The sequence below is a fragment of the Streptomyces sp. NPDC004610 genome (assembly GCF_040609715.1).
Lineage (GTDB): Bacteria > Actinomycetota > Actinomycetes > Streptomycetales > Streptomycetaceae > Streptomyces.
The window spans coordinates 57,672-115,342 of the sequence record NZ_JBEXLA010000032.1; the positions used below are offsets into that span (position 1 = coordinate 57,672).

40 protein-coding genes and 2 pseudogenes (1 of these 42 only partly in view) are annotated in these 57,671 nt (G+C 70.9%); 16 read left to right on the plus strand and 26 right to left on the minus strand.

Translation table 11 applies throughout. The features are described 5' to 3' along the window. Positions 1 to 282 precede the first annotated feature (282 nt). A complete protein-coding gene (locus tag ABZX40_RS30240; protein ID WP_355735646.1) occupies positions 283 to 465 on the plus strand; it encodes a hypothetical protein in 183 nt (60 codons plus the stop codon). A gap of 263 nt (positions 466 to 728) precedes the next feature. Continuing rightward, entirely contained in the window at positions 729 to 1,346 is a 618-nt protein-coding gene (locus ABZX40_RS30245; RefSeq protein WP_355735643.1) for a GNAT family protein, read from the plus strand. A gap of 71 nt (positions 1,347 to 1,417) precedes the next feature. Here ABZX40_RS30245 and ABZX40_RS30250 read toward each other — a convergent pair whose 3' ends face one another. Next, on the minus strand, positions 1,418 to 2,059 hold the full coding sequence (locus ABZX40_RS30250; RefSeq protein ID WP_355735640.1) for a histidine phosphatase family protein: 642 nt from the start codon (positions 2,057 to 2,059) through the stop codon (positions 1,418 to 1,420). A gap of 410 nt (positions 2,060 to 2,469) precedes the next feature. Further along, the gene (locus ABZX40_RS30255; RefSeq protein WP_355735637.1) at positions 2,470 to 3,423 is read right to left on the minus strand and encodes a TIGR03619 family F420-dependent LLM class oxidoreductase; all 954 of its coding nucleotides are present in this window, start codon (positions 3,421 to 3,423) and stop codon (positions 2,470 to 2,472) included. Between the two features lie 857 nt (positions 3,424 to 4,280). Here ABZX40_RS30255 and ABZX40_RS30260 point away from each other — a divergent pair. Then, positions 4,281 to 4,445, plus strand: a pseudogene (locus ABZX40_RS30260) (transposase); the annotation flags it as partial. Here the strand turns inward: ABZX40_RS30260 and ABZX40_RS30265 are convergent. The 3 genes from ABZX40_RS30265 to ABZX40_RS30275 all read right to left on the minus strand — a co-directional run bounded on the left by ABZX40_RS30265 (position 4,404) and on the right by ABZX40_RS30275 (position 6,916). Further along, positions 4,404 to 4,529 (minus strand): hypothetical protein, encoded by a 126-nt coding sequence (locus ABZX40_RS30265; protein ID WP_355735634.1) that lies wholly within the window; start codon positions 4,527 to 4,529, stop codon positions 4,404 to 4,406. The pseudogene ABZX40_RS30260 and the gene ABZX40_RS30265 sit on opposite strands and share 42 nt — an antisense overlap. A 288-nt stretch (positions 4,530 to 4,817) precedes the next feature. Then, the gene (locus tag ABZX40_RS30270; protein WP_355735631.1) at positions 4,818 to 5,906 is read right to left on the minus strand and encodes a helix-turn-helix domain-containing protein; all 1,089 of its coding nucleotides are present in this window, start codon (positions 5,904 to 5,906) and stop codon (positions 4,818 to 4,820) included. A gap of 146 nt (positions 5,907 to 6,052) precedes the next feature. Continuing rightward, the gene (locus ABZX40_RS30275; protein WP_355735628.1) at positions 6,053 to 6,916 is read right to left on the minus strand and encodes a serine protease; all 864 of its coding nucleotides are present in this window, start codon (positions 6,914 to 6,916) and stop codon (positions 6,053 to 6,055) included. Between the two features lie 145 nt (positions 6,917 to 7,061). Between ABZX40_RS30275 and ABZX40_RS30280 the strand changes: the two genes are divergently transcribed. Next, a complete protein-coding gene (locus ABZX40_RS30280) occupies positions 7,062 to 8,081 on the plus strand; it encodes a helix-turn-helix domain-containing protein (RefSeq protein WP_355735625.1) in 1,020 nt (339 codons plus the stop codon). A 1,527-nt stretch (positions 8,082 to 9,608) separates the two neighbouring features. Here ABZX40_RS30280 and ABZX40_RS30285 read toward each other — a convergent pair. Continuing rightward, positions 9,609 to 10,643 (minus strand): alpha/beta hydrolase-fold protein, encoded by a 1,035-nt coding sequence (locus ABZX40_RS30285; protein ID WP_355735622.1) that lies wholly within the window; start codon positions 10,641 to 10,643, stop codon positions 9,609 to 9,611. Positions 10,644 to 11,260: 617 nt separating this feature from the next. Between ABZX40_RS30285 and ABZX40_RS30290 the strand changes: the two genes are divergently transcribed. Further along, the gene (locus ABZX40_RS30290; RefSeq protein ID WP_355735619.1) at positions 11,261 to 11,680 is read left to right on the plus strand and encodes a hypothetical protein; all 420 of its coding nucleotides are present in this window, start codon (positions 11,261 to 11,263) and stop codon (positions 11,678 to 11,680) included. Here the strand turns inward: ABZX40_RS30290 and ABZX40_RS30295 are convergent. From ABZX40_RS30295 to ABZX40_RS30325, 7 genes and pseudogenes are all read right to left on the minus strand, one after another. Further along, positions 11,642 to 12,155: pseudogene (locus ABZX40_RS30295) on the minus strand (hypothetical protein); the annotation flags it as partial. The gene ABZX40_RS30290 and the pseudogene ABZX40_RS30295 sit on opposite strands and share 39 nt — an antisense overlap. Before the next feature lie 434 nt (positions 12,156 to 12,589). After that, entirely contained in the window at positions 12,590 to 14,068 is a 1,479-nt protein-coding gene (locus tag ABZX40_RS30300; RefSeq protein WP_355735616.1) for an APC family permease, read from the minus strand. A gap of 163 nt (positions 14,069 to 14,231) precedes the next feature. Beyond that, positions 14,232 to 15,701 carry an aldehyde dehydrogenase family protein gene (locus tag ABZX40_RS30305; protein ID WP_355735613.1) on the minus strand — a complete coding sequence of 490 codons (1,470 nt, stop codon included), beginning with the start codon at positions 15,699 to 15,701 and terminating at the stop codon, positions 14,232 to 14,234. A 563-nt stretch (positions 15,702 to 16,264) separates the two neighbouring features. Then, the gene (locus tag ABZX40_RS30310) at positions 16,265 to 17,377 is read right to left on the minus strand and encodes a zinc-binding dehydrogenase (protein ID WP_355735610.1); all 1,113 of its coding nucleotides are present in this window, start codon (positions 17,375 to 17,377) and stop codon (positions 16,265 to 16,267) included. Then, the gene (locus ABZX40_RS30315; RefSeq protein ID WP_355735607.1) at positions 17,374 to 18,591 is read right to left on the minus strand and encodes an aminotransferase class III-fold pyridoxal phosphate-dependent enzyme; all 1,218 of its coding nucleotides are present in this window, start codon (positions 18,589 to 18,591) and stop codon (positions 17,374 to 17,376) included. Before ABZX40_RS30315 ends, ABZX40_RS30310 begins: the two co-directional genes overlap by 4 nt. Continuing rightward, the gene (locus ABZX40_RS30320; protein ID WP_355735604.1) at positions 18,588 to 19,604 is read right to left on the minus strand and encodes a transketolase C-terminal domain-containing protein; all 1,017 of its coding nucleotides are present in this window, start codon (positions 19,602 to 19,604) and stop codon (positions 18,588 to 18,590) included. Before ABZX40_RS30320 ends, ABZX40_RS30315 begins: the two co-directional genes overlap by 4 nt. Further along, positions 19,601 to 20,476 carry a transketolase gene (locus ABZX40_RS30325; protein ID WP_355735601.1) on the minus strand — a complete coding sequence of 292 codons (876 nt, stop codon included), beginning with the start codon at positions 20,474 to 20,476 and terminating at the stop codon, positions 19,601 to 19,603. Before ABZX40_RS30325 ends, ABZX40_RS30320 begins: the two co-directional genes overlap by 4 nt. Before the next feature lie 308 nt (positions 20,477 to 20,784). Between ABZX40_RS30325 and ABZX40_RS30330 the strand changes: the two genes are divergently transcribed. Next, a complete protein-coding gene (locus tag ABZX40_RS30330; protein WP_355735598.1) occupies positions 20,785 to 21,354 on the plus strand; it encodes an Lrp/AsnC family transcriptional regulator in 570 nt (189 codons plus the stop codon). Between the two features lie 203 nt (positions 21,355 to 21,557). Here the strand turns inward: ABZX40_RS30330 and ABZX40_RS30335 are convergent, their stop codons facing one another. The 10 genes from ABZX40_RS30335 to ABZX40_RS30380 form a co-directional block, all read right to left on the minus strand. After that, positions 21,558 to 22,493: an ornithine cyclodeaminase family protein gene (locus ABZX40_RS30335; protein WP_355735596.1), complete on the minus strand. Its 936-nt coding sequence runs from the start codon at positions 22,491 to 22,493 to the stop codon at positions 21,558 to 21,560. Beyond that, entirely contained in the window at positions 22,490 to 23,617 is a 1,128-nt protein-coding gene (locus tag ABZX40_RS30340) for an aminotransferase class I/II-fold pyridoxal phosphate-dependent enzyme (RefSeq protein WP_355735593.1), read from the minus strand. The genes ABZX40_RS30335 and ABZX40_RS30340 overlap by 4 nt, the downstream gene beginning before the upstream one ends. Before the next feature lie 121 nt (positions 23,618 to 23,738). Next, positions 23,739 to 24,728 (minus strand): aldo/keto reductase family protein, encoded by a 990-nt coding sequence (locus tag ABZX40_RS30345; protein ID WP_355735590.1) that lies wholly within the window; start codon positions 24,726 to 24,728, stop codon positions 23,739 to 23,741. Next, positions 24,725 to 26,812, minus strand: a complete 2,088-nt coding sequence (locus tag ABZX40_RS30350; RefSeq protein WP_355735587.1) for a molybdopterin-dependent oxidoreductase — start codon at positions 26,810 to 26,812, stop codon at positions 24,725 to 24,727. The genes ABZX40_RS30345 and ABZX40_RS30350 overlap by 4 nt, the downstream gene beginning before the upstream one ends. Next, on the minus strand, positions 26,809 to 27,720 hold the full coding sequence (dapF, locus tag ABZX40_RS30355; RefSeq protein WP_355735585.1) for a diaminopimelate epimerase: 912 nt from the start codon (positions 27,718 to 27,720) through the stop codon (positions 26,809 to 26,811). The genes ABZX40_RS30350 and dapF overlap by 4 nt, the downstream gene beginning before the upstream one ends. A 20-nt stretch (positions 27,721 to 27,740) precedes the next feature. Beyond that, entirely contained in the window at positions 27,741 to 28,442 is a 702-nt protein-coding gene (locus ABZX40_RS30360; protein ID WP_355735583.1) for a 2OG-Fe dioxygenase family protein, read from the minus strand. Positions 28,443 to 28,469: 27 nt separating this feature from the next. Continuing rightward, a complete protein-coding gene (locus ABZX40_RS30365) occupies positions 28,470 to 29,516 on the minus strand; it encodes an iron-containing redox enzyme family protein (RefSeq protein ID WP_355735581.1) in 1,047 nt (348 codons plus the stop codon). Between the two features lie 255 nt (positions 29,517 to 29,771). Beyond that, positions 29,772 to 30,710 (minus strand): EamA family transporter, encoded by a 939-nt coding sequence (locus ABZX40_RS30370; RefSeq protein ID WP_355735578.1) that lies wholly within the window; start codon positions 30,708 to 30,710, stop codon positions 29,772 to 29,774. 807 nt (positions 30,711 to 31,517) lie between these two features. Continuing rightward, entirely contained in the window at positions 31,518 to 32,384 is an 867-nt protein-coding gene (locus ABZX40_RS30375) for an aminoglycoside phosphotransferase family protein (protein WP_355735575.1), read from the minus strand. Positions 32,385 to 33,498: 1,114 nt separating this feature from the next. Then, positions 33,499 to 33,921, minus strand: a complete 423-nt coding sequence (locus ABZX40_RS30380; RefSeq protein WP_355735572.1) for an ATP-binding protein — start codon at positions 33,919 to 33,921, stop codon at positions 33,499 to 33,501. A 147-nt stretch (positions 33,922 to 34,068) separates the two neighbouring features. Between ABZX40_RS30380 and ABZX40_RS30385 the strand changes: the two genes are divergently transcribed. The 5 genes from ABZX40_RS30385 to ABZX40_RS30405 all read left to right on the plus strand — a co-directional run bounded on the left by ABZX40_RS30385 (position 34,069) and on the right by ABZX40_RS30405 (position 39,661). Beyond that, positions 34,069 to 34,917: a helix-turn-helix transcriptional regulator gene (locus tag ABZX40_RS30385; RefSeq protein ID WP_355735570.1), complete on the plus strand. Its 849-nt coding sequence runs from the start codon at positions 34,069 to 34,071 to the stop codon at positions 34,915 to 34,917. Further along, a complete protein-coding gene (locus tag ABZX40_RS30390; RefSeq protein WP_355735568.1) occupies positions 34,914 to 35,714 on the plus strand; it encodes an SAM-dependent methyltransferase in 801 nt (266 codons plus the stop codon). The genes ABZX40_RS30385 and ABZX40_RS30390 overlap by 4 nt, the downstream gene beginning before the upstream one ends. A gap of 36 nt (positions 35,715 to 35,750) precedes the next feature. After that, complete coding sequence (locus tag ABZX40_RS30395; RefSeq protein WP_355735566.1) at positions 35,751 to 37,151, plus strand: helix-turn-helix domain-containing protein; 1,401 nt, start codon at positions 35,751 to 35,753, stop codon at positions 37,149 to 37,151. A gap of 321 nt (positions 37,152 to 37,472) precedes the next feature. Beyond that, on the plus strand, positions 37,473 to 38,738 hold the full coding sequence (locus ABZX40_RS30400) for an FAD-dependent oxidoreductase (protein ID WP_355735564.1): 1,266 nt from the start codon (positions 37,473 to 37,475) through the stop codon (positions 38,736 to 38,738). After that, complete coding sequence (locus ABZX40_RS30405; RefSeq protein WP_355735562.1) at positions 38,735 to 39,661, plus strand: hypothetical protein; 927 nt, start codon at positions 38,735 to 38,737, stop codon at positions 39,659 to 39,661. The genes ABZX40_RS30400 and ABZX40_RS30405 overlap by 4 nt, the downstream gene beginning before the upstream one ends. A gap of 133 nt (positions 39,662 to 39,794) precedes the next feature. On the opposite strand, the gene ABZX40_RS30410 is transcribed toward ABZX40_RS30405, so the two are convergent. Beyond that, positions 39,795 to 40,250: a hypothetical protein gene (locus tag ABZX40_RS30410; protein ID WP_355735559.1), complete on the minus strand. Its 456-nt coding sequence runs from the start codon at positions 40,248 to 40,250 to the stop codon at positions 39,795 to 39,797. An 820-nt stretch (positions 40,251 to 41,070) separates the two neighbouring features. Here ABZX40_RS30410 and ABZX40_RS30415 point away from each other — a divergent pair. The 5 genes from ABZX40_RS30415 (at position 41,071) to ABZX40_RS30435 (ending at position 53,718) form a co-directional block, all read left to right on the plus strand. After that, a complete protein-coding gene (locus tag ABZX40_RS30415; RefSeq protein ID WP_355735779.1) occupies positions 41,071 to 41,421 on the plus strand; it encodes a hypothetical protein in 351 nt (116 codons plus the stop codon). Position 41,422: 1 nt separating this feature from the next. Then, a complete protein-coding gene (locus ABZX40_RS30420) occupies positions 41,423 to 41,833 on the plus strand; it encodes a peptidase inhibitor family I36 protein (RefSeq protein ID WP_355735556.1) in 411 nt (136 codons plus the stop codon). Between the two features lie 149 nt (positions 41,834 to 41,982). Then, complete coding sequence (locus tag ABZX40_RS30425; protein WP_355735553.1) at positions 41,983 to 42,471, plus strand: hypothetical protein; 489 nt, start codon at positions 41,983 to 41,985, stop codon at positions 42,469 to 42,471. An 868-nt stretch (positions 42,472 to 43,339) separates the two neighbouring features. Beyond that, positions 43,340 to 43,684 carry a hypothetical protein gene (locus ABZX40_RS30430; RefSeq protein WP_355735550.1) on the plus strand — a complete coding sequence of 115 codons (345 nt, stop codon included), beginning with the start codon at positions 43,340 to 43,342 and terminating at the stop codon, positions 43,682 to 43,684. A gap of 5 nt (positions 43,685 to 43,689) precedes the next feature. Beyond that, positions 43,690 to 53,718, plus strand: a complete 10,029-nt coding sequence (locus tag ABZX40_RS30435; RefSeq protein WP_355735548.1) for a hypothetical protein — start codon at positions 43,690 to 43,692, stop codon at positions 53,716 to 53,718. A gap of 208 nt (positions 53,719 to 53,926) precedes the next feature. On the opposite strand, the gene ABZX40_RS30440 is transcribed toward ABZX40_RS30435, so the two are convergent. After that, complete coding sequence (locus ABZX40_RS30440) at positions 53,927 to 55,099, minus strand: acyl-CoA dehydrogenase family protein (RefSeq protein ID WP_355735546.1); 1,173 nt, start codon at positions 55,097 to 55,099, stop codon at positions 53,927 to 53,929. Between the two features lie 110 nt (positions 55,100 to 55,209). Further along, positions 55,210 to 57,671: the final stretch of an SDR family NAD(P)-dependent oxidoreductase gene (locus ABZX40_RS30445; protein WP_355735544.1), read on the minus strand. The gene runs 4,495 nt beyond the window's last position; the window shows 2,462 of its 6,957 coding nt (coding positions 4,496–6,957); its start codon lies beyond the right edge, outside the window — the gene reads right to left on this strand; the stop codon is at positions 55,210 to 55,212.

The following is a 57,671-nucleotide window of genomic DNA, read 5'->3' on the forward strand; positions in this document are numbered from 1 at the left end:
GTACGGGGCCGGGGAGGGGGCCGGGGACAAGTGGCCGACCGCATCGGCGGCCCGCCGCTCCCCATCAGGGCCGGGCGCCGGGCGATGCGAGCCGGGTCGATGACGCGGCAGGCCGCCACGCACCGCTCCCGCCGTCACCCGGGCGCCGCCCTCGTGGTCCGCGGTCTCCGGCCCACTGTCCGGCGCCTCGCCCGCCCGTCCAGGTCGTCGGCGACAGCGACGGCCACCGTCCGTCAGCCACAGCCGGTCGTTCGGACCGGCGCTCACATGCGGGGAATCATCATGAAACGGGTCATGGGTCCGCTCGCCCGGCTGGTCGCGATCGGCAGGTCGGTGCTTGCCGGCTCGCGCCGCACCGACGTCCACGCGCGCCGGGCACGCGAGGCCCTCAACCGCCCGCCGGGCCCGATCCGGCCACCGCTGGACACCGACGACGCCCCACCGCCACCGGCACCGCGATGGTGAGACATCCCGGCGTCCGTGAACCGTTGGACGTCGTCGCCCTCGTAGGAAGGTGGTCCCCTGGGTCCGCGCGGCCGACCTGGGGCGATCCACGCCCAGAAGGCCGATGGTCAGGAAGGCCGACACGGACGAACCGTCGGCGACGGACCTCGGCTGCACGCCTCGCACTGCAGCCCCGAGTCGGCGTTCACCGCGTCCCGTCCGTCCGCCGTCCAGGACGGATAAACGGATGGCCGGGGGCGGGTGGGACGCGGCAGGATGCCCGCATGTCGCTCCGCACCCACGGACTCCGCACCCCCGAGCTCCACACCGCCCGCCTGAGACTGCGTCCGTTCACCTCCGCGGACGCGGCGCCTCTCTACGCGCTGCACAGCAGCGCCCATGTGCTGCGCTTCTGGGACTCCCCACCATGGACCGAACCGGCCCGCGCCCAGCGCTTCCTCGCGAACTGCCGGACGATCGAGGTCGAGGGCACGGGAGCCCGGGTCGCCGTCGACCGTGCCTGCGACGGTGCGTTCATCGGCTGGTGCGGCCTGACCGACTGGAACCAGGACTTCCGCAGCGCGTCCCTGGGGTATGTCTTCGACACCGCCGCATGGGGGCAGGGCTACGCCACGGAAACCGCGCACGCCGTCCTGCGATGGGCGTTCGACACTCTGGGCCTGAACCGCGTCCAGGCCGAGACCGACACCCGCAACGCCGCGTCCGCCCGGGTTCTGGAGAAGCTGGGCTTCGTCCGCGAGGGCACCCTGCGCGAGGACTGTGTCGTCAACGGCGAGGTCTCCGACTCCTGGGTATTCGGCCTCCTGCGCCGCGAGTGGCACCCGACAACCACCCCGACGACCGGTCACCAGAACCGAGACCTGCCGACCGGCGGCCGGTAGCGCTTGTTCATGGGAGACGGCCCGCCGTCCGGACGGGCGTCGGGCCGTCGAAGCGAGCGGTCGGGCCGAGGTCAGCGAGACTGGGCGGAGTCGAGATGGCGGGTGTCACCGAGGCTGACGACCTGGCGGTTGTGGAAGAAGTCGTCTTCGCGCAGTGTGGTGATGCTGCCGGAGGGCGCCCGGAAGCCGGCATAGCCTGCTGACTCGATCGGCATCTTGATCCAGGACGCCACGACACATGTCAGAGAGCCCCCGTGGGTCACGATGATCTGGTGTTCGCAAGGGCTCCGCAGGATGTCGTCCATGGCGGCGTAGATGCGCCGCGCCCACGACGCCTTGGTCTCCGCGCCTCGCACGCCCTCGTCGTGGTCCATCCGTTCCCCGGCGGCAGGCGGTGGGATGAAGCGCTGGTCGAGCCACTGCTGTGGTCTTCCCTCCGCTTCGCCGTAGGACTTCTCCCGCAGCCTGCGATCCAGGACCGGTTTCACGCCGAACGCCTCGGCCACCTCATCCGCCGTCCGCCGGGTGCGCTGGAGATCCGAGGAGAACAGCTGCACCTCGGCGCCGTCCGGGATCCGGGATCGCAGTGCCTGGGCGATGGAGACCGCCGCACGGACACCGGCGGGCGTCAGCCGTGAGTCATGCCATCCGCCGACGACTCCCTCGACGTGGTGCGTCGCCTCCGGATGGGTGACGACGTAAAGAGTGCGCATGAGTGCGTGCCCTCCTCTGGGTAGGTGGCGTCCTGCTTGGTTGCTGTCCGTCACTATGGAAGAGCGGGGTCGGAACCATCAAGCGGGTTCTTCGGCTCGCACTCGGGCGCCGGCAAGGTGGGTGGGTCGGTGCCGGTCTCGATGATCGTGCCGTTGAGGGTGGGGTGGTGGGCAACGATGGCCGCGCAGAGTGTCTCGTCGGTGGCCGTCGAGCAACTCGCTCACCGGCCGCCTCGTGGCGCGAGCGTGTGGCGAACGCGGCAGCCCAGCCCTCCGTCGCGGCCTCGGAGCCCGGCGCGATGAGCAGGTGGGACGTGCAGGTCGCCGATGGGGCGGAATGGTTGGCTCTCTTTGACCCATTCACGTCGGCTGCTGTCCCTCCCCGTTCCTCAGCGGAGGCGGCCGGAGTTCTACGGAGAGGGTGGCGTCTGCGGAGGAGCAGGCGGGCCGGGCGGGACCGGGGTGAGGTCCATCAGCTCACCCGCGACCGATTCCAGTAGCCCGGTGTCATGGCGGGGGCCGCTCCCCGGTGGCACAAGGCCCAGATACTCGGTGAGATAGGTGTCGAAGACGACGTAGGGGACGCCGAGTTCGGACAGTGCCTCCAGATCGTCCCGGACCTGGCCGGGTGTGCCGTAGCCCGCGATCCGCCGGGGGCTGGTCACCGGGCGGTCGGTGAGGTGGAGGGCGATGCGCGGGGTGACCGCGGGGGTGGGACGGCCGATGTGCCGGGCCGCAGCGGCGAGACGGGGCAGCCGCTCCCGCAATTCGGGGGCACCGAACCCGAACGGATGCCAGGCGTCACCGAAGCGGGCCGCACGGCGCAGAGCGGCGTCCCCGAGTCCGCCGACCCACACCGGAGGGCGCCGGAGCGGTGACGGACCGGTGATGATGTCGGTGTAGCGGGCGTGCGGGCCGGTGGCGGAGACGGTGTCCTGGGCCCAGTGGTCCAGGATGGCGGCGAGGTACTCGTCGGTGATCTCACCACGGCGGCCGAAGTCGATGCCGAGTGCGTCGAACTCCTGCCGGGACCATCCCGCCCCGGCGCCGAACACCAGGCGCCCGCCGCTCAACCGGTCGAGGTTGGCCGCAACGCGGGCGGTGTGAAGGGGGTGCCGGTACGGGATGACGGTGACGGTGGTGCCGAGCCCGATGGTGCGGGTCTGGCCCGCGAGCCAGGCGAGCGTGGTGAACGGGTCGTAGAAGGGAGCGGGGAACTTCGCGGCCACCTCGGGCGGCAGGGTGACATGGTCGGAGATCATGGCGAGGTGGAAGCCGAGTTCCTCGGCTCTGACGACCCAGCCGAGAAGGGAATCGGGGGTGGTTCCGGGTCCGTAGTTCAGTACGTTGACTCCGGCCTTCATGTGCGCCTTCCTCGTGGTTCGGAACTGCGGTGCGGACCAGGTGGAGGACGTGGGGCACGCGGATCACCGGACGTCACGGTGGGACCGGGTGCACCGGGTGCACCAGGTCCACCGGAGGGTGTCCGGTACGCGACGCGGTCGCACGCCCCGCCGCCTCCCATTACTCTCCCTCCCGGGCCGGGCCGGCAACCGCTGCGCGAGGAAGGGCGCCCATCCGCGTGACGATGGCCGCCGCCTGGAGGGCCTCGCCGTCCCCGTCTTACCCGACAGCGATGCCCGGGGCTGGGGTGGTGACATCGTCGGGCCCGTGTCCGTCCCACGAGGACACAGATGTCGTGGCACTGACGCAGCTGAGCCCACCCAGCCGGTGGGCCACATGGCTGCGCGGGCCGGACAGCGACTCGTAGAGCTTGCCCCCGGCAGGCCGTCACATTTGACGCCCCGGTGACTGGAGATGACCGGTGCGTCCAGCACCGTGCACTTCGGGTGCGGGTCGGCGCCTCTGCCTCCGGCCGAGACAAGCCGGGTGGCGCCCTTGGGGTTGGGCCGGTGTCCTCGCCGCTGAGGCTAGTGTTCGGCTCGAAGACAACGCACGCGAGGTGTCCCGGCTGGTGGCGATACTCGACGAGCAGTTCGCCGACGCCCGGCTCCCCGACGCACCCAGAATCCGCATCCTCGAAATGCGCGACTTCCACGCCTTCCTCCTCACCCACATCCCCGAATGCCTCAACCGGTTCGCCCAGTGGCGTGCCGAACACGGCCCGCTCGCCGTGTTCCCCGCAGTCAACACCGCCCGGCCCCGCCTCCCAGCGAAGCTGACGGACGCAGTGAGTGCCGTGCGCGGTGCGGACGATGCGGTGAAGTCCCCGGTGGACCTGACGCTGGCGCCCGACCATCGCCGTGGGCACGGCGCGATGTACGGCGGCCTGAACCACGGCCAGATCGACGTCTGCCGACCGCGGGCGGCGGTGCCGGTGGAGCTAGCACTGCCGCGTCTCGACGACGAGCGCCTGGTTCTGGCGGCCGCGGTTGTGGTCCTCGAAGACCGGCGCCACCCCGGACGATGTGAACCGCTTGCGGCAGGCGCTCCTCCGCCACTTCGACACGGAGCACAGCTTCCGCCTCGCGAAAAGAACCCTCGGCTGGACCGCTCCCAGACACCCGACCCGTGTTCCCCAACCCTGCACCGGGCTCCCTGCGCCAAGAACAATTCGTGGACGCTGCGGACTTGGCGTTCGCAGCCATCGAGACCGCTGGAGGGGGTTGATGCGCAGCGTCGCTCGCTGATTGCCGGACGGCTATGCGCTGGCACCGGGCGCGGTGACGGTGCATGGAGCCGCCCCGAAGGTCCGCGTACCCGTGCCGGTCGCGACGCTGCCGACCCGCCCCGGTACTCAGCCGCTCCCGTCGCGCCTGTGTGCCGCGCGGTATGCCCTCGGTGTGGTGCCCGTCAGACGGTGGAAATGGCGGCGGAAGACCGCCGGGGAGCCGAAGCCGGTGGTGGCTGCGATCCGCTCGATCGGGTCGTCCCCGTCCTCCAGCAGACGGCGGGCCCGCTCCAGCCGGACCCGCAGCAGGTACTGGTGGGGGGTGAGCCCGGTCCGCTCACGGAAGCGGCGGCCGACCGCGCTGACGCTGATTCCGGCGTGCGCGGCGATCTCGGCGAGGGTCGGGGTGCGGTCGAGGTCCGATTCCAGCAGGCGCAGGGCGGGCTCCAGCCCTGCACTCCCGGTCAGCTCCCGGTCGATCGCGTCCCGGGTGGCACCGGCGTGCTCGTACATCGGGGCGATGAGCCCACGGGCGGTCCGGGCCGCCACCGCCGGGCCGTGGTCGCGGGCGATGAGATGGAGCAGGAGATCCACTCCGCCGAAGACACCGGCAGTGGTCGGGTACGGCCCGTCCCCGGCCAGGGTTCCGGCCGGATCGACCGTCACGCGGGGGTGGCGCCGGTCCAGTTCGGCGATGTGGGCCCACTCGGTGGTGGCACGGTGTCCGTCGAGGAGTCCTGTGGCTGCCAGGGTGAAGACACCAGTGCCGACGGCCGCGATCCGCGCTCCCCGGGAGGCCGCCGCCCGCAGCGCACCGAGGATCTCCGGCGGGGGTTCCGCGAGGAAGCCGTCGTGCCCGGTCAGGATCACGGTCCCGGCTTCCGCCAGGGCGTCCGTCCCCCAGGGCACGGTCACGGTGACGGGGAGCGGGCCGGCTGTGGTGATCCGTGCGGAAGGAGCGCAGATCCGCAGGTCGTAGCGGGCGGCGGGATGGCTCCGGGAGGCCGCCTCCAGCACCATCCCGGGGGTGGTGAGCTGGTGTCCGGGTACCCCGTCCCTCACGAGCAGGGCGATCCGCCGTACGGGCTCGCCCCGGGGCGCACGCCGGGCGCGGCGTGCCGGGGACACGGTGGGGGTGGCGGAGCCGGACCGGACCTCCGGTGCGGGCGCCGTCCCGCGCCGGGGCCCGAACTCACCGGGCAAGGGCACGGGCACAGGCACAGACCTTGATACGGAAAGACATGGGTCCAACGTATCCGGGCCCGTCGGGGGCCCGGGGGTGGGGCGCGCCCGGCCCGTCGGCGCCGGGACAGCCAGGACAGCCGTCGGGGCGACCGCCGGGGCGGCCCCGGGACGGCCGGTCAGCCGTGCACGGCGATCGTCCTGTCGATCCAGCCCCGATACGCGGGCACGGAGGTGTAGACACCGGGGCCGTCCGCGCACTTCGGGCCGGTCGCCCAGTTCCCGTCGCCGGAGGTCGTTCCGACGAGCTGCCAGCGCCCGCCGACGCGCTGTATCTGCGGGCCGCCCGAGTCACCGGCGCACGCCATCGCGTCGGGGACCGGGGAACCGGTGCACAGTTCGGCGCCGGGCTTGAAGGGGGAGCAGGCGGTGTCGGCGAGCCGGTGGGTGTTGAGTTGCTGGAGCCGCTCGGGGAACTCCCACGAGGGGCCGTCGTCCGTCTTGCCGAAGCCGAGGATCCGGGTGCGGTCGCCCACCTCGGGAGCCCGGTCGGCTATCTCGACGGGCCGGTGGAAGGCCGGGCGGTCCAGCTTGAGCAGTGCCAGATCGTGATGCCCGCGCGGGGCTCCGGCGGCGGGGGCGTACCCCGGGTGGAGCACCTTCTTCACGATGGTGCGGACGCTCCCGCCGGAGGTACGGTCCTCGCTGCCGATCCGGACCGTTCCGTCCGGCTGGGCGGGGTTGCCGGCCCAGCCCGCGCAGTGCGCGGCGGTGAGCACCCAGCGCGGATGGATCAGCGTTCCGCCGCAGACTCCGTCGAAGGACTCTTCCGCCGACGTCACGGTCATCGGGATCGAGACCATGAACCCGTAGGGACGGGTGGAGTCCTCGCCGTTGACGACGGCCCCGGCGCCGCCGGCCGTTCCGGCGACGGCGAGCGCGGTCGCGGCGCCGGCCACCGCGGCGCGAACGGCACCCCTTCGCAGCGGGCGCGGACGGGTCGTACGGTCGCTGCGCCGAGTGGCCGGGTGGGCGTGCGTCATGGCGGATGTCCCCTTTGTGCAAGTGGTCGGTCGTGCTGCACGGGACCGGGGGCTCGCTCGCCTCCCGGCCGGTGTGCTTCTACCCTGCGGGTCCCGAACGGCCGGAAACAGCGACCATGTGCCCACCTTTGGTTAAATTCTGGCCATGGCCGCAGCGATTCTTCTCGTACTCGATGGTGCTCCCGGGCACCAGATCACCACTCCCTCGCTGCTGCTGGGCGCCGCCTCGGCCGCCTGCCGCCGGGACTGCTGCACCCTGCGGATCTGTGCCGCACCGGGTTTCCGGGGCACGGACGGCCCGGGGACCTTCGGGCTCGCCGGGCCCACCGACCCCGGCGCGCGTGACACCTCCGGCGCCACCGACGGCCTCGGCTCGCTGGAATCCCTCGGCAGCACGGACACCCTCGTCGTGGCCGGCTACCGGGACTTCCTTCACGAGCCGCCCGACGACGTGGCCGAGGCGCTGCGGGCGGCCACCGCACGCGGCTGCCGGATGGGCGCGGTCGGGACCGGAACCTTCGCGCTCGCCGCGGCCGGTCTGCTCGGCGGGCGGCGGGCGACCACCGACTGGCGGCACACCGCCGAACTGGCCGCCCGCTGTCCGGATGTCGAGGTCACGGCCGGGGCGGAGGTCGTCACGGACGGCCCCTTCCTGACCTCTTCAGGGGTGCTCGGCGGCAAGGATCTGTGGCTGCGCCTGATCGAGGAGCGGCACGGTCCCGTGGTGGGGCGGGAAGCGGACCGCCAGCTGTTCCTGCGGCTACCCGGTTCGGGCGGCGTGATCCGGTCCGGCGCCCCGGCACCGGACGGGGACCGGGGGCTCGCGCCGGTGCTGCGCCGACTGGAGCAGGAACTGCACCAGCCGCTCACTCTCACCGACCTAGCCGGATTCGCACAGGTCAGCGTCCGTACGCTCAATCGTCGTTTCCGGGCCGAGACCGGGCTCAGTCCGCTCCAGTACCTGCTGCGGGCTCGGGTGGAGCGGGCCCAGACTCTCCTGGAGCGGGGGGACACCCCGGTCGCGCAGATCGCGTCCATGACCGGACTCGGCACCCCCGCCAACCTGCGCCACCAGTTTCTCCGCCTCAACGGCACTACGCCGGGCGCCTACCGGGCGGCCTTCCGCTCGATGGTCGCGATGTTCACCGGGTCCGGGGAACCGTAGTCGACGACGCGGAGCACTGGTGAGAGGTGGTCGGCGGTGGTGTGGTAGGGCGACGGGCGGTGGCTCGGGGCGTGGGGCTCAGCCCTCAAGTCTCGGGGCCCGGGGCTCGCGGTTCGCGGCTCGCGGCTCGCGGTTCGCGGTTCGCGGTTCGCGCAGCAGGGTCGATTCGTCGGCGACTCGGGGCGGCGTCCAGGCGGGATGAGGAGGGCGAGCGTCTGCCTGCCGAGCGTGTCTTCGGCCGACGACGCCGGGGGCGGGCAGGGCCCATCAAGGAGACGACGGGGGTTCGTTCCGCCCAGCCGACTCCGCCTCGCCGCTGGCCAGGAGACGCCGCGCGCGATGGGCCGGGTCGTGCCGACGGCGTCCAGATCGCGGATGCGGACGCGGCAGCCCTGGCCGGTGGCTCGCCCGCGCGGCACACGCCAACCTGTCCGGTGTCGGCTCCTCCCCCGTCGAGGTGACCAGGCGCAGCAACGGGCTGCCGATCACGCGATGAAAGGCGCGGCGCGCTTCGCGGGGACGAGCGGCGGCTCGGGCAGGAAAGGTGTCCCGCACGTACTGCGAGAACGCACGCAGATCGCCTCGGATCGCTGAACCAGCGTTCAGGCCCAGGCCGGCGGTCCGCAGCGACAGAATGACCTACGGTCACAGGGGTGTTGCTGGGCGCGTAGGTTGGCGATCTCCCCCGATGACCTCAGCCGACTTCTTAGCCCGGGGCAGGGATGGAGCCGGGCCACCACAAGGGAACGCCATCGGGGCATGAGGGGGTGGCCACGCCATCCCAGAAGATCGAGGTGGCGCACCAGGCAACGCCCAGGAGTGTCACAGTGAGGGCAACGGCGTGGAGACGTGGGCGGTTGCCCAGAAGGCTGCCCACAACGACCCAGGCCAGCAGCAGGACTGCCCAGAGGCCAGGGACGAACAGCCAAACAAGGAAGCCGCTGTTGGCCGCATTGTTCACTCCCGTGCCACAGGTGCTCCACGACCTGCCCAGGAGCATGGCAGTGGCAACCGCAAGGGCCAGGGCCACCACCGCCCCGAAGCATCCATAGAGGCGTCGACTTTCCACATTCCCCACTTGCCGTCCACTGCGGGAAGCGCCGGGCCGGACTCGCTCGCCGCCACTGTGTCCATTCGGTCCCCGACCTGCCCCGGCCCAGGCCGGACCCGCCCCGATCCTAGTAGTCACATGATCCACAGGACAGTCCTCGCGGCCCCAAGGCGTCCGAGTGCACCATCCGAGCCGTTCCTTTCTCGACTCCGCAGCAGCAACGGCCCCGCTCCTACGGGAGAAACGGCAGGGCCACAACTCACCGCACGCACAAACGAGGAAGCCACGGACCGCGAGGAAACATGCCGCCGAACTGGTGCCGCACCCGAGGGCGTCGGCTCCACGCTGCCGGGAACGTCCGCCGGTTCGCCCCCCTGTCCGAGTCGGCCCCGCGCCGTGGGACTGGGCATCAGCCGATTCTTTCGGTCTGGTTCATGGGCGGGCTTCGCGGACTGCACGCTCCTGCCTCACGGGATTCAGCCGAGGGCCCGCAGGAGCATGGGGAGCGAGGCGCGGAACTCGCGTGACCAGTAGGCGGGATCGTGGGTGCCCGCGTGGAACCGGGTCGTCACCCGGACTCCGGCGGCTCTCAGCACCGGGGCCAGGGCCTCGTTCTCCTCGCGCATGATCGCTTCGGTCGGCGACAGGATGTCGGCGGGGAACGGGGCGTCGGGGTCTTCGAGGCCGGGGATGTGTTCGTCCGGTTGGGTGTCCGGCGGGTCCAGTGGGCCGAGCCGCCCGTCGCCGCAGGAGAGCCGGACGGGGAGTCCGGCGAGTTGGTGGGCGAGGCGGGCGGGGTCGTGCGCCTCCCAGATCGCGCGCTGGTGCACCGGGTCTCCCCAGAGCGCCAGCCATTCAAGGTCCAGGTAGTCCATCGCCGCCCGTACCGCGTGAGGATGCTGGAGCGGGCGCACATAGCCGCTGTAGCTCGCTGCGGCCCGGAACATCCCCCGGTGGCGCGCGGTGTACGACAGAGCCCCGAAGCCGCCCTGGGACTGGCCCGCGACCACCCGTCTCGTCCCGGCGCCGTAGTGGTGCTCCACGAGCGGCAGAATCTCGTGCAGATGGAACGTCTCCACGGCCGGAGGGCCGCCCGTGCCGTGATTCCACCAGTCCGTGCAGAAGCCGAACAGCGGCATCTGGGGCATCACCACGAGCGTGTGCCGCAGTTGGGGCAGGCTCTGGATGCCGTAGTCCCGGGTCCAGGCCAGATGATCACCGTCCCCGCCCGGCAGCAGAAGCAGGACCGGCCAGCGATGAGCGGGCCGCCTGGCATGCCAGCCCTCGGGAGTGAGCAGCCGCACCTCGGCCGGGCCTCCCAGTGCCGCCGATTCCAGACTCAGATCGACGATCCGCCGCCCGGCGAACGTCTCGGCGATCACCTCTGCCCCACTGCCGGACGCCGCTCCCGGCAGCGCCGCGGCCTGTCCGGCCCCACCGGCGACGGCGGCAAGGGCGAGGGCACCCCGCAACAGCACACGCCGTCCCGGATCCGACGGAAGGAAGGTCATACGGCCACCTCTTCTCGAACGCCCGAGACCCCGGGCACGATCGGCACATTCATCAGTCTCCGGCCAAGCTGGGAGCACAGGGATCCGTCACTTCCCTGACCGGCCCCGGAGTTCACCCCCGAGACGTATCGGGGGAAGACAGGGCCGGGAGACCCGGATATCTCCGGGCTGTCGCCCGGCAAGTGCGCGGAGTCGGGCCGGGCCGGTCAGGGCTGATCCGTGGCGCAGTCGGCAGGGCGTCAAGGTCACTGGCCGGGCGGCCTGAGTCCAGCAGGCCGGGCGTCGGGTCCGTCGAACCATCAGCGGCTCGGACGTCCAGTCGAACTGCCTCGGCACCCGCCGGTGCGGGCAGGTGGCTCCCCGTCCGGGAACTGGCCCGGAAACCTGAGAAGTTGCAGGTTCACCGCGAGTTGCGAACCCATCACGATGGCCATCGAGTTCCACGGCAGCAACGCGAACACCCTGAACGGACTTCGGTACGCACACGATCGCCCCGTCATACCAGTCGGCCGACCGCACCGGACACGGGCGACACGAACCAAGGGAGACCTCCATGCGCAACCGCAGGAACCGCAGAACAGGCCCCCGACTCGCCTTCGCCGCCCGCAGCAGTCGGCGTGCTGGCCGCCGGCACCATGGCGCTCGGCGCGTCGCCGGCCTCCGCCGCGCCGTACTGGCAGGTGGTGGACACAGGCACCGGACCCACCTGGACCTGCGGCTCCACCAAGGCCCACAAGGAGGTGGCCGGGGTCGGTTTCCAGACCTGCCTCGTGGTGAACGACAACTTGGCCGCGCAGTCCGTTCTCGTCGTGATGAACAACTCCGCGAAGGCGATCCAGCTCTCCGGCTCCGTCATCACCGGCTCCGTCATCACCGGCTCCGTCATCACCGACTTCGGCGGGAACGCCTCCTGCTACTCGTCCACGCTCAATCCGGGTTTCCAGCGCGGCTGCTTCGGCCCCACGCGCCAGGTGGGGACTGGGACGATCAGTGCCTCCTCACGTCTCAAGGTGAACGGCGTCGTCGACTACAACTGAGTGCCCCACCAGGCGGCGTTCGCCCTGCTGACGACTGACGACGCGGTGGAGTGGGCGCCCGTCGGCGGCGGGCTTGTTCCGCCAGCTGATGGGGCCATGAATTGGGCCTCGATCCGGTTGGGTCAGGAGCTATTGGTCAGGGCGCAGGTGATCTCGACGTTGTTCGCCGCGGCCCACATGCCGATCCATCGGCAGCACCTCGTCGTCGCAGAGGATCGCGATGCGCACGACTGCCGGGGGCAGCGAGCCCAGGTAGCGGCAGAACTCCAGCCACTTGGCGCGGTTCCTGGTCTTCTTGATGCGGCGGCCGTAGAGCTGGTCCTTCGCGAGGTCGTAGACGGCAGATCTTCCAGGTCTTCACTCGTTGAAGCGAGACGCCCTCCTCGCAGAGCAGGACCCGCAGGTCCTCGTGGCTGATGACGTCCACCACCCCCTCAGCGACCAGGAAGTCGGCAGACTTGGCCCGCCTCCACGTCACCACCGAGTCGGCGCCGCGACCCATCCGCCGGCCCAGCCCAGCTCTCCCGGTACGGAATCTGCGGTGCGCGCATCGCCGCCCTCCCGCTCGCTCGTCTACGGCGCCGACCTATCGCCAAAGCGGCGAAGCCCGCCATTGAGCGTGTATACATCGGTGGCACAAGGACCTGACCGGTTCGCCCTCCGCTCCGCCCAGCAACTCGCGCTCACTCGCCGCACAGCGTGGGCGTGAACCCGCCGGAGGTATCCGTTCCGGAGCCGGTCAGGCGGGTCCGCAGCATCTCTACGCCGGGCGGGTTTCCAGGTCAGGATATGGAGAGTGCCGCCCGGAAGAGCCCTCGCTCTGCCGGGCGGCACTCTCCCCTACCAGGTGGACCACGTCGGGAAACGCGGCCTCCGCAGCGGCTGTGAACCGGCTTGGCCTGCGAGTCCTCAGCCGTCCTGGTCCAGCGCTCGGTAGCGATCGGGGCGGGTGCGCCTCAGGCGTTCGGCGATGGCGATCCCCGAGGCGAAGGTCACTGTGATGAGGCCGCCCAGGACGATCGCGTTGGTCGTGCTGCCGACCAGCAGGGCGAAGTTCTTGATGACCAGCACCATGATGACGACGAGCCCGATGAACGCCAGGCCGGGTGCAATCACCGCATGCCACATGCTGGGTCTTGGGGCCTTCGTCAGGAAGAACACCAACACGGCCAGGCTGGTCATCGCCATCAGCGCTATCAGGCCGAGCGTCGATGCGCCGGAGAACCACATGTAGATCTGGGTGATCGGATCCCAGCCGAGCACCGCTACGGCCACCATCGCGGTCAGCGAGACAGCGGTGAAGGCCAGCGACGACCGCGAAGGAGTGAGGTGCTTCTCGTCGACCTCGGCCATGGCCTTCGGCAGCAGACCCTTCCCGGCCAGGGTGAACTGGTAGCGGGTGATGACATTGTGAAAGGACAGCACACAGGCGAAGAAGCTGGTCACCAGCAGCACCTGGATCACATCGGTCAGGATCGGCGAGACATAGGTGACTGCCAGGTTCTGCACGACACTCTCCGGTTCCCCGGAGGCGCGCTCGACGGCGTTGCCGATACCGAGTCCCTGCACCACCGTCCACGAGGCGATCGCGTAGAAGACTCCGATGAACAGCACGGCGATGTACGTCGCGCGCGGGATGGTCCGGTCCGGATCCCTTGCCTCGTTGCGGAACACCGCGGTGGCTTCGAAGCCGATGAAGCAGAAGAACGCGAACATCAGACCCAGACTCGGCGCGCCCGTCGCGAACTCGGACGGCGACAGCGGCGTGGCGCTGAACCCGCCGTCCCCGCCCCGACCGGCGTCCCCACCGTGAACGATGATCCCGATGTTGACGATCACCACGGCGAGCGTCTCCGCGACCAGCAGCAGCCCGAGCACCTTCGAGCTCAGCTCGATGTCGCGGTAGCCGAGGAAGCCGACGATCAGCACCCACCCGATGGCGCTGGCCCACCACGGCACACCCATGTGCAGGTCGGACAGCAGCTTGGTCGTGGCCACCCCGAGATACGCGTAGAGGCCCACGAGCATCACGCCGTACGACACGAGTGCCAGCGCTGCCGCACCCACGCCGACATGTCTGCCCAGTCCGCTCTGGATGTAGGAGTAGAAGGCACCGGCGTTCGGTACGTAGGTGCTCATCGATGTGAAGCCAACGGAGAACAGGGCCAGGATGACCGTCGCGATGAGGAAGAACTGCGGTGCCGCGGTGCTGCCGCTGACCGAGATGATGATCGGCACACTGGCGGTCACCACAGCCAGGGGTGCCGCCGCGGCGACGACCATGAACACTATGGAACCGACGCCGAGCCCACGGTGCAGCCTGGCCGCGCCACCGGGCGGTGGCTCTACGGCGGTGGCCGTGGAGGGGGATTTCGGTGAGCTGGTCATGTGTGTGACTTCCTGACGAGTTCTTGCGGTGACTGTGGCACCGGGGCCGACGCACGCGACAGCAGGGCGATCGGGGAGAAGTCTGTGCCACGGTGGCGTGATCCTCACGCTCAGGTGTGCAGCGGCGATCCCTCAGGGGGTGGTCTGTGTGCCTGCCGGGCGGTCAGTCCTCGGTGATGACTCCGCGCAGCACGATGCTCTTGACCTGGGTGAACTCGTCGAGAGTGTAGGCAATGCCTTCCCTGCCTATGCCGCTCTTCTTGTAGCCGCCGAACGCTGCCACGTCCGGTCGGTAGGCGTTGCCGCCGTTGACGGACACGATGCCGGCCTTGATCCGGCGCCCGGCCCTGATGGCCTGCTTGAGATCGGCGGTGAACACCGCGGCGTTGAGTCCGAACTGCGAGGCGTTGGCGATCTCGATCGCCTCGTCGAGACTGTCGACCGCGAGCACGGAGAACACCGGGCCGAAGATCTCCTCGTCGGTGGCGATGCCGACCCTGGTGTCGATCTCCAGCAGGGCGGGCGTGATGAACGCTCCGTCGCGGGTGCCGCCGGCCAGCAGGCGCGCGCCCTGATCCACCGCCTCCTGGATCTGGCGTTCCACCACCCGGGCGGCGTCGACGCTGATCAGCGGCCCGACGTCGGTGTTCTCATCGGCCTGGTCACCCACGCGCAGGGCCTCCACCCTGGCGCGCAGGCCGGTGAGGAAGTCGTCGTAGCGGGAGCGCACGACCATGATGCGCTTGGTGGCGACACACACCTGCCCGTTGGCGTAGATCCGCCCCGCCACGGCATGGTCGATCGCATCGTCGATGTCGGCGTCGTCGCAGACGATGAACGCGTCGTTGCCGCTGAGTTCCAGGAACACCCGCACCACATTGCGGCCGGCATGGGCCGCGATGATCGCGCCGACCTCGGTGCTGCCGGTGAAGGTGACCGCGGCGATGGCGGGGCTCTTCGAGAGGTGGTCGCCGACCACGTGGCCGTATCCCGTCACCAGCTGGAGCGTGGTGCCGGGCACGCCCGCCCGGTGCAGGATCTCGGTCAGCAGGATCGTCGTGACGGGGTCGTCCTCCGGCGGCTTCACCACGATCGCGTTGCCCGCGGCGAGGGCGGCGCCGACCTTGTGCGCGAACAGTTCGGCGGGGAAGTTGAACGGCAGGATGCCCACCATGACGCCGAGCGGCTCCCGCACGGTGATCATCAGGTCGGCCTGGAGACCCTCCTGGATGCCGAGGGGTACGGTCTGCCCGAACAGCCGCAGTGACTCCTCGGCGAAGCCCTCGAAGATCCGGGCGGTCGTGTCGATCTCCATGGCGGCGTGGGCGAGGGTCTTGCCGTTCTCGGCGGAGAGCATGCCGCTGAGCTCGTCGCGACGGGCGCGGATCTGTGCCGCCGCGGCCTTGAGGATGGCCGCCCGCTGGAATGCCGGTGTGGCGGACCAGATCTCGGCGCCGTCCTGCGCCGCGTCGAGGGCGGCCTGCGCGTCGTCGGTGGTGCCGGCGGGGACGGTGCCGATGACGGCGGCGTCGAACTTGTTGCGGACCTCGATGATCTCGCCGGACGCGCTGTCGCGGTCCTGTCCGGCGATCGACATCCGGTACCGGACAGAGGTTTCCGTCTCGGTGCTCATGAGTGAGCTCCTCTCCTGGGCGCGGCGCACCGCCGCATGATTCGGGATGGGATGGCAGGGCTGCGTAGGGGTGTGGCAGACAGGCAGGCAACGTGGGTGCCTGCGATGGTTTCGTGATCTCTTGCGGCATGTGTCCCGACTATGATGCAGATCACTTCTCCACAGCGAGCTAGATCCGAAGATCGTGCGGCTTCTGGTCGGGAATCTTCGATGATCTTCAGCACGCCGCCGGTGCGCGTCCGCTCGGCTCCGAAAGTTCTTCGGCGGCAGCCTTGGGGAGTTGCTTGTCCGCGTTGGGTGGTGTCGGGGCTTCGGCCGGGGACCTGCGGTGGCCTGGCCTGGTGTCCGGTCGTGCTCGGGTGAGTCCTGGGAGGGCGGGGCCATCGCGTCGCGGCCGAGAAGGTCCGAGACGGTCCCCCCGCCCGTCGGCTACGGATGCGGAAGCGGATACACATACGGACACATGCGGATACACAAGCGGGTGTGGATGCGGATGCGCCGGGGCGCCGCGCAGGCATCGAGGAACTGCTCGGCCATCGTGGAGCTGCACCGCCGTGGCGCAGTCAGGCAGGGTCGAACACGATCACCTGCCGGATGGCCAGGCCGTCCGCGAGCAGGTCCATCGCCTCGTTGATCTGGCCCAGCTCGATCCGCGACGAGATGAGTTTCTCCACGGGCAGTTTTCCGTCCCGCCACAGCTGTGCGTAGCGGGGGATGTCGCGGGACGGCTTGGCGGAGCCGAGGTAGCTTCCGACGATCGTTCTGGCCTCGGCGGTGATGGTCAGCGGGGACAGTGAGGCACGCGCGGCCGGGGAGGGCAGTCCGACGGTGATCGTCGTACCTCCTGGTTGCGTGGCGGTGAAGGCGGTTTCGAGCGCGCTGGGGTGTCCGGCGCATTCGATGACGTAGCGGGCCTTGATGCCCAGCCGTTCGACCTGCGCGGGGGTGTAGGTCTCGGTCGCGCCGAGGTCGGTCGCCCGATCGAGTTTCGCGTCGATGGCGTCGACGGCGATGACCCGACGGACGCCCTGTGCCTTCGCCGTGATGACTGCGGCCATTCCGACGCCTCCGAGTCCGACGACCATCACCGGGTCCGAGGGCGCCGGTCTCGCGACATTGAGCACGGCGCCGCCGCCGGTGAGGACCGCGCATCCGAGCACCGCGGCGACGTCAGGCGGGATGTCGTCCCCGACGGCGACGGCCGACGCGCGGTCGACCACGGCATGCGTGGCGAACGCGGAGACACCGAGGTGGTGGTGGACGGTCTCGGCGCCCCGGCGCAGATGGCGCGATCGGTGCAGCAGGGTGCCCGCGCCGTTGGCTGCCGTGCCCGCCGAGCACGGCAGGCGGCCGTCCTCGGCACATGCCTCGCACCGCTCGCAGCGGGGCACGAACGACATCACCACACGCCGGCCCGGGGTGAGGTCGGTCACCGCCGCACCCGCGGCCACGACAATGCCTGCGGCTTCGTGGCCGAGCAGCATGGGGGTGGGCCGCAGACGGTCCCCGTCGACCACGCTCAGATCCGAATGGCACACACCGGCCGCCTCGACCCTGACGAGCAGCTCGGTCGGACCCGGCTCACCCAGTTCGACCTCGCCGACGGTGATCGGGCGTGATGCCGCGAACGGCCTCGGGCGTCCGGACTCCTCCAGCACCGCTCCGGTGATCCTCATCGGCGGGTGAGTGCCGCGAACGCGCCGTCGGTGCGCTCCAGGGCTTCGTCGATGTCGGCGTCGGTGTGCGAGGCCCCGAGGAACCAGTTGTGGTACGGGTGCACATACACTCCCCGCGCTCCGGCCTCGTCGGTCCAGCGCCGGGTCAGTGTGAAGTCGTCGTCACCGGCGAACCGCAGCAGCGGCATCTGCACCGGCCCCGACTGGATCACCTCGAAGCCGTGCGCCGACGCCTGCGCGGCGAGCCCGTCGCGCAGCCGTCGGCCCGCCCGCTCGATGCGTTCCAGCGCGTCGGTCTCGCGCAGTTCGGTGATGGTGGCGACGGCCGCCGCCATCGACGCCGCGGAGAACCAGAACGAGCCCGTCGCGTAGATCCGGCTCGCCGCGTCCCGCAGCGCGTCGGTACCGGTCACCGCCGCCAGTGCGGAGCCGTTGGCGATGGCCTTCGACCAGGCCGACAGGTCGGGCCGTACGCCCATCGGTTCCCAGCTGCCCGCGATGTCGAGCCGGAAGCCGCACCGGACGTCGTCGAGGATCAGGACGGCACCCGTCCGGTCGCACAGCTCCCGCAGCCCGCGGGCGAACCCCGGATCTGTCAGCTCCTGGTCGCGATGCACGTCCTGCTGGTGGGGGCAGACGATGACGGCGGCCAGGTCGTCGCCGGCCCGGGCCGCGGCGGCGCGCACCGACTCCAGATCGTTGAACTCGAAGTGGTCGAGGTGCGCACGGTCCTCCGGGGTGACGCCTGCCGTGACGGGTGTGCACCAGGGCGCCGCACCGTGATAGGCGCCCCGGGCCATCAGCACTCTGCGGCGCCCGGTCGCCGCCCTCGCGATCGTCACCGAGGTGGTGGTGGCGTCGGTGCCGTTCTTGGCCAGCAGTGCCCAGTCGGCGTGCGCGACGGTGTCGACCAGCAGCTCGGCGAGTTCCACCATCACCGGCGGCGCGCCGTTCAGACAGTCCCCCCGCCCGAGCTGCTCGTCCACCGCCCGCTGCACCGCGGGATGGCGGTGTCCGAGCACGACCGGGCCCCACCCGCACATGAAGTCGATGTAGGTGTTGCCATCGGCGTCGGTCACGCGGCAGCCGTCACCCTGGGCCATGTACTGCGGCAGCGTGTCGGAGAACGACCGCACGGCCATGTGCCCGTAGATCCCGCCGGGGATCACCAGCTGTGACCGCTCGGCCAAGCGGGTGTCGTTCTTGTCGGTCATCGGAGCAGCTCCTTGGCGACCTCGGCGATGCCGGGGGCGTCGAGACGGTACTTGGCGTAGAGCGCGGCGGGCGGCCCGACGGGGATGTACTCGTCGGGCACACCGTGCTTGCGGAACGGCACCGCGCGGGCACCGGCCTCGAACAGTGCCTCCGCGACGGCCGTGCCGAGCCCGTTGGTGATGTTGTGCTCCTCGACGGTCAGGATGGCGCCGGTGTCGCGTGCGGCGGCCAGCACCTCGTCGACGTCCAGCGGGGCCACGGTGTGCATGTCGACGACGCGTGTGCTGATGCCTTGCGCGGCAAGGGATTCCGCGGCGTCCAGCGCGGGTTTGACCTCGCTGCCGGTGGCCACGATCGTCAGGTCGGCGCCCTCGCGCAGCCGAATCGCCTTGCCCAGCGTGAGATCAGGGACGTCGGCGTAGACCTCGGGATCGCGACCGCGGCCGAGCCGGATGTACATGGCGCCGGGATGGTCCACCGACGCCCGCAGCACCGCCCGCAGATGGTTCTCGTCGGTCGCGCAGACCACCGTCAGATCGGCGAACGTGCGCAGGACACCGAGGTCTTCCAGGGCGTGGTGACTGGTTCCGTAGAACCCCATCGACATGCCGGAGTGGTGGCCGACGATCCGCACCGGCATCCGCGGATAGGCGCAATCGGTGCGGATCTGCTCCGCGCACAGCAACGCCGAGAACGAGGCGAAGGTCGCGGCGAACGGGACGTAGCCGCACGAGGCGATGCCCGCCGCGGTGGTGATCATTCCCTTCTCGGCGATGCCCAGATTGAAGAAGCGCCCGGGGTGCCGCGCGGCGAAGTCGGTGGCCCGGTTCGCACTGGCGAGGTCGGCGGTGAGCACGATGATCCGGGGGTCGCTGTCGGCGAGCTCGGCGAGTTCCTCGCCGAACACGAACGCCGGTATGGAGCTGGTGTCACTGCCGTCGAAGGAGCGCTTGTCGCGCAGCTCGGTCGCGCCGCCGCCGAAGATCTCTGCCTGGTCCTGAGTCGCGGTCACTTCGCTGCCTCCAGCGGTCGCAGGCCCGCCTGCAGTTCCGCGATCACATTGTCGTAGTCGGCACCGACGAGGTTGCCGACGTGCCAGTCGGGGTTGTACTCCATGAGCCGCACACCGCGGCCCTTCACGGTGTCCGCCACGATGAGCTGCGGTGGGCCGTCCGGCCCCTGGGGCAGGGCGGCGAACACGTCGAGCAGTGCGTCGAGGTCGTGGCCGTCGACCCGGTGCGTCTGCCAGCCGAAGGCCGTGAAGCGGTCCTCGATGGGCTCGACGCTCATCACCTCGTCGGTGAAGCCGTCGATGCACAGCTGGTTGCGGTCGACGATCGCGACGAGCCGGCCCAGCCGGTAGTGGCCTGCGGCGTTGGCCGCCTCCCAGACCTGGCCCTCGTGCAGCTCACCGTCGCCGAGCATGCAGAAGGTCCGGTACGGCCGGTCGCCGACGCGCCCGCCCAGCGCCATGCCGACGGCGATCGACAGCCCGTGGCCGAGCGAACCCGAGCTGAAGTCGATGCCGGGGATCTTCTTCATATCGGGGTGGTCACCGAAGGGGCTGCCGAGGCGCGTGTAGGTGTCGAGTTCGGACGGGGCGAAGAAGCCCACATCGGCCAGCACCGGGTACAGCCCGATCGCCGCGTGTCCCTTGCTGAGCACGAACCGGTCCCGGTCCGCCCACCTCGGGTCCGCCGGTTCGTAGTTCAGCACCGAGTAGTACAGGGCGGCGAACAGCTCCGCGGCCGAGAACGAGGAGGTGTAGTGGCCCGCTCCGGCGATCTTGGAGAGCCGTACCGTTTCGAGCCGGATGAACTTCGCGCGGTCGGCCAGCTGGTCGAGCCGTGCCTTCCGTTCGGGCGTGTCCTTTGCTGGAATCACTGGATTGCTGCTCCCTTGCAGGGTCGTGACGGCATCGGGGTGGGTGGCGGCGGGCCGCCGCACCGGGTCGCGTCGCAGCGAAAGGTGTCTGGCAGGTGTCCCCGTCGACCCGTCCCGGGTTGACCTGACACTCATGGTGGGAGAACGTTCGCCGGAGTGCCGCTGGGTCTGAACATTCTTCGGACATTCGCTTGACTCAGGCAGATTCTTCGCCCAGGGTCGACATCGCCTGGGCACCTCCGAATGTTCTGCCGTCTCGCGGACAGGCCGCGACTCGCGGGCCCAGGCTCCGCACGAGGAGGTCACCCATGCCGGGCTACGCGAACGAGCGGTCCAGAGAGATAAAGATCGATGAGATCGACGAGATCCTGCTCTGGGAGCTGACCACGGACGGCCGGATATCCAACAACGACCTGTCGCGCAAGGCCGGCATCGCCCCGTCCACGTGCCACGCCCGGATCAAACGACTTGAGAAGCTGGGTGTCATCAAGTCGATCAACACCTTCGTGGACTACGAGGCGCTCGGCTTCCCGATCCAGGCCATCGTGTTCGTACGCCTCCAGGCCCAGGCCCGGGACCAGGTGAAGGCTTACGCGGGCCGTGTCATTCGCTTCCCGCAGGTGCTCAATGTGTTTTTCATGGGTGGCCCGGACGATTTCCTGATCCATGTCGCATGCACGTCGAGCGCCCAGCTGCGCGACTTCGTCGCCACGAGGCTCAGCACGGGCCCGGTGGCCGCGACCACCACCAGCATCGTCTTCGACCACTTCATCGGCGTGCAGCACACGGAGTACGTCAGCGGATACGAGGAGATGCGCCGACCCATTCCCTCACGCGACGCCACGAGCACGGGGGGTGCGGGTGCGCTTCGTGACTGATGTCTCTCCGGGGTGCGGGCTGCGGGCTGCGGCAGGGGTGACCTGAGGTTCTGCGCCAAGGAGAGTACGGTCGGCCACTGGCGGAACGCTCTGGCTTTCGCGGATCGGGATGTTGCGGCGGGAGGGTGCGGCGGTCAGGGGGTGCTGTGGGGCCCGCACCAGGGTTCTGAACCGCCTCTACACCCACCGGACTTTCGAAAAGATCAGCAGGTGTCCCCATCGACGGCAGCCGCGGCCACGACCAGGTCCTGCCATGACATACCCACACTCTTGAAGAACCTTGGCCGCAGTGGCCTGACGTTCACTGCTCCGCGTACCAGCTCGGACAAGTTGCCCGCGATCGCTCCCGTATCGACGTCGCCGGAGCGCAAGGGAATCAGGATGTCCCCTGCCTCACGCAGCGCCGCCGCGCGGGCTTCGACAATGACGGTGGCCCGGGTGACGAATTCGGTGTCCACCTCTCGGGCCGTCGGTTCGTGAGACCCGATGGCCACCACGACCGTGTGGGACGCGACGGCTGCGCCCGGGAACAGCGGCGTACGCGATGTCGTACAGCAGGCCACGATGTCGGCGGTCGCGACGGCTTCCGACGGGACCGCCTCCGCGTCCAGGCCGGACTCCCGGCAGCGCTTGGCCAGAGTCGCCGCCTGCTCCGGACGGCGCGCGACGACACCGACCGAGGAGAGGGGGCGCACAGCCCGGATCGCCTCCACATGGCCCCATGCCTGCGGTCCGGCACCGAAGACGACGAGCCGTTCGGAATCCGGGACCGCCAGGTGGTCCACGGCCACGGCGGAGACCGCGGGGGTGCGCAGCAGGGTCAGGGCCGAGCCGTCGATCAGGGCTCTGGGACGGAGCGTGACCGCGTCCATCAGGAGGTAGGAGGCGATGATGCGCGGCTGCCCGCAGGCGGGGTTGCGGGGAGCGATGCCGGCGATCTTCACTCCGACGTACGAGGATGTCGTGGCGGGCATCAGCAGCAGCTGGCCCGCGTCGACGTCGAGAACGGTGCGGGGGATGTCCGCTTCGGGGTCCAGCCCTGCGCGCAGTGCTTGTTCCACCGCTTGGACGGCTTGTGGCATGGGCAGGCGGCGTGCCAGTTCGTCGGCGTCGATCGGCGGTACTTCTGTGGGGTTCACGCACTCAGTTCCTTGAGCACGTGTGAGGTCTTCTCCAGAGCGGCTGCCAGGTGGGCCGGTTCCTGCCCATAGGTGAACCGGAGGTGGTGCTCGGTTCCGAAGTGGGCGCCGGGGCCGACGAGCACGCCGCCGCGGGCATGCAGGGCCTCGGCGACTTCGGTACTGGGCAGGTCCAGGCGGTAGCGCACGAAGGCCAGGGAGGTCGCCTGGGGCGGTACGGCCGACAGCAACTCGTCATGGGCGGCGATCCACTGCTGCATCTGGGTCCAGCTCTCGCGCAGGAAGCCGCGGTAGCGGTTCAGGAGCCGGGTGCGGGTGACGGGAATGAGCGCGAGTTCCGCGAGGGCCATGGCCGGTCCGGCCGCGGAGACGGTGGTGTACTCGTGTCGTCGGCGGAGCTTCGGGGTGAGAGCGGGTGGTGCGATCAGCCAGCCGAGGCGCAGACCTGGCATGCCGAACGCCTTGGAGAGGCTGCCGACGCACACGACTCGGTCGTATCGCCCCCAGAACGTGGGGCTGGCCTGCTCGGTACGGAGTTCGGTGCCGCGGTGCACTTCGTCGGAGAGGATCCATGCGCCTGCGCGGTCCGCGATGGAGACGATCGCCCGTATCTCCTCCTCGGTCAGGATGGTGCCCGCCGGGTTGTTGGGGGTTGTCACTGAGATGGCCCGGGTGTCCGGGCGGACCACGTCTGCCAGCGCGTCGATATCGGGTCGCCAGCCACGCCGCGGATCCAGTGGGAAATCCTCGACAACGGCGCCCCGGTTGAGGGCAGCACCCCAGACCTGACGGTAGCCGGGTGTCATCGTCACCACATGGTCCCCGGGCCGGATGAGGGTCTCGACGGCGACCGTGTTGGCCTCTGCCGCCCCGACCGTGACGATGACCTCGGAGGCGTGGTCCGGGCTCCCGGCGTGCCACTGCGCTATCAGCGCCCGCAATCGGTCGGTGCCGCATGTCGGGGGGTAGCTCAGCTCGCTGTCGAGAAGCCTGCTCAGCGACTGTTCACTGTCCACGAGGTCACGCAGCCGGATCGGCCGACAGCCGCTGTCGGCCAGGCTGTAGGTGGCCGTGGCGCCCAGTCTCCCCTGCCATTCCAGCAGTTCGAACGGGGTGAAGGTCATGGAAAACCTCGCGGATTCGGCGGGATGCGGACGGGTGAGGTGAGCGGGTCAGGTGAAGGGTGAGGTGAGTGGGTCAGGTGAAGGGTGAGGTGAGTGGGTGAGGCGTACGCGTGAGGTGACGCTACTCGGCGCTGTCCACCTTGGCCGGATCACGTTCGACGACCGGGCCGAGGACGGTGTCGATGCGGCGCATGAGCTCCGGGTCGATGCGGACGCCCGCCGCCTTCGCGCTGTCGCCGATCTGCTCCGGCCGGGAGGCCCCCACGATGGCCGCGGCGACGTTCGGGTTCTGGAGCGCCCAGGCGACGGCGAGCTGTGCGTGGCTCAGGCCCAGCTCCTGGGCGATGGGGGTGAGTTGCTGCACCCTTTCCAGCACCTCGTCGCGGAGGAAGGTCTTCACCCAGCCGGAACCCACGTCGTCCGTGGCCCGCGATCCCGCCGGCGGAGGATGCCCGGGTCGGTATTTGCCGGTGAGGACGCCTTGGGCCAGGGGCGACCAGACGATCTGGCTGAGTCCCTCCCGTTGGCACAGGGGCACGATCTCCTCTTCGATGACACGCCAGAGCATCGAGTACTGGGGCTGGTTGGACACGAACCGGTCCAGGCCCAGTTCGCCGGCGAGTTTCGTGGCCCGTGCGATCTGGTCGGCGGTCCACTCCGAGACGCCGATGTAGAGGACCTTGCCTTGCCGGATGAGGTCGTCGAGGGTCCTGAGGGTCTCTTCCAGCGGGGTCCGGTGGTCGAAGCGATGCGCCTGGTACAGGTCGACGTAGTCGGTGCCGAGCCTCGTCAGCGAGCCGTTGACGGCCTCGGTGATGTGCTTGCGGGACAGACCGCCGTCGTTGGGTCCGGGACCGGTCGGGAAGAACACCTTGGTGGAGATCACCAGTGACTCGCGACGCCGGCCTTTCAGCGCCTTGCCGAGCACGGTCTCGGCGGCTGTGCCCGCGTACACATCGGCCGTGTCGAACGTGGTGATTCCGGCGTCCAGCGCCGCGTGGACGCACTGGACGGCCTGGTCGTCATCGATCTGGGCGCCGTGTGTGAGCCAGTTGCCGTAGGCGATCTCGCTGACCTGAAGTCCGCTACGACCCAGTTGCCTGAATTTCATCCGTCGTCCTCACTGCTGTCGTCCCCGTGCGGAGGCAGGAGTGTGATCCGCACGCGGTTGTCGTGGAAGACCGCTCCGCCGCCCATGTCCGCGTCCCGCTCGTCAACGGTGGCGTTCGGGCCGGAGCCGTCGGTCAGCTTGGGCCAGTGGCCCTTGGTCGTCATGGCGACGCCCGGACGTACGACATCGTCGACCCTGGCGAGGGCCTCGAAGGCGCCTCGGCTGTTGGCCACCTGGACGCGGTCACCGCTCGCGATGCCGTTCGCCGCGGCGTCCTTCGGGTGCAGCACGACATGGCGCGGGCCGGCCCGGCGGCGCAGGGCGGGTTTGTTCCCGAAGATGGTGTTGAGGAAGAAGTGGCTCGCCACGGAGAGGAGGACGAAGGGGAAGGACTCTGCCAGTCGGGTGTCGTGCGTCTCGGTGGCCGGAACGTATCCGGCCAGGGCGTCGAAGCCGTCCGCCCGAGCGGTCTCCGAAAGGAATTCGAGCTTCCCGCTGGGGGTGGGGAAGCCGTTCGCGAAGGGCACATGGTCCTTCGGGTAGGAGAGCCGCGCCCATCCCTTGTCGCGCAGGGTGTCCACGGTGATGCCGGCCAGGGACGGGTGCCGGGAGTCGAGGAGTTCGCTCGCCAGGTCCTCGTCGCTGGTGTACAGCGCCGGTTCCGCGAGTCCCATGGTCCGGGCCAGGCGCCGGAAGGTCTCGGTGGTGGACAGGCACTCCCCGGGCGGGGCGACCGCAGGTTCGTTCCAGGTGATGTACAGATGTCCGTAGCCGTCGTGCACATCGAGGTGCTCGGGCTGCATGGTGGCGGGCAGCACGATGTCCGCGTAGTCGGCGGTGTCGGTCTGGAAGTGATCCATGACGACCGTGAAGAGATCCTCCCGGGCCAGGCCCTGGCGGATTCTGTTCTGATCGGGAGAACTGGCCAGCGGGTTGGCTCCGTAGACGATCAGTGCCTGCACCGGCGGATCATCCGCTTCGAGCAGCCCTTCGGCCAGCCGCGTCATGGACAGGCTCCGGACGGGACGGCTCAGCAGGTCGTCCCGGTAGAGGGCCTCGCGATTCCCGCCGAAGTACCCGTCGGTCGAGTAGAGCAGACCGCCGCCGGGACGCCGCCAGTCGCCGGTCACGGCGGGCAGACAGGCGAGGGCCCGCAGGGCCGCGCCACCCCCTGCGTGCCGCTGCATGCCCTGCGAGACGCGGATGGCGGTGGGCCGGCTGCCGGCGATACGCCGTCCGAGCCGGATGATCACCTCCTCGCTCACGCCCGTCTCCTGTGCCGTGCGCCGCGGGGTGAACTCCAGCAGTCTCTTCCGGAACGCCTTCCACCCCACGGTGCAGTTGTCCAGGTAGGCGTGGTCCTCGGCACCCTCCTGGAGCACCATGTGCATGAGGCCCAGGGCGAGCGCCGCGTCCGTGCCCGGAAGGGGCGCGATGTGCTCGTCGGCCTGAGTCGCCGTACGGCTGCGGATCGGGTCGATGACGACGACATGTGCGCCGTCGCGCCGCGCGCGCTGGATCACCTTCCACAGGTGGTGGTGAGTCGTGAGGGGATTGCTCCCCCACAGCAGGATCAGCCGGGAGTACTCAAGGCTCTCCGGGTCGATCCCGGTACTGGTTCCGAGTGTGTACCGGAGTCCGGCGAGACCGGCGATCGAGCAGATCGTCATGTCGTGGCGCGAGGCACCCAGTACGTTCCAGAGTCTGCTGCCGGCCCGCCCCTGAAGCCCCTGGAGAAAGCCCAGGGTGCCGGTTCCCTGGTACGGCCAGATCGCCTCGCCACCGTGACGTTCGATGGTCTGCGCCAGCCGCTGCGCGATCTCACCGAGGGCGCTGTCCCAGCTGATGCGCTCGAACCGGCCCTCGCCCTTGCGGCCGATGCGCCGCAGCGGGTGGAGCAGCCGGTCGGGCGCGCGGGTGTGCTCCAGGAACTGGTTGACTTTCACGCACAGAGTGCCCCTGGTGTAGGGATGGTCCGGGGTGCCGCGCAGTGCGATGGCCTCACCGTCCTGGACCGTCACTTGCCAGCTACAGCCGTCCGGGCAGTCCAACGGGCATGCTCCGGGCACCTGCGTGGCACTCATGTGCCCTCCCTTCCGGACGATCCCGGCGCAGCCCGCCGGGCGGCCAGCTCCTCGCTCAGCGAGGACGAAAGTACGCCCCGCATCACCTCCCGCGCGGTTCCGGTCAAGCTGACCCGGCCGTCCCGTGCCACACTCACTTCGACTTCGCCGCCGGGCATGCGGACTCTCACATCCCGGCCGACAAGGCCGCGCGCGTGCGCCACGGCCGCCGCGGCACATGCGCCGCTCCCCGAAGCGGGCACCTCGCCGGCCGCCCGCTCCCAGACCACCGCGTCCAGTGTGCTGTCGTCGTGGACGCGCACGAACTCCACGTTGGTGCCCTCGGCGTAGCGGGCGTGCCAGGCCAGTGCGGGGCCCAGGCGCCGCGCCAGTTCTCCGTCGATCCGGTCCCTGAACACGACGGTGTGCGGAACGCCCAGGTCGAGGTCAGTGACGGTGACCACCGCGTCCGGCCCTTCATCGGCGAGGGGAACGGCAACGCCACCGACGCCGCCCTCCACCGTGGTGAACCGCGGCAGCCCCATCCCCACGCGCACCAGTCCGGCGTCGAAATCCACGATCCGGACCTCCGCGTCGCCGCCTCGCGTCCGTATCGTGAACGGGCTGCCCGTACGCCACTCATCGACGTGGTGCTCGGCGAGATACAGGGCGAACATGCGCAGTCCGTTGCCGCTCATCCCGCACTCGCTGCCGTCCGCGTTGAAGATGCGCAGCTCTACTGGGGTGTCGGCCCTCGGGGTTTCCAGCGGCCCGAGGAGCAGCCCATCCGCCCCTGCTCCGTAGTGTCGGTCGCAGAGCAGGCGGACGGCTTCGGGGACGGGCTCGGGGCCAAGGGCCGCATCCCCGCATCGGGGGTCGATGAGCAGGTAGTCGTTGCCCATCGCCTGGTACTTCACGAATTCGCCCATGAGTTGACGGCTGCGGCGGGTCAGTTCTTCGGGGTGTTGGCGAGGGCCGCCTCGTCGTGGTCGTCGCCGTACCACTTGTCCGCCCAGCGGGAGAAGGCGACGATCACGATGTCCCGGTGTCCGGGCCCGCCGTCGGCGGAGGTCACGTCCGTGACGTCGTGCTGGAGTGCCTTGTCGTCCAGGAGGACGGCCTGTCCGGCCGCCAGTGTGCCCGTCCAGAACGGCGCGTCGGCGCCCGGCTTCCACAGCCGGGTCTCGCTTCCGCCGACGTTGTTGCGCCGCAGCACGGCGATCATGACGTACTCGTGTCCGTCGTGGTGCACACCCTCCGGAGTCAGCGGTCCGGGGCGCTCGCCGTCGGCCCTGGTGCGGTTCTGGTGGACGTTGATCTGCCAGTCCTCACCGCGGTCCAGACCCATCGCGTCCGCACCGAGTGTGATCATCGGGGTGAAGTCGGCGAGGACGGTCTCGTACGTGCGGCGAATACCGCCACCCACTGTGTTGAACTTCTTGTAGGTGGTGTAGTCGCGCTGTGGCAGCTTCTCGTAGAGCCAGCCCTGGTCGCGTGCGGGTTCGGGCGTGAGCCGGTACTGGGCGAACCGCTTGAAACGCGTGCCGTTGCCCATGTACGGGTCGAGCGGGAGGTCTTCGTAACTCCGGAGCATCTCCGGTGTGGCCGGAGGGAGATCGATGATCGAGAATCCTTGGGGGCCGAGTGCCATGACGCGGAGCCTTTCCTGTCGGACCGGTCAGTGAGCAGCGAGACCGGGCATGCGTTCGTCGAGGTAGCGGGCGGAGGAGTTGAGCCGCCACAGTGTTCCTCGGGCGATCGCGCGCCGCATGCGCTCGGACTCGGCAGCCGGGACGACCACATTGTGGAACCAGCCGGCCGCGTGCCGGGAGTCGATGGTGATGTGCAGCTTGTGGTAGACGATGCCGACGTCGGGCAGTCCGAGCCGCTCCCAGGCATGCACGACCTGCACGAAACGGTCGGGAGCGAGCCACTCGGTCATTCCCAGAAATCCGACGGCCTCCGGGTACAGCTGCCGGTAGCGGCAGAGAAGCACGGCGAGATTTCCGGACAGAAGCGCGTTGGCGGTGAGTGACCGCTCCAGTTCGTCGGCGGGAATGTCGAAAACCCGGAAGATCTGGTTGAAGAGGTGGGTGTGGACCTGTGACGGGTCCCCGTTCCCCATCTCGTCCCAGAAGTTCTCGGCTATCTCCATCTTCGCCGGACCGCTGGTGCCGACCTGCATCATGGCGAGCAGATCATCGAATCGCCCGTCCACCACCGATTCCTGGATCACATAGTTCCGCAGATCGTCTTCCGTTGCCTGATTGCGGATGAAATCCCGGTAGTACGGGTGCTTGTAGACCCGGTGTTCCCGGGCGAGTCTCTTCAGCCACGAGAGGAACGCGGCGGGTTCCGTGGGCGCGGCGTCGAGTATGCCGGGCTCCAGCATGGCGTCCTCGGTGGCCATGGTGGCCTGTTCGAGCAGCCGGAGTACCTCTTGAACGACCACGGAGCCTTCGGCGGTGGGCGCCTCGGAGAGTTGGGTCGAGAGCCCGTAGATACGGGAAAGCAGCAGTTGCTGGCCGTAGAAGGCTCCCTGATCACCGGCTGCGGACCGCGCGTTGAGTTCGCTGACGGCTTTATGGAGATCCGCCCGCTCACCAGTGGTGAGTGAAGCGTCGATTTCTTGCGCGGAACGACTCAGCAGCGAAGAAGCCTCCTCGACCACCGGATAGCTCGCCGCGCCCGCTTTCTGATCGAGTAAGTGAGCTCCTGTGCTCACACCGCCTCCTGTCGTACGCCGGATCTCCATGCCAGCGACATGACCGGCATCGCTAGCGCGGAACGCTAACTTCTCCGTTGTTCAAGGAGCTACATCGCTTCGAGAGATTGACGTGACGAGATGCCTTGACACAGCTGGTATGAGAATGCGCGCCCACTCCACATGGATGGCGTGATGCGCATCATCCGCGGCCCGCTGTCATGGCGGGCGACGGCCTCACCGGCCGCCGCCCGCCTTGTGCATGGTACGTGGGCGTCAGTCCTTCGTCGGCGAGGCCGGGCGCGACATGTGCCGGCCGTGGTCGGCACCTGGGTCGGACGTCCTTCGGGATGCCGTTCGGCCGACCCCCTCGCCGGCGGCCAGGAACAGCACCGCGAACATCAGCAGGGCCGTGCCGGTGAGAACGATCGCGTTGAGCCGCTCACCGAAGACCAGGATGCCGATGACCGCCGCGGTGAGCGGCTCAACCAGGGCGACCACCGATGCCGTGGTCGCCCGTACGGAGCCGAGGCCGGCGAAGAACAGCGTGTAGGCCAGCGCCGTCGGCACGGCCCCCAGATAGAGGATCAGGCCAAGGGTCCATGCCGCACGCTCCATGTCGGGTAGGAGGCCCTCCAGCAGAGCCATCGGCAGGAGGCAGACCGTGCCGACCGCGAAGCCGGCGACCGTGGACTCGAACGCGCCACCGGCATTCTCCCGGCCGGAGAAGCGGCCCAGCAACGTCACACCCGCGTACCCGGCGGCGGAGAGCAGCGCGTATCCGATACCCAGCACAGGAGCCGGGCCGGTGCTCCCGTCGGCGCCCCCCATCAGCAGCACCAGGCCGACGACACCGCTCGCCACCGCGGCGATTCCGGCGGCACCGGTGCGCTCGCCCAGTGTGAGCCGGGCTCCGGCGGCGACCAGGACCGGACCCGAGCCCAGGGTCACCACGGTGGCCACGGTCAGCCCCGCCTGCTGCACGGAGGCGAAGTAGGCCGTCTGGTACACCGCCAGTCCGAAGCCTGTGATCAGGGCTCGCCGCGGGTTCGCCGCGAACGCTGCGCGCAGCGACAGCGTCGGCTGCGACCGCCGGGACCGCCGGGACCGCCGCACCAGATGAGCCGCCAGGAGCAGCCCGAGTCCGGTCAGGAACCGCCAGAAGGAAACGGAGATGGGGCCGATTCCGCCGACGTCGTACAGTTCGGCGGCCACCGCACCGCCAGTGCCCCATGCTGTGGCCGCAATCGCGACGTAGAGAACACCCTGCCGCACGGGCAGGACAGAAGGGGAATGCAACTGAGATCTCCTCGATTGATTGCCATCACGATGTCTCCGTGGGCAACCCGCGCAGCCACCCCGGCACCCCCGGGACGGCTCTGCACGACTGCCCGCCTCAAGCGGCGGGCGGCGGAGGCGTCAGAAACAGTTGCATGTGATCGACCTTACCCGGCGACGGGCAGGCGTTCCAGCATGCACCGGGGCCTGCTCCACGGCTCGGGAGTCGGGGGTTCGTGGCGTGATCTGTATGTTCTTCGCGCGCTGTCGGAGAGCAGCCGCAGGCAACGGAGTGGCTGCGCGCGACCTGCCGGCACCAGCGCGGCAACGTCGCCCACTGGCGGGAGGGGGGAAGGCCGGGCGACGCTTCCGGCGCGGTGATCGCGTCCGAGGAACTGCTCGCCGACCGGATGCGAGTCCTCGGTCCCGACCACCCGACACCCTGGCCACCCTCGCCACCCTCAGCAACATCGCCTACTGGCAGGCCGAGGCGGGCGACGCGACCTGAGCCGCAAGATCCTGCGACGGCGGATCCGCTGGAGAGGAGCGCGTTGAAATATCACGATACGCACTCCGCACGGCAGAGCGATCCCGGCACTGGCCACCGAGGGCCACGCGGCGAGGAGAGCGACCCGGAATGCCGAGGACTCCGGCATTCCGGAGGGCACAATGAGCGGCAACACCCCTGTAGCCACGATGGTTGCAGCAGCGCCCCGTCGTTCAGCGCGGGACCTTCGGCGATACCTACAGGCCGCCCGGCCGCCCGTTCATCGTGTCCAATGTCGGCCAAGGAGGGCCGCCGCGCAGTGCGCGCAGGAACTCCTCCCCGAAGCGCCTCCCGTTCGGAAACTGGTCGCCGAGCTCCCAACGCCACGCGGCGACCATCGCGAGAACCAGCTGTCGGCACTCGTCGAGAAGCCCTTGGTCGACGTTCGGGTAGCGCTCGCAGACCGCCTCGGGAACATGGGCGAGGTCAAACCCGACGGGTCCGCGGCAGCATGTCTCCAGGTCGATGAACAAAGGGCCGCTCCTCGTGCTGAGCACATTGCCCGGATGCGGCTCGCCGTGGAGCAACTGCTCCACCGCACCGCGCTCCTCGATCGCGCGTCGCAGCCCGACCAGCCTGCCGCCGAGGAAGACGCGGTCCGCGTCGGCCAGCTCCGGCGAGCGGTCCGGGTCGGCGACAACTTCTTCCGCCTCCGTGATCCGATCCGTGAACCTCGGGCTCGGCACATCGACGTTGCGCATGCCGACGTGTAGTTGTTCCAAGGCCTTGGCATACTCCGCCGGTGAGCAGTGAGGTGCCACGGGCTCGAAGTAGGTCCACAGCGTCACCGCGAACCCATCGCGCGTGTACACACGCGGGTCCACCCGGGGATCCAAGGGACACATCGGGCATCCGGCCTCGGTGAGCCGCTGGGCGAGCTCGACCTCGAACTGTGCAACCTCCTGTCCCACGGGGGCGACCCGGGCAAAGGCGTCGCATGGAGTCAGCCGCAGTGCCAGCTTGTTCGAGTTGTGGAGAACGATCGCGTCATCGGCCGGCAGGCCGAGCGATGCGGCGACCGACGTCGCAGCCGCGATGGCACGCCTGACGTCGGTGGTCTCCACCCTCGAATCTTGGCACAGATGAGCGAGAGCGGTGCCAGTAATCGTGGCGAGGTGCTCACATTCGTGGCTCGGCACTTCAGCCAGGACCACGCCCTCGACCGTCACTGCGATAGGTCGACAGGCTCGGCCTGCAACGCCCTCACCTGCGGACATGCGGTGCGAGGCTCGTAGATGGCGAGCGCGTCCCGTCTGCCGGACGGGCTCGCTCACGGTGACGACCGTGGCGGATCAGAGCGAAGCACAGACGCCGACGACGCCATACTGCGGCGCCACACTGACCGTCGAAGTCAGCGGCCAGCCGTACGTCACCCAGTACGTACCCGACCTGACGGATCGAGCGGCTTGCCCCTTGTGCTGGCCCGTCTATCCCGGCTGGCGGTATTGCGGCAAGCGTTCAACCACTCTGTCTGCTCGCCCCTGCATCGAGGATGGCCGAGTCAGCGAGAACTCGGAGGAGGGCGTTTCGCTATGGCGGACTGGGTGAAGGCCGCAGGTGCTCTCACTGTCATGTCGGCAGGGTCCAGGACAACGGTGTGGGGTGTGAACGCAGCCGACGCCAGCTAGCAGGTACACCAACTACGCCGCCAACCCCTGGATCAACCTCCCGGAGGCCTCAGTGACATCGGCGCGCGGCTGCCGACGGCACGGTATGGGGCGTCAACTCCGGCAACCAGATCTACCGGTCCACCGGCGGCACCCGAGCTGGTCCCTTCCTCCCCATCAGCCTGCGTCGGGCAGGACTCCGTCAGGCTCAAGCGGCGTACCCCGCCCCGGCAGATCCCATCGGCTGTCCGGCGCGGGCCCTCCGCCAGCTGCCGGACCGCCGCCTCAAGGACACGGAAGCTCTCCCCGTCCGGGCCGGGGGCGTAGCCCGGCGCCGCCGGAGGCGTCCGTGGCCGCAGACGGACACGAGGGGACGCCCGCCGGGACCAACTTCCCGGGCGGGCGCCATCGTTGCTCCGTCAGACCGATTCGAAGGGCGCAGCCGCCCGTCCAGACAGACCAGCCGCCAGGGATCCGGCGAGTGGAACCTCGCCGTTCATGGGGCGGACCGGGCCGACCTGACCGCCTTCTCCTCGGAGGAGGAGCAGGAGCAGAAGCAGCTGGGGGGAAGTCAGTATGCGTGGGGAGCCAGGGTCGCCCACGCGTGGGCGCGATAGGGGCTGGAGGCGGTCCCGGTGCCGTGCCGGGCGGCGAGGTGGGCCACGATGACGAGCCCTCGGCCTTCTTCGTCGTCCGGCCCCGACGCGGTGGTCGGCTGGGCGGCGGGGCCCCCGTCGTCGATCCGCACGTGGATGACGCCCTCCCAGTTGCCGAGTTGGGCCCGGAGGGGACCGCGGGCGTGGCGCAGGCTGTTGGTGACCAGCTCGGACATCACCAGAAGCACGTCTTCGGTGTCCTCGGGGCCGGTCCCCCATTCCCGCATGACGCGCCTGGCCCAGTCGCGGGCGAGGCCGCACGCACCCGCATGGTGGGGGAGGTCGACGAGCCGGAGCCTGTCGTGTTCTGGCTGGGGCGGGGCAGTGTGCGTGGTCATGGGGACTCCGAGGGGGGTGAAGGACTGCCCGCGCGGGCGCGTCGCCGTGCATACTCACTCTTGGAGCACGCCGCATCTGATGCAACGCGCGGAGTATGCACTTTGCGCAAGCTGCGGATCTGTCGTATTCGGGACGAGGTGAACGGGTTGGCGCGGGAGAGATCGGGTCCCACGGCACAGCAGCGTGTCCTCGCCCAGCGGCTCCAGGCGCTGCGGGCCGGAGCCGGTCTCTCTGTGACGGCTGCGGCCGAGGCGCTCGGGGCGCACCCGGCGACGGTACGGCGTATCGAGCAGGCGCGGACCAGCCTGGACGGAGGGCAGGTCAGGACGCTGCTGGACGCCTACGGTGCTCCGCCCTCGCTGGTGGAGGCGTTCCTGGCTCAGCTGGCCCAGGCGAATCTGCCGGGGTGGTGGCATGAGTGGCGGGACGTCATGGACGGGTGGCAGCTGGAGCTGATGGGTGTGGAGTCAGCGAGCAGCCTGGTCCGGGTGTGGGACCCGGCTCTGGTGCCGGCACTGCTGCGGACTCCCGCCTACGCACGGGCTGTTGAGGCCGCGCAGCGGCCGGACCTGCCGCCCGCGGTGCGCGAGCGGCGGGTGGACCTGCTGGCCGAGCGGCAGAAGCGGCTGGCACAGCAGGGTTCGCGCGTGTGGGCCGTCATGCCTGCGGGTGTGCTGCTCACCGATGTGGGCGCGGGCCCCGAGGTGATGGACGAGCAGACCGGGGCCCTCGCCGCCGCCGCGGACCGGCGGAACGTCACCCTCCAGCTCCACCCGCGCGAGACACTGCTGCACCCCCTGGTGGGTGTGTCCGCGCTCACCCTGTACCGGCTGGACGCCCCCGATCTCCCCGACCACGTCGTGACCGAGGGCGGCCTGCCCGGCACCGCGGTGCATTCGGACTCCCCGACGGTGGTCACCCGCTACCGGATGCTGATGGACCGCTCGTGCGCGATGGCCCTGCACCCGACATCAACGAGAGAGGCACTGGGATGACCGACCCCGACCCGTATCTGCCGCCGGAGATAGACACCACCGTGGCGCACAGCGCCCGCGTGTGGAACTACTGGCTGGGAGGCAAGGACAACTACCCCGCCGATCACCAGGCGGGGGACGCCTACCGTGAGAAGTACCCGCTGATCGAGCAGTTCGCGCGGGAGTCGAGGGACTTCCTGCGGCGCACCGTCACCTATCTGGCCCGGGACGCGGAGGTGGACCAGTTCCTGGACCTGGGAGCGGGCCTGCCCACCGAGAACAACACACATGAGGTCGCCCAGCGGATCAATCCCGCCGCGCGGATCGTGTACGTGGACCATGACCCCCTGGTCCTGCTCCATGTCCACGCCCTGCTGACCAGCACCCCTCAGGGGGCGTCCGCCTACGTCGAGGCGGACATGCGCGACACGGAGGCGGTCCTTGAGGGCGCCGCCGCCACCCTCGACCTGGACCGGCCGGTCGCGCTGGTCATCAGCGATGTGCTCGGGCACATCGTGGACTGGGACGACGCGCTCGCCCTGGTCCGCCGCCTCACCGGCCGCCTCGCCCCGGGCAGTTATCTCGCGCTGAGCCACTCCACCGCCTCCGACGACGCGCACCGCGCGGTGCAGGAGGAGTACAACACCAGCGGGGCGATCCCCTACATTTTCCGCGAACCGGAGCAGACGATCGCGTTCTTCGACGGGCTGGAGATGGTGGAGCCGGGAATGGTGTCCTGGCCGCACTGGCGGCCCGACGCGAACACCGGGACGACGACCGCGCGTGCCGGGTGGGGCGCGGTCGCCCGTATCCCCTGACCCGCACCGGACATCGAAGGACCGAGGCTGGAGACGATGGGCGGCGACGCGGAGGTGGTGCAGCGGCTGCTGGCGGCGGCCGGCCGGTCCGGCGCGGGCCTGGTCGCCGAGGCGGCCCGGCTGACCGGCGGGTGGGCGGCCCTGGTCGACCCGCTCGCCGGCGCCGTCTACAGCACGCCCCGCTCCGCCGCCGCGGACGCGGAACACGCCGCCACGGGCCCGCCCGGCGACCCGGGCCCGATGCTCCACCCGGCGGCCGGAGCCGTCCTCGTCATCGCCCCCGCCGACAGCACGCCGGCCGAGCGCACCGGCCTCGTCGCCCGCACCACGGCCGCCCTGCTCCAGGTCCGGGCCCGCCGCGCGACGGAACTGCGCGCCCCTCAGATGCGCCTGCACACGGCTGCCCTGCGGCTGCTGCTGCGCGGTCAGACCGGCCCCGCCGCCGACATCCTCGGCACCGACCGGGCAACCCGGGCGACCGTGTACCGGCTCACCGGCAGCCGCCACGACCTGGAAGCCGCCCACCAGGCCCTGTGGCAGGCCGCACGGCCCTCCGCCGGACACCTGCTCATCAGCCTCCACGGCGACGACCTCGCCGTCATCGAACTCCACGGGGACGCCGGGAGCCGGACCCTGCTGCGGCTGGTCTCCCACGCCGCCGAACGCCACAGCCTCCTCGGCGGCATCGCCGACCCCGCCCCCCTCGACCTCGTGCCCGCCGCATGGACCGACGCCGCCTCCGCACGCAACACCGCAACCACCGGCCACCGTCTGGCACCCGCCCCCGCCACCGGTGACCTCGGCCTGCTGCGCATCGTCCCCCAAGCCCCCCTCGCGGCCTGGGCCGCAGCCGTCCTCGCCCCGCTCGGGCCAGACCAACGCCACCTCCTGGCCGTCTGGCTGCGCACCGGCAGCACCGAGGGCACGGCGACCGCCACCGGCGTCTCCGCCGCGACCGTCCGCGCCCGCCTCCACACCATCGCCGCGCTCCTCGGCACCGACCTCAACGACGCCACCGTCCAGGCCCACCTCCTCCTCGCCCTCCATCCCCCACCCGCCCCAACCACCGCAACCTCCACCGGCTGGAGGCCGCCCCCCGCCGACGTACTCGACCCCGCCCGCACCCGCGCCTGGGCCGCCGCCCTCCTCCACGGCCTCGACACCCGCCGCCGGACCGCGCTGCGCTGCTGGCTCGCCCACCGCGGCGCCACCGCACCCGCCGCCGCCGAACTCCACGTCCACCGCACCACCCTGACCCGCTGGCTCACCCAGACCGCAGACCACCTCGGCCTCGACCTCTCCTCCCCCACCACCCGCGCCGAACTCCACCTGGCCGCCCTCACCGACCCACCCACCGAGCTACCCCGCCGCGGCGGACGCACCTACCGGACCAACCCCCCACCCACGGCCAGCGCCTCACCGCCGGACCCGCAATGAGCCCGCCCGCCCTCCACACAGTCGGCGCGCGGGGACGAGGGCCCGCCCGCCGGGCACCGGCGAGCCACGACACCGCATCACAACAAGTCCCCCTCGACGCGTCAGCCGGAGTGACGGGGCTCCCTTCGGGACAGTGCGCCTGCCCTTCTGTGCGGAGTTCGGGGACCTGTGGGCCGAGCTGGTCCGGCATGACCTAGCCTCGGCCGGAACATCGGACTCTGCCTGTGCCCCGCACCGGCGAGCGGGACACAGGCAGACGATGGCGACGCAGCGGGGGTCTGCCAGTGGGGGTCGGGTCGCGGCAGGAAGGTGCGGGCTGACGTGGCGCGGATCGGCATAGTCGGCGCCGGGATCACCGGCCTGGCCACGGCGTGGCTGCTGGACGGCACGGGACACGATGTCGTCCTTCTGGAGAAGAACTCCTTCGCGGGCGGGCACGCGCATACCCTGACCGTGTGCCGCGACGGGGTGGTCGTCCCGGTGGACACGGCGTTCTCGAACCTCACGAGCGCGACCCATCCCACGTTCAAGGCGTTTCTGCGCCGTCTTGGGGTGGGAGTGGAGCGTTCGCGGGCCACGTTCACGCTGTACTCGGCGCCGGAGCGGCGCAGTCTGATGGTGCTGCCCTCCGGCCGCCCGGCCCATGTCGGCGCAGCCGTGCGACCGGGCGGGTTGCGGAACCTCGTCGCGTTCGGCAGGGCCATCGACGCCGCCGTCCCGCTGGAGGCGCACGGCGACTGGAGCATGCCCGTACGAGAGTATCTGCGGCTGCTGCCCGCCTTCGCGGCCCGGGTGATGGGGCCCTTCCTCGCCGGTCTGGTCGGGACGTCCATGGCGGAGGCCATGGAGTTCTCGGCTCGTGCGGCGATGAAGTTCCTGGTCTGTCCCCGGATCGACGGCACCCGGCTGGCGCTGGAGGAGTTGCGGGTGAAGGACGGGGCGGGCGCCTATGTAGGGGCGCTTCTCGCCCAGTTGGAGAAGGCCGTGGTCCGGCTGGACGCGGACGTCGTGGGCCTGCGCAGAGACGCCGGCCGTTTCCTGCTCACGGAACGCGGCGGACGTGAGCACGCCGTCGACCACGTCGTCCTGGCCACACCCGCCCGCCAGAGCGCGGAGTTGCTCTCGGGTCTCCCCGGTGCCGGGCCGCTGCGCCGTCTGCTCCAGCGCATCGAGTACTACGAGACGGCCATCGCGGTCCACAGCGACCCGGCCTTCATGCCCCGGCCCCGGGCCGCCTGGTCGTATGTGAACATGCTTCTCGACCACCGCGGCGAGTGCGAGAAGACCTTCTGGTGCGGGATGCGCGACGGCGTGAACGTGTTCCGCAGCTGGGTGACTCTCGGGGCGGTCGCGCCCCGCGAACTGCACGCGATGTACCGCTACGCCCATCCGCGTATGACTCCGGACTACTTCCGGACACAGGCCCGTCTCGCGGCACTCGGTCCGGGCGGGGACGGGTTGTGGCTGGCAGGCAGCTACCTGGAGGACGTCGACACCCATGAGAGCGGACTGCGGTCCGCGATGCGTGTGGTCGACGCCCTCCATCCCAGGCCCTCCGAGCAGTACGCGCCCGGCGGTGCCCCGTGAGCACCGGCCGGGGCGGCGAGGAGCGCACCGCCAGGTCCCACCCGTCCTGGGCGGCGACCGCACGCCTGGGCCACGACTACGAACGCCGTACCGGCGAGGACAAGCAGCGGCTTCTGTGGCAGCTGGTCCTCGCGTCGCGCTACCCGGTGCTGCCCGCGCCGCGCAGGGTGAGCGGCCTCCTTCCGGCCCTGCGGATCGCGAAGGGGCTGCTGCTCGGCGGGCGGGACACGTTCCGCCTGCCCGTCGACGCGCTGGAACCGCGCACCAAGCTCTCCCATCCGCTCGGCGTCGTGGCCACAGCGGAATTCCGTGCCCGGTCCGGCGCCGCTGCCGGTGCCGGTGCCGGGGGTGTCCTGGACGGCTGCCCGGTCCTGGTCCGGCTCTCCATCAGCGGCCACCCGGAGGAGGGCGGATTCTCACCGTCCATGGCCGTCAAGTTCCTCATCGACGGCCACCCCTCGGTGAACCTGCACGTGACCGCGTCGGCCGACGGCCAGGAGGGGCCACAGGAGTTCCTGCGGGATCCGCTCACGAACATTCTGCCCGAGCCGCTCTCGCCCGCCGCGAAGCTCTCCCGCCCGCTGCTCGCCCGTGTCATCGGGCTGCCGGACCCGTTCCGCACGGACATCGACCACCTCACCTTCCGTGACCGCTCGGGAGCGATCGACTACAGCGGCCGGGCTGCTCCCCACCAGATCCTCTTCCGGCCCTCACTCTCGCCCCGCCCGCCATGGCGCGCTGACTTCCGTGAGGAGCTGATGACCGTCGCGACCGGCAGTGAGCTGTACACGGCCCAGGTGAGCTACGCGCCCGGCGGCGGGTTCACCCCCATCGGAAGCCTCGTGACCACCTCCGGGTTCGCCGCGTCCGCGTTCGGTGACCGGAGCCTGCACTTCCAGCACCGGCGCCGGGGAGTGCGCTGAAGAGGCCGCCGGGGACACAGAGGTGGGGTCAGGGTGCGGGGACGGCGTCCTCGCGAGCCGCTGACTGGGGGCCCTCGCCGCCGTTGTCTTCGGGGCCGGTTCTGGCTGCGCCGGGCGGCAGTTGCATGTGTATTCAGTCCGAGTCCGAGAGGAGCCGGTGTCGGGGGTGACCTGGGAGCGCAGGAGATTGTTGAGGGCGGCGCCCGGGGAGGTGCCGCGGCCTGTGGGTCGGGCCATCCGTCGTCACCCTCGGGGATGATCGCGCCGATTGGGTGAACTCGACATTGTGCAGGGCGATGAGGGTGTGACCTTCCTGGACGGCTTTCAACGCGACGGTCCAGTGGCGGACGGAGGTCTCGGCGACCATGCACATACGCCGGTCCGGCCGCCAGAACGGGGAGCGCTGTGACGGGCGTTTGGGCCACAGCAGGCGCAGGCGCAGCGCGATGGACAGCCGGGTCACGTTCGCCTTGTAGGGGTCGCCGCCAACGTGGACGCGTTTGGTGCGTGCCTTGCGGGTGGCCTCGTAGAAGGGCTTGACGAGGGACTCGTTGTACTTGCCGGTCCAGGAGTCGTGGATGGTCGGCATCTCGGCGAGGTGGCGGTCTCGGACCAGTCGTTCGGGTTGCTTGATGTGCGGGGTGGTGACCCAAACGCGGTCAGTACGTGCGGTCCTGCGCGCGGCGGCGAGGCCCAGGACGCTGCCGCTGACGCTCGGGCGGGCAGGCCACCAGCGTCAAGCGGTCCGGCTGCGGACCACCCCTCGGGGCGTCCAGGCCCCACCAGCCCGAACGCCGGGACGGCGACCGTACCTCCGGTGAGCACAGACCCGATGGCATCGCCGACTGTGGCAGCAAGTCAGCGTGCTGCGCGGCCACGGTCCTCGTCCCGGCGGTTCACCGGCGCTGACGTACCAGCGAGTACTGGGCACTGCGGGCCTCAGCACGGCCGGGGCGGTGTCCAGATGTGCAGAAGGAGTCCGCACAACAGGCAGCTCCCACTGACTTCCTGGCCACCGCCCGGCTCGGTGCGAGAAGGTAGGACACATCGGGAAGCTCTCCATCCGTGGAATCGGCTTCCCGGTGTGCACCGGCACGCACCCTCCCCGCAGGGCCAGACCCGTTGGGGCTCAGGTGTCATGCCGGGCAACAGGAACTGCCTCACCCGAGCCTTGTCCATCCCCCGTAAGGCTCGGGCGAGGCGCTAACGGCCGTCGCTTCGTGGGGGAGGCGGCGGTCTTCCTGTGTTCTCCTCCGGCGCGCCGGTCCTCCCGGAGAGGACGGTCAGGCGCCGTTCCTCCCACCCGGTCGCGTGAAGAGGGTAGAGGGCGCAGGGCCTTCGGGCTATTCCCGTGTGGTGCCGGGCATGAGACAGACCCGTGAAGCGCAAGTGGCGGCACCGAGCCTGGCCTGGTGGCGGTGGCTGCCGCGGATGACGAGACCGCATTCGCCGTCCGGGAGTTGCCCGCCGCGCGGTGCGTGAGTCGCCACCCGCTGGAGCCCGCGGAAGCCCGCCCAGCACTACGTGGGCGCTCCCCCACCCGCCGCACCCCAGCCACAGCAGGCGGTCAGAGCCTCAACAACACCCCTGGCTCTCTCGTGGACAGGCCGCGACAGCCCCTCTCGATCGGCCAGTTCACTCATTGCCCGAGCCGAGGGATGTGTACGAATCTCGCCCCAGGCGGCGAAGCGCAAGTAGGGGGACCGGCTGGCAGCGTGATCCCTTCGGGGGGTGACGCAGCACAGAAGACCAGGAGTTGACATGAAGAGCATGAAACGCGCGCGCGGATTTCGCCTCGTACTGACCGGTGTCGCCTTTGCCGGCCTCGCCGTTGTCGTGCCGCCCGCGTCAGCCAATGCGGCGACAGCCGCGTACTCGGACTGTCCCAGCGGCAACGTGTGTTTCTACACCGGCACCGGCGGCACCGGCTCTCGGTGCAACTGGAGCAACGCCGACTCCGACTGGGCGTCAGGGGCCATCACCTGTTCCTGGGCCCTGACCAGTCCGGCTCGCTCGGTGTACAACCACGGAACTTCCACCGCCTTCACCGCGGTCGCCTTCTACCACGGCGTGAATCACACCTCCTACAACGGATGCATGGGGCAAGGATGGGCGGGCAACATCGGCCCCGCATATCTGCGCTCGCACCAGTGGGTCACGTTCGCCTGCTGACAGCCAGTCGGCCGCAGCTGTCTGCCCGTCCCGGCCTCGCGCTCATCCTTTGGTCGCTAGATGCAGTCGTGCGTGCGTGAGTGACGGCGGTGACGCCTCGGACCGCTATCGCGCCGCGCTCCGGTGGTGAGCCAGGGCAGCACGGCGGGGTGGCCGATCTGCTGTGGGCTGACGTGAAGTGCTTCTTCGACCCGGACGTGATGGGGGCGTACCCGGATGTGCGTGTCCCGGATGCCTCGGTGGAGGACTGGCAGGCGGTCCTCGGTCTTGTCTCGGAGAAGGGCTGGACATGTCAGTCCTCCGAGGGAGGGATGGTGCTACCGGTGCCCCGGGCGGAAGCAGTACTGTCCCGCCCGGCGGATGCCGATTGCCCGGACCTGCGGGTCTGGCCGACAGCCGACATATTGGCGATCTTCCGTTTCCATGCCGACGATGAAGTCGACTTCGACATCGACCTGCGGGAGTTGCAGGGCCAGGATCGGCTCGATGTGTTCTGCGGATTCCTTCGGGAGATCGGGCGTCTGCTGGGCAAGCCCGTGCTGATGGACCCGGAAGGCGACTCCGGCCATCAAGTGCTCGGCTTCGACGTCGAGGCCGATCGAATCGTTCTCCTCGCAGACAACGTGCAGGTCAGGTGACTGAGGCCGACGGCCGCGGTCCGTAGAGGGCCCCGTCACAGAACATGGCGCACAGAACGTCGGCTCCTGGCATCAACGTCATGAGCTGCGAGAGAGGGTGAGCCTCCAGCAGTTCCTCGACCCGTCCGGCCCGCCGACCGCCAGCGCTGGTCAAGCCCCGTCCGTCGGCGAGGCGGGCAGGCTCGGGACGATCAGCTCCGCACCCGCGCCCGCACCCATACCACCGAGTCCGCTCACGGCGGGACACGGCGCCAGCTTCTCCAGGCTGACACAGCGACGCCCCGGGGCGACCTCGGTCAGGTCGGCGCACTGCGGAGTGTCCGGCTCAGCAGCGCTCGTACGGCGCCGCTGGACGCGGACGTTATCGGAGGCACCGCCCGTGGACCGGGGGACGACCGGGCCGTGACCCGGCTTCCCGAGGCCGCGCCGGGCCCATCGCTGCGACAGACCAGGGTAGAGGGCACTGCGGGAACGGGCACACGCCGGTCGATGGACAAGAGCATGCGGGTCGCGCTGCTCCAACGTCCGCTCGACGTGTCGGGCCCGTGCCTGCCCCGCCGCACCGAATCGCCGACAGCCTCGTTCAAGATCTATTCACGTGTCGGATGTGGCCGGGATGCCCACTGCACCTACTTCGGTGGTGACGTGGTTTCGCCCCCGGGATCAACGGTGTTCCGCGGACGGGAACGCGCTGCGGGACGCAGTCCGGAACGCTCTGCGGGACGGTCTTCGGAACGCTCTGCGGGACGGTCTTCGGGGTGGCCGATGGCAGCCCGCCTCGGTGGTCCGGCCGTCGGCGGTCCGCAGGGGTCGTGCAAGCCCCGGCTGGGGTCGGGTGGCCCGCTGAACACGGATCGAGGTAACCGACATGCCCGAGAGCAGCACCTTCGCCGCGACGCCGAGCGGTATCAGGATGGGCGGCAGGAACTTCGACGCGCTGGCTCAGCTCACCCGTACCGGGCACAGTGCGTACGACGACCGGTCCCGGCAGTACCCGCAGCGGCCGACCATCGGCGATCCGAGCGACAGGACGGTCCAGGAGATCCTGTCGACCTACATCCCGATGCAGAATCAGATTTCGGACACCGTCGACCAGCTCTTCACCGCCATTCTGCGGCTCAGTGAGCTGGTCACGTCCACCGCCGACAGCTTCACCGACCAGCAGAGCACCGCGCTCGACGAGATCCACGGCGGCAACCGGAACCGGCGCTGACAGCCATGGCATCCGACGCGCTCAACGGGCTCTTCCTCGTTCTCACGGGCGAGGAGATGCCGGACGCCAGTCCGCTGCGGATCCGTACCGATCTACAGCAGCCGCACGAGGATCTGGGGAAGGTGCTGGAGCGGTTCCAGGAGTTGGTGGCCCAGATCTCGCGGCAGGTGTCGGCGAACGCGACCGGGGAGTGGGACGCGGCCTTCGTGGCGGCGATCCGGACACTGGCGTCGAGCAGCGGCGGTGACGCGCTGGAGCAGTTGAAGCAGGCGAGCCAGGAGGTGGCGCGTTTCGCGAACGAGGCCGCCTATCAGGTCGAGTACACGAACCGGATGATCATCGCGCAGTTGATCATGTTCGTGTTCGAGTGGGCGCTGACGCTGGTCATGGCGGTCTTCAACCCGGCCGGCGCACTGATCAGACAGACGTTTCTGCGGTCATGGTTCCAACTGGTCCTGCGCAGCGCCCTGTTCCGGCTGCTCGCGACACTCGCCGCGCACCAGCTCACCAACATCGGGGTGGGGGCGGCCATGGATCTGCTCGTGCGCTGGTCGCTGGCCCGGGAAGGCAGGCACACGGGGCACGGCGGGGACTATCTGCGGCAGGCGGTGGCGTTCGGGGCGGTACAGGGGGCGTTGTCGCCGTTCGTGTCACCGCTCGCGGGCGCGTTCGCCCGAGGGCTGTGGAAGGGGTTCGGGCAGCGTACCGCCAGGGATCTGCTGGGTGTCATGGGGACGGTGTTCGGGAAGAACGCCGACGACCCGGCGGCGGGCGGAGTCACCCGGATCGTGGACCACCTGGCCCGCGGCCGGACCCTCGACGCCGCCAGCCGTGAGGCGTTCACACACGGCGCGGGTGAGCTGTTCGCCCGCCGATTCGGGGACTTCCCCGACGGCGTTGCGACCCGCGACCTGGGCCGGGAGTGGGCGGGCACACTGCTGGACGACCTTCACCACGCGGGCACCAAGCGCCTGTCGGACACCCTCGACACCGTGCTGGCCAAGGGCTTCCCGCCCGGGGACGGGATACGGCGGGCGCTGTCGTCCGACGTGAGCCGGGCCCTGGCCCCCGACTGGGGCCACAAGTTCGGCAGCCACTTCAGCACCGGCCTGATGGCGGGCGTGCACGGCAGCGCCTCCGAACTCGTCTACAACGGGATCACCACCCAGGAACTGGAGACCGGCTCCGGCACCTTTGTCTCCAGCGTGGTCGGGGACCGGCTCAGCCGGGGTATGGAGTTCGGCGGCGAGACCACCGGCAGACGCGTCAAGGAAGCCTTCCAGGATGTGCTCAAGCTGCTCGCCCCACCGCCGCCGCCCGCCGCTTCCCCACCCGGCACCGACCGGGTCGCGTCCCCGGCACCGCCCCCGTCCCGGCCCGATCCGACGCGGGAGGAGAACGCCCCCGACGTCACTCGGGCTCCCCGCCACACGGACAACGCCGGGCAGCGCGCCCCGGGCACTCTGCACCTAGCCGTGGAGCGTGCCGACGTGCGGGCCGTAGGGCTATCGACGTTGCCCGATGGCCTCGTTCCGCTGGAACTGCTGGCGCTGGAGCTGTACCCGCAGCCCATCACGGACGCGACGGACACCCCCGCAGGCGGCGGTGCGCGGGCGGCCGTGACCGGGGACGGCCCCGACGCCGACCCTCGTGACGCCGCGCACTCATCCCTTCCCGGCTCCGGCTGGCAGCCGGTCGCATCCTGGCAGTCGCTGACCGACGCCCTGCACCGGGCCGGTCCCGGCTCCACCGCGCTGATCCTCACCCAGCACTCCGCCGGCCCGGACCACGGCTACGCCCTGCACCTCACGGACGAGGGACCCCGCTGGGTCGATACGCGGGCTCCCGCCGACCGCCGCATCACCGAGGAACCCCCCGCCAACCTCCCTGACCGTCCCGGCACCGCTGCCGCCGCCCGTGCCGTCGTCCTCTCCCCCGACGGGCTGGTCGTACCCGATGCCCTGGTCGTACCCGGCGACCTCGTCATATCCGGCGGCCTGGTCGTACCCGGCGCCCTGTCCGTCGTCGCGGGCACGGACACCTCCATGGACACGGCCACCATCGAAGCCCCCGGTACCGCCGCCGACCCACCCGCGCGGCAGGGCGGCACGGCGCTGGGGACCGCGTCCGGATCCTCCTTCCCACCGGGCGAGCTGCCGGACGGCGGCCATCTGCCGGACGGCGGCCACCCGTACGCAACGGTTCTGGCCGTGCACGTCTCCGGTGCCACGCTGGTGCTCGACGAGGCCGTCCACCACCGGACGCCCGACGGCGGGCCGTACGACAGCGAGAGCGCCGCCCGTGAAGCCGGTGACGGGCTCCACGACAACGAGAGCACCGCCCCGGAAGCCGGTGACGGACAGTACGACAACGAAAACACCGCCCCCGAAGCCAGCGGCGGACAATACCAGCGTGAGCTGCGTCTGATCCCGGAGCCGAAGCCGCCACTGCGCGCGCTGCCCGGCGAGGGCGGGAGCGAGAGCGAGAGCGGGCCCCCGTCGGACGAGAGGACAGGGCTCCGCCAGCCCACGCGTGAACTGCTGCCGCCTCCGGGTCATCTCCCGGACGGGCCCGTGCCCTTGGGGCGTCTGCTGGCCGGTGCGGACGGCTGGCGGGTGACACCCGGGGCGGAGCAGATCCAGGTGAATCCGGCAGCGGCCGGTTCCAGCGACATAGGCCATGTCCGGTCCACCTCCGCCGCCCCGCCCTCGGGAAACACGCAACCCGCGCCCGAACCCACGGCCCCTGTCCGGGACGGCACCCAAGTCGACCTGCCCGCCGGGCCTTCCGCCGCTCCTTCCTCCGGTCGGCACGCCGATCAGCCCTCCGGCCTCCCGCCCGGCCTCTCCTCCGGTTCCCCGGGCACCTCGCCCCGGCCCGAGGTCTCCGTGCGCGGCGCCGACGGCCGCTGGGCGTCCGCCACGCGCTACCCCACCGTGGACGAGGCCCTGGTGAACCGATGGCGGGCGCGTTTCGACGAGGCCAACGGCCGGCTGGGCAAGCTGCCGCCCGCGGTCAGCGAAGGCTGGACCCGGCAGGCGCAGGAGATCATGGACGGCACCCACCAGCCGCCACCGCCCACCCGCCTCGATCTGTCCGCCGAGGAACAGTCATACCTGGACTTGCACGACGCCTTCGCCGCGCTGATCGCCCGTGAGCTGTACCACCACTCGGCGGACCCCCGCCCGCCCCTGGTACGGGCGCAGGAGCTTTCGCTGCGGCTGCGTGAGGAGTTCGGTACCCGTCCCACCCGCTTCCACCAGGGCGGTGGCACGTCCCAGTCCCAGTCCCAGTCCCATTCCCCGTCCCATTCCCCGTCCCTGGCGCATCCACATCCACATCCGCATCCGCGGACCGGCACCCCCGTACCCACTGTCCTCGACCGGACCGGAGCCGACAGCGGCACCGGGGCCCGGACCTCGTCCCACCCGGACGCCCGGACGCCGTACCGGCACGTCGGCGTCGAGACGGCCGGGCCTTCCCGGCTCGGTCCCGGCGAGAGCGGGTCCGAGGCACCGCCCCCGCCGCCGCCCGCCTGGATCGGCCAGGATCTCGACCAGCGGCGCCCGCCCCGGCTGGACCGGACCCTCGGTCCCCCCGAACTGGTCGCGCGGCCGGTGCGGTTCACCGACGGGACGCGGCTGCCGCTCTACATGGGCGGTATGGGGTCGCTGCTGTCGTTCCTGCCGGAGCCCGTGCGGCAGGGCTCGTACTCCTTCGGTCAGTCGGACCGGGTGCTGCGCGGCGTCGAGTCGGTCGTGGACGAGCTGGCGGTCCGGCTGGGCGCGGTGCCGGACGTGCGCCCGGTCCCCTCGCGCACCGGCTTCCTGACCGGCGACGGCCTGCTGGACGACGTACGGCAGCGGCTCGAACGGACCCCGCAGAACTTCTTCGGCGACGGTCAGCGGTTCGTGTACGACACGGTGGACGGGCCGACCCGGATCCTGACGGTCACCGCGCGGCCGTACGAGCGCTGGGAGCGCTTCGCGTTCGGCTACGCCAACCCCGTGAAGCTCGACACGATGGTGCGGGACACCCGGGGCACCGGGGTGAACTCGGTGCAGAGCACGGCCACGTCCCTGCTGCCGAGCCTGCCACTGGGCCCGGCCCGGCAGGCCCTCACCGGTTGGGTGCGGCTGTCCGCGCAGCTCACCAAGGGCAAACGGGTGCAGTACACCATGCAGAACGTGGTGGCCGCGCAGAACGAGACCCGCACCACGGACGGCTCGCACGCCCATCTCACCCACGTCTGGTACGCGTTCGAGGTGACCGACGGGGACGGCCGACCGGACCGCGCCGTAAAGCCCCTGGCCCGGTTCGGATTCGCCGTGCGCAACGGGCTCCTCGTACGGCTGGCTGACAGTGTCACCACCCCGCAGCCAGAAGCGGTGCGTCAGGGGCTGCCGGAATCTATGGACCTGGGACCCGGCACCCACTACCGGATGATGACGAGCGAGGGGTACGGGCCGCTGGCGCATGTCCGGGACTGGGCGGTGGCGCAGGCACGGGTCAGCGCCGACGGTATCGCCGCGTCGCAGCTGAGCGACTTCTTCTCCACCGAGGGCTTCCACCGCATGGCGCGGACGCTGGCCACCGGGCCGGTCACCACACCACCGCTGTTCCGGGACGACGCCGGGCGCGATCCGATCGGGGTGTTCTCGGTGCGGGTCACCCCCGGCCGGGCGGTGCTGATCGACGCGACGAAGGCGGCGGAGGTGCGGGACATCCTCCAGAGCACGATCCGCAACGAACGCGTGGTCACGAAGTCCCGCGGTGCCGAGGTGACCGTCTCGGGCGGGCCGTCGTTCCAGTTCTTCGGTCTGCTGGGCGACCTGCTGGACCTGCGGCTGCTGGTGGGCGCCCAGGCCCGCTACGGGGCCTCGTCGACCCGTTCCTACGCGACCGGCGGCACCGGCGCGATCCGCACGGCCGCGCAGATCAAGGGCGAGACCACCGGCCTGTACCTGGTCCAGAAACGGGTCACGGTCACCGCGCCGCCGGACACCCGGGCGGCCCGCCCCGGCCAGGCACGCGAGGGGCAGCGGCCGGGGCGGCTGCGCAAGAACCCGCCCGAGCGGTGGAGCGAGCCGCCGCGCTCACGGACCTTCGACACCTGGAGCCTGGAGCGGCTGCCGCTGGCCGAGGCGCGCAGGCTGGCCGGGCTGGAGCCGCCCTCGTCGGCCGGCGATGCCGGGCCCGAACCCGCCGTTCCGCCGTATCTGAGTGTGGACCGGCCCGCGACACTCGGGATGAGCCGGGTCGAGGAGTTCTCCTTCGCGGGCGGGGAGCGGCTGCGGACCGGGGACGACGGACAGCGGCGGACACTGCCCGAGGACTTCGCCGACCGGGTGCTGCGGGCCGTGGCGGACGCCTACCCGGATCTGGTGGCGCGGCCCGCCGAGCTGAACCCGGGCGATCCGCGCTGGCGCGACGCCGACCACTTCCAACTGGTCCTCAACAACACCCTGGAGATCCTCAACACCCTCAGCCACCAGAGCATGGCGGGCAACCTGGAGACGATGACCACCACGGGCCTGCGGATCGCCCTGTTCGGCTCCGGCCACGCCACCCGGGAGCGCCGCTATGTGTGGGTGGACGCGCGGCTGACGGGACGGCGGTACGAGGGGACCCGCCAGGATCTGCGGCTGCGTCAGAGCGCCCCGGGCAGCGAGAGTCTGGGCGGGCAGCAGACCGGGGCGCGCGGTCTGCACCTGGGTGTGGAGGGTCTGCTGTCGGGGCGGGACACGGCCACCGACGACATCGGGGCGCCGCTGCGCAGCGGCACGGCCTCGGCGGGGGTGACGTTCTCCTGGCGCAAGGAGTCGGAGAGCGGCTACGGCCCCTCGGCGACGCACGAGGCGCTGGCGATCGGGACCAAGGGTTCGCACCTGTACCGCTACGACCTGACCCTGACCGCCAAGCGGGGCGGCTTCTGGCGGCTGCGCGGCATGCTGCGGGGCGCACTGCTGCTGAATGTGCTCGGCACCCAGCCGTTCGTGGTGTCGGAGCCGGAGACCACCTTGCTCGGCCCGGACGCCGGGGCGGGGAGGGAAGGGTCGGGGCGGGGGGCGGGAAGTGAGGCGTCTGGGCGGGGGGTGGTGGGTGAGGCGTCCGGGCGGGGGGCGGGGAGTGAGACCTCGGGGCGGGGGGTGGTGAGCGAGGCGTCCGGGCCGGGGCCGGGGAACGAGGCGACCAGGCGGGTAGCGGGGAACGAGGGGTCCGCGCGCGGGGCGGTGATCGGCGAAGTGGTGCTGAGCGTGCCGGTCGAGCACGCGCCGACCGGGGCACCCGGCGGGCAGCCGTCCGAGGCGGCTCGGCCCGGACAGCCCGCGCCCTCGACCCGGGTGCGGGTGGGTGAGATGCGCCGACGGGAGGCGCTGAATCTCGCGCTGGCGGAGCGTTCGCTGGCCGACGGGCTGCGGCGCAGGGCCCCGGAGCACCAGCGCCATCCGCTGCTGACGCTCTCGGTGGTCGCGGACCCGGTGCTCACCCGTGCCGTGGAGGACGTGCTCGCGTCGGCGTCCGGCGGCTCGTGGCAGCTCACCCGCCAGGGGGCGCCGGTGCACGACGCGGTGCTGCGGGTGTTCCAGGGCCCGTACCTGACGGCGAACTTCGACCAGAGTTCCCTGTCGACGGGCTGGCGGGCGTCCGGGCTGTGGGCGAAGCTGCCGTACCTGGACCGTACGTCGGTGGTGGCACACCGCACTCGGCTGGTGCCCACCAGTCTGGTCGCCCTGACCCGGGGGGTGCCGATCGACACGGAGACGACGATCGGCGGCGCTCTCACCACGAGTGGCCGTTCCACCCGGACGAGTACGGTGTCCGTGGGCGGCCAGATGGTGTTCCAGACCGCGCACGGCGGACGGCCGGGCGCCCTGGGCACATACGGCCTGGTCGTGAGTCCGTACCGGCTCGACCGGTCGGCGGGAGTGTCCGTCACCCGTACCGCGCTGTCCGAGATCAATCGCAAGGACATGGGCCGTCAGGTCCTGGTGTCCGGGGACGTGCTGCACGAGATCGCCGCCGCCTCCAGCGTGGTCGGCGCCGACGCGACCCGGCATCGCCATGTCCCGGCCGCGCTGGCGGGCGCGGCCGGGCGCAGGGTGCTGGTGCCGGGCGGCTGGGTGGGGCACCTCCCGGAGAAGAGCGCCTACCGGCTCGGGGTGCTGCGGGACTCCTACGGGGACGTTCCGCTGTACCGCGACCGGTCCTGGTCGCCGCAGCCCTGGCTGCTCGGGCACTCCTTCGGCGGCTTCCCGGTCGGCTCGCTGGACACCGCGTCGGTGGTCAGTGACTTCGACCGCAGGCTGAGTCCGCTGGGGCTGACCAGCATGGACCGGGATCTCATCCACCGGCTGGTGTCGGGCCGGGTGGCCCGCGCACTGGGCGGGGAGCAGACCGGGCCCGGCCTGTCGGCGCCCGCACGGATCGGCCGGTGGGGCGCGCAGTGGGCCGGGGTGTGGATCGGGCACCGCAGGGTGCGGGTGCGGGCGGAGCTGATCGCCGTACCGGGGCCGGGCGGCTCGCTGGACGGCGGAAGCGAACCCGGCGAACCCAGCGCACGCGACAACCGGAGCGAACCCCGCGGGAACAGCAATCGGAGCGAACCCGGCGGGAGCCGGAACCGCAGCCGACTCAGCGCGAGCGGCAACCGCAGTGAACCCGGCGGGAGCGGGCCGGGGTTCGGCGGGCTGGGCCACAGCGTGGAGCTGGAGGAGCACCGGCAGGCCGTGGAGATCGTCCAGGAGAGCCGCAACCGGACCTCCGGCAGCAGTGTCGGCACCACGGCGTCGGTCGCCGTGCACACCGGTGATCCCGTGGCACGTGCCGCCGGTCCCACCTGGTCGGAGGTGGGTGTCACCCAGCGCAACACCACCCAGAGCCATTCCGAGGGCCGCGTCACCATCGCCACCGCCACCACCACCCAGGCCCACGGCGAGTACGTCACCCGCTACCGGCTGCGGCTCACCGCCGAGATCGACGGCGGTACCGCCATCGTCTCCGAGGGCGAGGCCGGCGACCTGGTCGGGCACTACCCGCTGAGCCTCATGCGACCGGACCCGGCGGATCCGAGCGGGCCCGTGGAGCCCGGTCCGCTGGCCCCGCCCCGGTTGCCGCCACCCGTCCCTCCCCGCAGGGCGGTCGTGCCGGGCACCGCCGGTTCCCGTCCGCACCCGGCCGACGGTGACAGCGCGCGGGCGTTCACCCTGCCGGAGGACGGTTTCAAGGTCCGCCGGATCACCGGCCTCGACGAGGTGCACGCGACCGCGACCCTGGCCCTGGCCGCCGCGTACGACACCGCGTTCCCGACCGCCGGGGAGACGGACGCGGCACTGCTGGACCGGGCGCGCAACACCCCGCTGACCCGGCACGGCGGCGGTCCGGCGCAGAACCTGGCGGACGCCCTCAGCAACGGCGCCCTCACAGCGTTCTACGACCGCACCCTGACCGCCGAGGGCTACCAGGTGCCCGGTCTGACCCACCGTGGGTTCTTCGGCGGCGCGGACGGCGAACTGCGGCTGTACTCCCGGCCGGACCTGCGCCGCGCCGAACTGCTCACCATCGCGGACGCGATGAAGCACGAGGCACCGCGGCGGGACATGCACGGCGGCGGGATGTCCGTCTCCCGGCTGGCCGCGAACCAGTCCTCCATCGGCGGCGGTCCGCTGGTCACCGCCCAGGGCACCGGCACCAATCAGATGGGCGCGGCCGGACCCGGCGACTCCTCGGCCGACTCCGACGCGCTGGCCGCGACCGGCGACCGGCTGTCGTCGGTCAACGTCAAGCCGAACCCGTCCCGCTCCTTCCTCTTCGCCATCCCCACCACCTGGCAGGCCGTGGCGTCCGTCCACCACCATGTGCGGGGCAGCGCGGTCGCCCGCACGGTCTTCGGTGATCCCCGGCGCGGGCCCCAGACGTGGGAAGCGGGCACCACCGTGCTCGCCTGGGTGCGGGAGGACATCGCCCGCTCGCTGGGGCTGATCGACGCCCAGGGCTTCCCGCCGGAGGCGTCCGCCGCGTGGCACGCGGTGACCGAGGCGGACAAGGCGTGGAGCGCCGCCGACAAGGCGTACTGGGATCTGCGGCGCGGTCAGGGCGCCGACCACGACGGCGCGGTGGAGTCGGCCCGGCGGGCTCTCGGCGAACTCACCGCCGACGCCCCCGCCGAGGAGACGGTCACCGCCCGCACTGCCCTCGCCGACGCCGAGGCCCGCCGGGAGGCGTTCGCCGGTCGGCTGGACGTCCTGCGGACCCGCGCGGAGCATCTCGCCGACGTCTACGCCCAGGTCCGCGAGTCCACCGACCGGCTCACCCGCTGGCACTGGCTGAACGCCACCCCGGACGGCCGCCGCCTGCTGGGCGCCACACCCCGCCCCGACCGGGTGACGTTCCCCCCGTCCGGCGCCGCGGAGCCACCGCCGGGGCGGCCGGGCATCGCGACGATCAGCGGGGCGGCGGCACGGAGTCGGCCGACTGAGACACCGGCCAGGACGGCAGGCCCCCACCCGACGCCTCCCGGCACCGGCCAGGACCCCGCACACCACCGCCCCCCGTGGCAGGACGCGGGCAACCAGGAGCCCGGCGTACGCCGCTACGACGCCGCCGCCGACCACCGCACCCTGACCGCGCTGGACCCCGGCGGACGGGTCACTGTGTACGACCTGGTACCCCCGGACGGGGACGCGCACGGCCTGCACGATGCCGTGCGGACGGCGGGCATCACGGACCTGCCGCTGGCACTCCCGGCCACCGCTGGTGCCATCGCGCGGGCGCTGCGCATCGGTCTGACGGTGGTGGCCGAGGACGGCTCACACGCCTATTTCCCCGGCGCCGAGGGCACGTTGCCGCAGGTGGTGGTGTATCGGCGGGGCGACGACTATCTGGCCGCCCGGCCTCGCAGCCGGGATCAGGGCCGGGGACAAGAACAGGGGCAGGGGCAGAGTCAGTCGAGTCTGTCGCGCCGGATCGAGGAGTTGTTGACCGCGGCGTTCGATCCGCCTCCCGGACCCATCGGACCGACGGTCCAGGACTGAGCCGAGGGGTATGCCGCGACAGGTCGCCGGACGAGGAGCCCGTCGCCGGGCGAAGAGCCCGCTCCGTCCACTCCTCCTTGCCCGACTGCGGCCGGGCGCAGTGCACGATCAGCCCGGCCCAGCGCGCCACGGGCACCCCGCCCGCACACTGATCCGGTCCCGCCGCAGCCGACGCCACGGCGGGCATGCCGTCCCCAGCGCCACCCGCTCACACCCCCTCCCCGCTCACCACCCCCCGCCGCAGTTCCCGGAACACCGTCAGCAGCTGGACCTCGCTGGACCCCTCGTAGATGGTCAGGGCCCGTGCGTCGCGCCAGCGCTTCTCCACTCCGTGGTCGGCGGCGATGCCGCGCCATCCGTAGAGTTGGAGGATCTCGTTGGAGGCGCGTACGGCCAGGTCCGTGGCGTAGTACTTCGCCATCGCGCTCTCGCGGGCGAACGGCAGGCCCCGGTCCGCCAGCCGCGCCGCGTCCCTCAGAAGCGCGCGGGCGGCGGACAGTTCGACGTGGAGGCGGCCGAGGGTCAGCTGGACATGGCTGAGGGTGTCCATCCGCTCGTCCGGATAGACGCGGCGCTCACCGACCCACTTCACGGCGTCGCGGAGCAGCGCCGTCACCAGGCCCGTGCCGCAGGCGGCGCCGCCGAGGCGGATGGTGGCGAGCAGTCGGCCGAGGAGGTGTTCGCCGTCGCCCACCCCGCCGATCAGGGACACCGGTTCGAGAGGGACGTCCCGGAAGGCGACCGGAGGTGTGGGCAGGCAGCGGAAGGCGGCCTTCGTGATGTTCTCGCCCACCGTCACACCGGGGGCGTCGCGCGGGACGGCGAAGAGGGACAGGCCGCGTCGGCGGGAGTTCACCACGGTGTCGACGAGGACCATGAACACCTCGGCGACCGTGCCGTTCCCCGTCATGCACTTGGCACCGTTGAGCAGCCAGCCGGAGTCCGTACGGACCGCGCGGGTGCGGGCGGCGAGGAGGTTGGAGCCCTTGTCGGGTTCGGTCAGGGCCAGGGCCGCGTAGCCGCCACGGCGGAGGAGGCCGGTGACGAACAGTTCCTTCTGCTCCGGGGTCCCGGCGTCCAGCACCGGGTGCAGCGCGCCGCGGTTGAACACCATCGTCCAGGTCATCGGCGCGCAGACCGCGGCCAGTTCACCGACCCCGTCGGTGAACTCCTCGCTCGTCAGCCCGGCGCCTCCCACCTCCTCGGGGAAGGGGGCGGTGAGCAGGCCCTCGGCCGCCGCCCGTTCATGTACGGCGAACGGGAACTCCGCCGCCTCGTCGAGCGCGCGGGCCTGCGGCTCCATGACCTCCCGCGCGAACGTACGGCACACCCGCCACCACTCCGGTCCGTCGGTGCGGGACGCCGCTGTTCCCTCCGCCATGCCACTCCCCCTCCGGTCGTCCCTCCAGGCCATTGCCAGGCCGTTGAACCAGGTCGTTCTGCCCGGTGTCCTTCCGGGCCTCCTGCCCGGCGTCCTTCCCGGCGTCCTGTTCAGCGGACTCGGACCACGTACTTGCCGATGTTCGCGCGGTTGCGGAGCCGGGTGAGGGCCTCCGGGAGATCCTCGAAGGGGAGCACATCGGCCACCGCCGGGCACAGCACCTGAGCCTCCACCAGCGCGTCGAGCCGGTCCAGCAGCGGGCCCAGAACCGCGGGGTCGCGCGCCAGGGCACCGAGGTTCACCGTGGAGAACGAGCGGCTGGAGAGGAACAACTTGGCTGCGTCCAGAGGGAGTTCGAGGACTCCGGCGGCGCCGATCTCGATGAACCGGCCCCCGGGCCGCAGCAGGCCCAGGCCCCGGGACACCGCGTCGCCGGACAGCGAGTCCACGATCACGTCCAGGCCCCGCTCCGGGGCGACGTCCCGTACCGCGTCCGCGAAGTCCCGGGCGGTGTAGTCGATCGGGTGCCGTACCCCCAGGGCTCGCAGCCGGGTGAGCTTGGCCGGCGTGCTCGCCGTGCCGTACACGACGGCTCCGTGGTGCCGGGCCAGTTGCACGCACGCGGTGCCGGTCGCTCCGGCCGCCGCTTGGACGAGTACATGGTCGCCCTCGCGAAGATGTGCCTCCCGTTCCAGACAGGCGATGGCGGTCAGCCCGCTGATCAGCAGCGATGCCGCGTCCGTGAAGGGGAGACCGGCCGGGATCGGGCGCACCGTGAAGGACGGGGTCGTCACCCGGGCCGCGTAGCCGCCCCTCGGCGTGAGGGCGACGACCGCGTCACCGGGGCGTATGCCGGTGACCTCCGCGCCGACCTCGTGGACGACGCCCGCCACCTCATGGCCCGGGACGAACGACGTGCCGGAGCCGGACAGGAACGGATGCAGACCCGAGGACGCCAGCACATCGATGAAGTTGACCCCCACCGCGTGGACGTCGACGACCACCTCGCCGGGTCCGGGGGCCGGGACGGACACCTCCGTCAGGGTCAGCCCGGGTGCGGCGCCGCTGCCGGTGCCGGTGACCGTGTAGCCGGGAACGAGGCTGTGCGGGGGTGCGCCCGGCGTTGGCGGTGCCTCTGCGGGCGGGTGCCCGTCGTGGTCAGTGCCGTGGTCAGTGCCGTGGTCAATACCGTCGTCGGTGCCCCGCGCCGGACCGGTGTCCCCGGTACCCCCCGTGTGCTCGGTGTCGCCTGTCTCCTCGGCCAGTAGGCCGTCCAGGTGGTGGACCAGGTCGTCCAGCGTCTGATGGGTGAACATCAGGGTCGCCGGGAGGTCCAGGCCGAAGTGCCCCCCGATGGCCCGGGTGACGGCGACGGCGAGGAGCGAGTCGACACCGAGGCGGTCGAGTCGGGCCGTGCCGTCGATCGCGTCCACGGGAAGGCGCAGGGCGCGGGCCAGTTCCGCCCGGACGAAGGCGGCCGTCGAACCGCCGTCGCGGGCCGGGACGGCGGGGTGGAGGCCGCCGGGACGGGGGCCGCCGGGACGGGGCGTGCCGGGCGGCCGGTTGAACGCGGCGAGGAGTTCGTCCACGGCACCGTCCTCGACGTCCACGACCGCGAGCTGCCGGTGTGCGCCGCCGAGGAGGCGCAGGAAGGCTCGGACGCCGTCGTCCGGGAGGATCGGATGGATGCCGGAGGCCAGGAAGCGGCGCCGGTGGCTGTCGTCGGCGACCATGCCGACCTGGGCCCAGGGGCCCCAGTTCACCGTGCGGACCGGCGTGCGCCCGCCGGGGCCGGTGGTGGCGAGCGCGTCGAGGGCCGCGTTGGCGGCGGCGTAGCCGCCCTGGCCCGGGGTGACGAACAGCGCCGCCAGGGACGAGAACAGCACCACGAAGTCGAGGTCTTCCCCCGCGACGGTGTCGAGCAGGACGCGGGCGCCGGTCTCCTTGGGCCGCAGGACGGTCCGCAGATCCTCGGCGGTCGCCGACCGCAGCAGGGTGTCCTTGAGCACCCCCGCGGTGTGGATGACGCCGTGCAGCGTGCCGAAGTGCCGCAGGATCTCGTTCAGGGCCCGCCGCGTCGCCTCGGTGTCGGCGGCATCGGCTCGCAGGTGCAGCAGCCGTCCGCCCGCCGCTTCGACAGACTCGCGCAGCCCCTCGTCGGGCTCCGCCCGGCGCCCGGAGACCACGACCCGCGCCCCCGCCTCCCTGGCCAGCGCCACCGCGAGCGCGGCCCCGAGGCCGCCCTGCCCCCCGGTGATCCAGTAGACGCCACCGGGGCGCAGCCCGGTCATCGCGCCGGGGTCGGCGGACTCCGGCGCCAGCGGAGTCAGCGTCGGGACCAGGCGCTCACCGTGGCGGAAGCGGACACTGAACGACGTCGCCGTGCTCAGGGTGAGTTCGGCGGCCAGGTCCCTTGCCAGTTCATGGGTCGGGGCCGCGTCCGTGTCGGTCAGCAGGGCCCGGCCGGTCCACCGTCCGGTCTCCTCCGCCAGGGCCCGCAGGAGCGGGGGGAGTGCCGGGTCGGCGGTGACGACGGAGAGTTCGCGGCGTTCGGCGGGCAGTACGTCGGCGG

Coding starts and splice junctions, on each gene's coding strand:
- ABZX40_RS30240 (WP_355735646.1), top strand. CDS start 283: ATGAAACGGGTCATGGGTCCGCTCGCCCGGCTGGTCGCGATCGGCAGG.
- ABZX40_RS30245 (WP_355735643.1), top strand. CDS start 729: ATGTCGCTCCGCACCCACGGACTCCGCACCCCCGAGCTCCACACCGCC.
- ABZX40_RS30250 (WP_355735640.1), bottom strand. CDS start 2,059: ATGCGCACTCTTTACGTCGTCACCCATCCGGAGGCGACGCACCACGTC.
- ABZX40_RS30255 (WP_355735637.1), bottom strand. CDS start 3,423: ATGAAGGCCGGAGTCAACGTACTGAACTACGGACCCGGAACCACCCCC.
- ABZX40_RS30275 (WP_355735628.1), bottom strand. CDS start 6,916: ATGACGCACGCCCACCCGGCCACTCGGCGCAGCGACCGTACGACCCGT.
- ABZX40_RS30280 (WP_355735625.1), top strand. CDS start 7,062: ATGGCCGCAGCGATTCTTCTCGTACTCGATGGTGCTCCCGGGCACCAG.
- ABZX40_RS30285 (WP_355735622.1), bottom strand. CDS start 10,643: ATGACCTTCCTTCCGTCGGATCCGGGACGGCGTGTGCTGTTGCGGGGT.
- ABZX40_RS30300 (WP_355735616.1), bottom strand. CDS start 14,068: ATGACCAGCTCACCGAAATCCCCCTCCACGGCCACCGCCGTAGAGCCA.
- ABZX40_RS30305 (WP_355735613.1), bottom strand. CDS start 15,701: ATGAGCACCGAGACGGAAACCTCTGTCCGGTACCGGATGTCGATCGCC.
- ABZX40_RS30310 (WP_355735610.1), bottom strand. CDS start 17,377: ATGAGGATCACCGGAGCGGTGCTGGAGGAGTCCGGACGCCCGAGGCCG.
- ABZX40_RS30315 (WP_355735607.1), bottom strand. CDS start 18,591: ATGACCGACAAGAACGACACCCGCTTGGCCGAGCGGTCACAGCTGGTG.
- ABZX40_RS30330 (WP_355735598.1), top strand. CDS start 20,785: ATGCCGGGCTACGCGAACGAGCGGTCCAGAGAGATAAAGATCGATGAG.
- ABZX40_RS30340 (WP_355735593.1), bottom strand. CDS start 23,617: ATGACCTTCACCCCGTTCGAACTGCTGGAATGGCAGGGGAGACTGGGC.
- ABZX40_RS30345 (WP_355735590.1), bottom strand. CDS start 24,728: ATGAAATTCAGGCAACTGGGTCGTAGCGGACTTCAGGTCAGCGAGATC.
- ABZX40_RS30350 (WP_355735587.1), bottom strand. CDS start 26,812: ATGAGTGCCACGCAGGTGCCCGGAGCATGCCCGTTGGACTGCCCGGAC.
- dapF (WP_355735585.1), bottom strand. CDS start 27,720: ATGGGCGAATTCGTGAAGTACCAGGCGATGGGCAACGACTACCTGCTC.
- ABZX40_RS30360 (WP_355735583.1), bottom strand. CDS start 28,442: ATGGCACTCGGCCCCCAAGGATTCTCGATCATCGATCTCCCTCCGGCC.
- ABZX40_RS30380 (WP_355735572.1), bottom strand. CDS start 33,921: ATGACCACGCACACTGCCCCGCCCCAGCCAGAACACGACAGGCTCCGG.
- ABZX40_RS30390 (WP_355735568.1), top strand. CDS start 34,914: ATGACCGACCCCGACCCGTATCTGCCGCCGGAGATAGACACCACCGTG.
- ABZX40_RS30395 (WP_355735566.1), top strand. CDS start 35,751: ATGGGCGGCGACGCGGAGGTGGTGCAGCGGCTGCTGGCGGCGGCCGGC.
- ABZX40_RS30410 (WP_355735559.1), bottom strand. CDS start 40,250: ATGCCGACCATCCACGACTCCTGGACCGGCAAGTACAACGAGTCCCTC.
- ABZX40_RS30420 (WP_355735556.1), top strand. CDS start 41,423: ATGAAGAGCATGAAACGCGCGCGCGGATTTCGCCTCGTACTGACCGGT.
- ABZX40_RS30430 (WP_355735550.1), top strand. CDS start 43,340: ATGCCCGAGAGCAGCACCTTCGCCGCGACGCCGAGCGGTATCAGGATG.
- ABZX40_RS30435 (WP_355735548.1), top strand. CDS start 43,690: ATGGCATCCGACGCGCTCAACGGGCTCTTCCTCGTTCTCACGGGCGAG.
- ABZX40_RS30440 (WP_355735546.1), bottom strand. CDS start 55,099: ATGGCGGAGGGAACAGCGGCGTCCCGCACCGACGGACCGGAGTGGTGG.